Origin of the sequence: Acinetobacter gyllenbergii CIP 110306 = MTCC 11365 (genome assembly GCF_000413855.1) — a bacterium.
Taxonomy (GTDB): Bacteria; Pseudomonadota; Gammaproteobacteria; order Pseudomonadales; family Moraxellaceae; genus Acinetobacter; species Acinetobacter gyllenbergii.
Genome location: NZ_ATGG01000013.1, coordinates 115,344 through 171,378, shown reverse-complemented (window position 1 = coordinate 171,378; position 56,035 = coordinate 115,344). Strand labels below are relative to the sequence as shown.

Sequence of the window (56,035 nt, the reverse complement as noted above, 5' to 3'; positions counted from 1 at the left end):
CTTCCTGATTCATTCAATGCTTGAGAGGCATCAATTTCACTACGCCACGTATTCCATGAGCCATAGCTCATCTTAGCCGTTGATTGTGCATTGGGTGTGGCATGTTTGCGGTTAAAATTGACACTGGCACTTGGCAAACCGCTGCCATTTAATAAGCCTGTTGCACCTTTTACAACGGTAATATTCTCAAAAATAGCGGTATCTATATTACTCAATGCCGTGTTGCTACGACCTTCTATCGCAGGACTCGACAACAATCCATCAATCTGAAAGTTAATAATTTTAGAACCACGCGAATAATACGAAGTATATTCACCACCCGTTCCCCAAGCAGATGTCGCTCCATAACTTTGACGATAAATACCAGGGATCTGATCAAGCACCCCAGATACACTTGTTAAATTCTGATCTTTCATTTGTTGTTCAGTGATCACACTCACTGACTGTGGCGTTTCTTTTAAAGACAAATCTAATTTTGTAGCTGCCTTAGATTTTTTTACAGTATACGTTGGCGTATCTTGATCAGCTTTAAGATGAATAATCGGTAAAACATCCGATTTTTTTGAGTTTTCTGACTGATCTTCTGCCCAAGCCATCGTTGTTGATGTGCCAATCAGACTTAACATCATCGCTGTATATAAATTATGGTGCTTCATTACTCCCCCGAGATGAAATATTTTTTTACATAATACACAAATGATAACAATTATCAATAGCATTTAAATCATCATGTTCTACCCAAATCAATTAAGTTTTTGAATATATGCTTTAATTTTTATTGAATTTAAATAATAATTATTATCATTAATGTTAAAAGACTCTCAACATGACTTTAAAATTCTTAGGGATCATGGTTTCACTACTCGCTTGTATGAGTGTTTATCTCAGCCATCCCAATCAAATTTTCCTCAACAAGCAACTGCCTCGACCATTTTTTTATATGGCGTTGGTAAGCTTCATATTCGGGTTAAGCATCTTGATTTATTGTTTACCGCTTTTGGTTGCTATTTTGATCTGGCTTGCAATTGCCACCCTCGTTTGGTCATTTGCACCCTTCATTATGCTCATGAAAAGGTCTGCTTAAATGAACATGCTTAAGCAAAAACTCCAACCAGACTGGTGGACCAAAACATTTGTTGGCGCTGTTCTCGGCCTTAGCTTCTCGATGGCGATGGGAGCAATTATTCTGCTACTCAGTAAATCCAATGCAGACACTTCAATCGCTCCACAATTAGGTATGTGGTCCATCCCATGGATTTGGCTCTGCGTGTTCTTTATTGCTTATTTCATACCTAAAGGTTGGCAAAGTTTTTTAATTTATAGCATTGCCAATATTCTTGCTTATGCCTTGTTATTTTGGATCAGGGGCTAAAATGAAAATTCGCGCAGACATCATTAAAACTGGCAAAAACCTACATACATGGGTGGGCATCAGTGCAGGTATTTTATTATTTATCTGTTTTTTTGCTGGTGGTTTAACCATGTTCCAGCATCACCTCAGCCAATGGGCTACGCCTCCCCAACAAAAATTAGCTGCAATTCAGCCTAATCAATATAATCAACTGGTTGAGCAAGTACAGGCCAAATTCCCTGAAACACAAAAGGCATTCACTTTAAGCTTTAGCTCGCCAGAAGGACATAATGCACCGATCCAATGGGAAGCTGCTCATGCGGAGGCTGAAGATCATCATGGCATTGATATTACCCAAACAAGCATGCTGGCAACTCTGGATCAAAATGGACAACTGATTGCCAAACAAGAAAATGTGTCAAAACTCGGTTGGCTAATTGAACAACTGCATGAAACAGCAGGTATCCCGGGTATGATGGGGCACCATACCGCAGGTGTAATGGTGATGGGCGTTGTAGCAGTTCTATACTTCCTCGCCATTATGTCGGGTTTAATTGTGTTATTACCCACCCTAATCAGCGATTATTTTGCCGTACGCAAAGGTAAAAACAAAAAACGCTTTTGGTTAGATACACATAATGTCATTGGCATTACCAGCTTACCCTTTCATATCATCATTAGTGTAAGTGTAGTGGTTTTTGCTTTTCATGATATTTTTTATGGCGCACTCACACAGCTGGTTTCGAAAGATAAGCCACTATTTGAACGTCCACCAGCGGTTAAAATTATTGAGCCAAACCCGCAACTCGATGTAGAAAAAGTTTTTCTCAACATTCAAAAAGCAGCACCTGATTATCGTATTGATGGTATTCGTTTTAACCAACTGGATAATCCTGAACGTGCATCTGCCTTTGTTGCTTTATATCATCCTGATCGTATGCTTCGTGGTGATACCTTTGACTATATGTCATTCAATCCGTATCAAAGCACACCTTACCCAACCAAAACCCTATCCACTGAAGAAAGTTCAGCCGCGTCTCTGATCCGTTCAATGTTTGCTTTACACTTTGGTAATTATGGGGGTGAGCCAATTCGTTGGATTTATTTGATCTTCGGCTTAGGTGGCGCATATCTATTCTATTCAGGCAATATTCTATGGATTGAAACGCGCTTGCGTAAACAAAAGAATCCGAACTTACCAGTACCGCAACAACGCAAGGACGTGATGTTTATTGCTAACCTGACCATCGGCGCTTGTCTAGGTTGTATGCTGGCGATATTTACCAGTATGTTGATTGGTCGATGGGCTTATGTCATTCCATTGCAATTACAAAGTCATAACCATGTATTTATGTATAGCTACTATTTTGTATTTATTGCGTGTATTACATACAGCTTCATTATTGGCGCAGCAAAAGCTTTAACTCAGTTGTTCTTCGCAATTGCTGTGGTTTTATTGCTCATTCCTGCGACGTCTGTACTTGCCTATTTATTCCCAATTCAAGGGCTTTGGTATTCAACAGGCCGTTTGATTTGGATTGATATCACTGCTTTGGTATTTGCTTTGGTATTTATACGTTTTTATCAACAAGCCAGAGACCGTGCTCAAGCTGCACCAGTTGGTTCAATTTGGTCTACGCAAAAAGTTGGCCACGCGCCATCTCTTACTGAAAACCAAGTATAACCTCCTTTTTTTGAGCCATGATTGTTTCCACCCATCATGGCTCTTTTTATGCCTTAAAGAGATTTTTTCATTTCAATCAGCTGAATAGACACAAGCGGTTGTCCTACATTTGCCTCAAGTGGATATTCACTTTTCCGCCCCGTTATTTGGTAACCACGACGCTGATAATAGGCCAACAGTTCAGTACGGACATCTAAAACATGCATGACTAAATCACGAAGCTTTGGATAGGTTTTACGAATATATAATTCAGCATAATTTAGCATTTCACGACCATAACCTTGATTCTGTATGCTCGGATCAACAGCAAAAGTACCAATCTCTATACAATTATCATTCACGCTTAACCCTATGCAAGCAATGATCTCATCCTTGTCTAACTCACCCACCAATAATTCGAAATTTGGTTGCTGCAATTCTTGTTCTAATTGAAATTTCCGAATGCGCTCACCACGCACAAATCCCTTTTCAGTTGTCCAACTGCGCTCAGATTGCGCTCTATAAGCGATATTGATGAGCTTAACCAATTGCTCCAAATCACCCTGCTTCACTTTTCTAATATTCAAACTCATTCTTATTTATTCCGAATAAAAAAGCCGATGATAACATCGGCTTTTTACTATGATTTAGATTAGTTTGTTTGACCCGCTAACCAAGCCATAAATTTTTGGCGTTCAGCTTTAGATGCTTTCTGCCACAATTCTGCCAATTGTTGATCTGTGGTTTTTGCTGTACCGACTGTTGCTGCCGTTGTTACTGCTACAGGTGCGGTTGCAGCTACTTGTGATGTTGTTCCTGCATAAACAGGTGCAGGTTGATTCACAGCATTATTTTTATTCTTTTGCGTTAAATCCAAAGTACGGCTTAATAAATTACTGCCAGTAAACCATGGCTGTGCTTCATTATTTGCACCTGTTTGCTGTACCACCAATTTTTTATTTTGATCGTATAACGCAACCGTTGGTTGATCCGCATATTTTTTTGCTGCTTCAAAATCTTTAGGGGCATTTACGAGACCTAAAGTATAAGATTGGTTGTCTTGCAGATCAGGCGCTTGAATCGTGACAACGCCTGATTTAATGATGTCATGCTCACCATTCAAATGTTCAAAATATTCTCGATAACGAACATTGACGGTTAAATTACCCGGATCAACTTGATAGTTATTCTTTTTTGATGGAATTAATCCAGTATTTACTTCTTGACCATTTACAGCAAGAATCACAATTTCTTCAGGGGCAGTAATCGTGACTGCAGAAAAAACTGAACTACTTAATAACAAACCGAAAGCAGCAACACCAACTCTTAAAGACATTAGACTCTTCTCGATATAAACAATTTATGAAATCGTAAGCACTATGCTCTGCGATTATGACCATTTTATGACAAAAATTAAAACTGTCTATTGCAACAATTTAGTTTATTTAAGATATATACATCATTTTTGATTATAAGCACCATACTTCTTTTGGCGAATATTCCAATTCACATAAAAAAAGAGCACTCAAAAGTGCTCTTTTATTGATGCTGCTTTTAACTTAATTAAAAGTTTTGAAGCGTGCAGCATCATCCATATATGTTTTCTCACCTGCCGCTGCTTCAATTGAACCGAATACAAGCTGAGCGCGTAATTTCCAGTTTGCAGGAATATCAAAAGTTTCTGCAACTTCTGCATCAATAATTGGGTTGTAGTGCTGTAATGATGCACCTACACCAATTTCTGACAAAGCTGTCCAAGTTGCGAACTGAGCGATTGCACTTGAATGTTCTGACCATACAGGGAAGTTATCAGCATATAATGCAAATTGCTCTTGTAAGCCTTTTACAACATCTTGATCTTCATAAAATAACGCTGTACCAAAACCAGCTGAAAAGCTATCAATTTTTGCACTTGTATTTGCAAACGCTTCTGCTGGTACCATTTTACGTAAAGTCTCACGTACGATTTCCCAAAATTTAACATGAGAATCACCATATAAAGTCACAACACGTGAAGTTTGTGAGTTGAATGATGATGGGCTTTGTTTTACCGCTTCACGGATGGTTTCTTCAACTTTGGTTTGGTCAACACTAAGGTTTTTACCAATCGCATAAATGGTACGGCGTGATTTAATGCTATTTAAGAAGTTGCTCATGTTGTTATTCCTACCTATGTGGCCTTTGGGCCGTTATCTTGGATTGAATGTAGTGTATAACGACGCATTTTTTAGGAATAGTCTAAAAAACATGACAGATCGTTTTATTTTTGAAACAGTTGAAGCGACCTCAAACTAATATGCCTCAGAATCTACTTCACTCGCTTCCTCAGCATCAACAACAGGAATCACCCAGTCTTTTGAAATCATTTTATATTTTTTCTGCGCAGATTGATCGAGTTGTTTTAGTAAATAAGACATTCTTAAATGATGCTGTGCATCCAAATCCCCTTGCTCAGCTGCCTTAAAATACCAGTAATAAGCTTGCTTTACATCCTTTTCGATGCCTTTCCCGTTGTCATACATCACTCCCAGATTGTATTGAGCATTGCCGTTTCCTTCCTTGGCTGCGACCTGATACCACTTAAAAGCTTTTTGATCATCCTTTGGTACGCCTTTGCCATTTTGATACATCCAGGCTAAATTGTTCTGAGCTTTTACATTTCCTTTATTCGCAGCTACGCTATACCATTCAACTGCTTTTGCTTCATCTTGTGCGATACCACGTCCGTTTGCATACATATTCGCTAGATTATATTGAGCATAAGCAACACCTTGGTCAGCCGCTTTCCTATACCATTTAACGGCTTCCAGCTCATTTTTTTCAATCCCACGGCCATTGTCATACATCACTGCCAAGTTATATTGAGCGGATGCTTCTCCTTGATTGGCAGCTTTCTGAAACCATTCAAAAGCTTTCGCATCGTTTTGCTCAACCCCATCGCCGTCTGCATACATCGTACCTAAATTATATTGTGCTTCAACATCACCTTGCTCGGCATCCTCTGTGAGTGCTTTTATTCCTACAGCCTCTGTAAATGCACTGACCGTTGTTATTGCGAATGAGTAGATTAAAATGAGGCGTGCGATAGGTTTTAATAAAAATTTCATCTTAAATGCTCTTTTAAATTATTAATTTTTTAGAAAATAACTTTGTAAAAAAATAAAAGCCGAAAAATCGGCTTTTATGCATCTTAAAAACTACTTATCGGTTTCAAATAATGCAGCAACAAATGATTTTGCTGAGAAAGGACGTAAATCATCAATTTTCTCACCGACACCGATATAACGAATCGGGACATGAGTACGACTTGCAATATTAAATAACACGCCGCCTTTTGCCGTACCATCCAGCTTGGTAATGGTAATCCCTGTTAAGCCAACCGCTTCGTCAAACAGTTGAACTTGGTTAATTGCATTTTGACCAGTACCTGCATCTACAATCAACATAATCTCATGTGGCGCAGTTGCATCAATCTTTTGCATTACACGCTTTACTTTTTTCAACTCTTCCATCAAGTTGGCTTTATTCTGCAAACGTCCCGCAGTATCGGCGATCAAGACATCAATGCCTTTAGCACGCGCACTTTCAAAAGCATCAAAAATAACCGAAGCACTGTCTGCACCATGACCTTGCGCAACCACAGGGATATCATTACGCTCACCCCAAATTTGCAGCTGCTCTGTTGCTGCTGCACGGAAGGTATCACCTGCCGCCAACATCACTTTTTTGCCTTCGCCTTGTAAACGCTTTGCCAATTTACCAATGGTTGTGGTTTTACCAACACCATTTACACCGACCATCAAAATCACATACGGTGATTTATTTGGATCAATATGTAAGGGTTTAACACGCGGTGCAAGCAAAGCCACCAATTCTTCTTGCAATGCTTTATACAATGCGTGTGAATAGATCAAATCACCACGTGCTGTTCGTTCAGTCAAGTTCGCAATAATGGTTTTAGTTGCATCCACACCAATGTCTGCAATCAATAATTGCTCTTCAACCTCTTCCAGCAATTCATCATCAATCTCTTTACCACCAATTAAGATATTAACCATACCATCAGTAAAACTACGACGGGTTTTAGTCAAACCATCTTTCATACGACCAAAGAATCCCGTTGATTTGGTTTCTTCTTCAACGACCGATGCAGGCTGCTCGACAACTGGTGCTGCTACAGGCGTTTCAACTGTTTGCTGTACAGCTGGCTCAATAATGGGAACATCGACAGCAGGTAAACTCGGTAATGTGACATCGTCATCGCCGATATCAGCATTTATCAAGAATTTATTTTGCATATTCGATTGCTGTTGCATGTCGATTCCTTGAGATTAAAGCAGCTTTAAAAAAGATGGTCAGTCTAGCATAAATTGATTTGGTTTTCCCGACCATGGCAAGTCATTCATTTATCAATAGAAATGAGTCGATTAAAACTCATTCATCTTCTTTTGCCATTGCCGGATATTGCTTAATCCGATTTGACTCAAATTGATACGCATTTAACAACTTGAGGTAGTCCACACGGCGAATTGAACTGTGTGTTAACACCTCTTCTGCCAGATGCTGTGTTCTCGGATGACTGGCTTGCTGCGCGTATTGAACTATTTTTTGATATTGCAATGTATTGATTGGACGTTGTAATGCGTTATACGCGAGTATAAAAATAGACAAAATAATAATACCGACCAAAACATTATAAAATTGGTCTAACTTGAATCCTAATTTGGATTGCATCACTTTATGCTTAGAAATTATAGACAACATAACCTACCTCGAATTAGAGGTAGTGTATGTCTCTGATTCGCTTAGGACAAGTGCAACGTTCAATAAGTCACAATTCCACAACTTATTGAACGTAAATCACTTTAACAATGACTAACTAATCAATGTACGGACAAAAGAGAAATACAGAATAAATGCAATGATGACTAAGGTAATAAAAATGGCAAACATCCCTACACCACTTTCAGCATCGGCAGGATGCAAGTCATCGTCATCTGCAATATTTTTTAACTCTCCATCATAGATCCGATAGAACTGATCTTTTTGCTCTGGGCTTAAATGGCTGGCAAAGTCATACACGCGTTTACGCTGTGCCAAGCAGTAATCACCTAAGTGAATTTCTTGATGGAAAATGGCTTCATCAAGCAATTGACGATGATGATGAGCTAAAGCAATAATTTGACTTTCTAATGGTGGAACATCCACAGTTACGCCATCAATGACATTTGACATGTTATTCTCCTTTTCTATTATTCTCACTTTGATTTTACTTAAAATTATTTGTGGTTAATGTTTAATCGTGTAAGCTTTTATTTAAGCAAAGATACTTAATATATTTGACATTTCCATCAATTTGTCATATTACTTTAATAATTCAGAGTTAAAGTAGCTTAAATTCAAAGTAGAGTATCTTTGAATAGAATTTGCGGTAATCATAATTAAAATAAGGAGTTATTATATGATTCAACAATTTACACACCATGAACTAGAGCATGTATATGCAAATGCGGTCAATACAATTCAATCGCAAAAAAACTTCCAAGATGCAGTAAAAGAGCTAGAGGAAGTAGCAAAAGCAGGTCACGGTAAAGCGGCATTATTTTTAGCAGAATTGTATTATCAAGGCTTCCGAGTCGAACGTGATTCCTTGAAAGCCCAGTATTGGCAGAAAATGGCAACCTTACAAGCATAAAGAAACGTCACTTAGGTGGCGTTTTTTAATACCTGTGTAAAACGTATTAACATTATCCTTTCATATTTCTGACTTGCGCTACGTCAAAGCTTCATCGCTTTGTCTTGCTCAGGTGGCGTTTTTTAATACCTGTGTAAAACGTATTAACATTATCCTTTCACATTTCTGACTTGCGCTACGTCAAAGCTTCACCGCTTTGTCTTGCTCAGGTGGCGTTCCAAGTCGCAACAATATTTGCTTACGATTTAGATCAATTGTTTAAACATAACTGCCATCTATATTTCTTATAATAAAACATAAGTTTAAGAATATTAGTTTAATAACATGTACCGTTTCAACCATTTCCAACCAGTCTCGCGTGAGTTGATGTTTAAAATTTCAATTCTTAAAACAATGATGTATTGTGGTGTTCTTTGGGGTCTGTACCATCAAGGTTGGGCCATCAAATCAGATCAAGACGGTCACGTATTCCCTTTCTGGCTCAACGGCGTTCAAGCACATCGCTATGCAAAAGCACACTGGAAAAACTACACGCCACGTAAAATTACGCCGAAAGATTTTCATGAGTCATTGCTTCCGACCTTAACCCGTTTACAGGTTGAACCGGCGTTATTCAACTCTTCTCACCGAAAATTTAAACTTTCAACTCAGCAAATGCAGCACTTTTTCTTTATGCCACACCCGACGGCAGTGGCCGTTTAATCATTCTCATCATCCCAATGATGACTTTTTAGACATTCATGAGAAAAAGTTATCGTTGGAGAGAAATTAGGGCTTTGCAATTAAAAAAAATACCGTTAAGTTAAATGAAAATGACAATACAACACAGGTGGATAAACAATGACAATCGTTGCTCAAGTCATCAAGAATAAAGCAGTACAATCAATTTTCACCATTTCACCGAATGCGACTGTACTTGAAGCAATTAAAATTATGGCAGACAAAGGTGTAGGTGCTTTAGTCGTTGCTGAAGATGAGAAAGTCGTCGGGATTTTCTCTGAACGTGACTATACCCGTAAGATTGCCTTGATGGAGCGCTCTTCAAATAATACCCCTGTTGCGGATATTATGACTTCAAAAGTAATCTCAGTTGGTTTAAACCATACAGTAGAAGAATGCCTTAACCTTATGACTGATCGTCATTTACGTCATTTACCTGTACTTGATCAAGAGAAGCTAGTCGGTTTTATCTCCATTGGTGATTTGGTTAAAGCTGCAATGGATGATCAACGTATTCTGATTGAACAGCTTCAACAATATATCTCTGGCTAAAGGTTTAATCAGACATAAAAAAGGGCAAATTCATTGCCCTTTTTTATTAGGTATTACTTAATTAAGCTTTGAGGAAGTTTTGAATGGCAGGCACAAGACGTTTTAACAATTCATCTGCTTGTGCTTGTGTCATATTTAGCGGCGGCAATAAACGCACCACTGAACCTGCAGTAACATTGATAATCAATTGATATTCATCACGTGCAATCGCCACCAATTCAGCGCAGTCTTTTGGTAATTGAATACCGATCATCATCCCGAAACCACGTACTTTTACACTGTAATCAGCCAATTGTACGCTTAACTGATCAACAATATAAGCGCCCACAGTAGCAGCGTTTTCAACTGCATTTTCCTTTTCTAGTGTATCAAGCACTGTATATACCACACGTGAACCCAACACTGTTCCACCATAAGTAGAACCATGACTACCTGCACCAAGTAAGCCTACTGCTTTACCTTGGGTCATGACTGCACCGATTGGAAAGCCATTCCCCAAACCTTTGGCCGTGGTCATCACATCAGGAACAATATTGGTATGCTGATAGGCAAAGTATTTACCTGTACGGCCATTTCCTGTTTGAATCTCATCCAGCATCATCAGCCAGTTATGCTGATTACATAGCGCACGAACATCTTCCAGATAGCTAAAACCCTGTGGTGCAGTATTGACTCCACCTTCACCTTGAATCGGCTCAATCAAAATCGCAACAATATCTGGGTGGTTGATAGCGGCTTCTTGAATCGCTTCAACATCACCAAAAGGGACGCGAATAAAGCCTTCAACTAAAGGTGCAAAACCTTCCTGAACTTTTTTATTACCTGTTGCAGACAAGGTTGCCAAAGTACGCCCATGAAATGATTGTTCAGCAACTAAAATTTTAGGATTGGCGATGCCTTGTTGAGCACCAAATTTGCGTGCGATTTTGATCGCACCTTCGTTTGATTCTGCACCACTATTGGAAAAGAAAATTTCTTCCATACCTGAAACTTCAGCTAGTTTTTGTGCTGCTGCCGTTTGCCAAGGAATTTCAAATAAATTACTGGTATGCACCAATGTCGCAGCTTGTTCAGCAATTGCCGCTGCAATCACAGGATGTGCATGGCCTAAGCCACATACGGCAATGCCTGTGAGTGCATCTAAATATTCTGTACCATCTGCCGTATATACATACGCCCCTCGTCCTCGTACAAAGCTGATCGCTTGACGGCCATAAGTCGCCATAAGATGTGATGGTTGATCAGGTTGCACAGGAGCAAGAGTGATATTAGTCATAACAAACTCAATCTATCATTAGTTGTGGTGAAAAAAGTTATATAAGCAAAAACTTGCATAGATTGAAAGCCTAAAGTCACATTTATATAAGAAAAATCTTCTGCAATCCTCCGTCACGCTTTTTTTTAGGTATAATGCAGGGAGATTAGTAGAGGATCTATCTATGACGGAACAAGCGCGTGATACAGTAGCGTTAATTCGTGATCAAATTGCGAAACACCCTGTTTTACTTTACATGAAAGGCACTCCACAATTCCCGCAATGTGGTTTTTCTGCTCGAGCAGTAGAAGCACTTAGCCAAATTGGTCGTCCATTTGCCTATGTAAATATTTTGGAAAATCAAGATATTCGTGCAACTTTACCACAAATTGCGAACTGGCCTACTTTCCCACAGTTATGGATCAATGGCGAGTTAATCGGTGGTAGCGATATCATGCTTGAAATGTTCCAAAATGGCGAATTAAAGCCATTAGTTGAACAGTACAGCCCAGCGCCTGAAGCATAAGCTGTAAAGCAAAAAGCCAATCAGATGATTGGCTTTTTTATTGGAAGAATTTTAGTTTGGACTAAAACCAACATAGCGGAACATCCCTTCTACACCCAAATCAGCTTTATAAATCTGTAAATCAGGATAATTTGCTTGGGTCACACTAGCAAAAATATTCATATTGGGGTCTTCATGAATTTCATCGACAGATTGTGGTAAAACATCTTCAAAGCGATCTGCGATAAACTCAAAGCCCAAATCCATTGCCATGAATACCGTATGCTCACACGGTTGAATATATTGCTCCTGATCCCAGTCTAAAACGGCATGTTGGCAAAAAGGACATACAATGTTTTGGGTCGCATCGACAATGTTGATAAGTTGATATGACATATATAATAAAGCGTTAAAAATTTCAGTTAGTTTAAAAGAATATGACGCGCTAATCTATCTTGCATAGGAGGATTTAGCTGATGGCAACACTTGAACAAGCCATTGCATTTGCAGCAAAACAACATGAGGGCCAAGTTGATAAAGCCAATGCACCCTATATTTTACACCCGCTCAGAGTGATGCTGAATGTACCCAGTATCGAACACAAAATCATTGCTGTTTTACATGATGTTTTGGAAGATACCAGTACCCGTATCGAAGACTTACAAATGCTGGGATTTCAAGCGCACATTATCGAGGCCATCCTCGCACTCACCAAACAACACGGTGAATCTCGAATACAGGCCGCGCAACGAACCGTACAAAACCCTTTGGCACGTGTTGTGAAATTGGCAGATATCACTGACAATATGGACTTATCTCGAATTTCATCGCCAACCGCCAAAGATTTTGAGCGATTGAACGAATATAAACAGGTTAGAGATATTTTATTGGCCCAAAATGTTTAATAATTACGTGTGTATGAATTTTACTTGATGACAAGAAGCTGGAGTTTATAGCGTAATGCTAACGGATTTAGATGATTTTTACTGCTTTGCGCTCGTTGTAGAGCACGGTGGCTTTAGTGCCGCAGAACGTGCAACTGACATTCCTAAATCTAAACTCAGCCGCAGAGTTTATAATCTTGAAGAACAACTGGGTGTACGTCTGATTCAACGCAGCTCGCGTCACTTTGCTGTTACAGACATCGGCATGGATGTCTACCGCCATGCGCAAGTGATGATGAATGCCGCGCAAGCTGCACACGATGTGGTCAATCATTTAAGCAGCCAGCCTCGTGGCGTGATTAAAGTAAGTGTGCCTGTTGATATCGCACAAAACCAGATGGCAAAAATCCTACCGGCCTTTTTAAAAAAATATCCTGAAGTTCGGGTTCAGATGATGATCAGCAACCGTCGTGTTGATGTCATTAACGAAGGAATTGATCTTGCTTTACGAGTGCGTTCTAAATTGGATGATGATCCGAACCTTGTATTACGCCAATTTGAAGCGATTGAACAACGTCTTTTTGCCAGTCAAGCTTATTTAAATGAGTTTGGTCATCTTAACAGTCCAGAACAACTGGCCGAACACCGCATTATTAGTATGTCGGAAGAACATCTGGATCAACAGTTCTTACTGACAGGTCCAGATCAACAACAGAAAAAAATTAAAGTGAATCCTGTGATTATGGGATCAAATCTTTTGATGTTGGCTGAGTTAGCAACACAAAACTGTGGCATTGCGTTACTACCAGACAGTATTGCCCAAGATTTTGTGAAATCTGGGCAATTAGTTACGGTACTACCAGAATGGACTGCGCCACATGGTATATTCCATGCTGTTTATCCATCTCGTCGTGGTTTACTTCCTGCAGTACGTGTCTTCATTGATTATTTGGTCGAGCAACTAACCCAATGTTCAACCAGAAAAAAGCGCGATTAACAAATCGCGCTTTTCTTTTTGAGTAGCCTAAACAGCAGGATAATGCCCTGTGCCATTTGGCCATGGCGTTAATAATTCAAAACCGTCATCTGTTACAGCAACCATATGTTCCCATTGAGCGGATAGAGACTTATCTTGTGTCACTACAGTCCAGCCATCATTGAGTTCTTTCACATAACGTTTACCCGCATTCACCATCGGTTCAATGGTAAACACCATGCCTTTTTTCAAGACCATACCTTGACCTTTTTGGCCATAATGCAGGATATTTGGCTGCTCATGGTAAATACGGCCAATCCCATGTCCACAGTATTCACGCACAATGCTATAACCGTCACGATGCGCAACGGACTGAATCGCATGCCCAATATCACCTAATGTCGCACCAGGTTTGACTGCATGAATCCCCGCAAGCATGGCTTCATAGGTTGTTTCCACCAGTTTCTTGGCTTCGGGACTCGGCTCACCCACGAAGTACATACGACTAGTATCGCCAAAATAACCATCTTTAATCACAGCAACATCAATATTTAAAATATCACCGTCCTGCAAAATCTTTTTTGCAGAAGGAATTGCATGACAAACTTCTTCATTGACTGAAATACAGGTGGTCTTGGTAAAACCGTGATAGCCCACATTGGCAGGAATCACCTGCAATGTATTCACAATATAATCGTTGCAGATATCATCTAAATATTCAGTTGAAACACCTGGCTTGATATAGGCGCCAATCATTTCCAGCACTTGTGCCGCTAAACGACCCGAGATTCTTAATTTCTCGATATCTTGTTCAGTTTTAATGGTCACAGTAGAAGCTCTCATTCGAGATTTTCCTTATTCATCAATCAGATTAAAATCACATGCAGAAAAATTAATATGGGGACTGCATAAAGTATTTCAATATTTGTACGCCTTCCCATTGAAATCTTCAATCTATTTAAGACTAAAAGACCATTTTTATTTTTATATTTAAACTCGATTGACCGCATCTGGGGATATTCACGTCCTTCTGTATTTTTCGAGTTTTAGAAAGCTTTTCAACATATTAGCTTTACCATTACTAATTATATGATTTTAATCATTTCTTTTTAGTCAAAAATCAACCAAATTTCACATAAATTAGTTTCAAAAGAACGCATTTTTGTTCTAAAATTCGCACTTTTATTTTATGCCTCCCTCTTTATGAATCAACTTCGTACAGGAGATATCATTGCTTTAGGTTTTATGACCTTCGCGTTATTTATTGGCGCAGGCAATATTATCTTTCCTCCAATCGTTGCTCAGCAGGCTGGTGAACATGTTTGGCTTGCCGCTTTCGGTTTCTTAATTACCGCAGTTGGTTTGCCTGTCATTACGATTATGGCCTTATCTCGTATGAAAGGCTCAATCGAGATCATCAGTTCTCCACTTGGACGTTTCTTTAGCCTGCTGTTAACGATTGTCTGCTATTTATCTGTAGGCCCACTATTTGCGACACCTCGTACCGCAACCGTTTCGTATGAAATTGGTTTTGCTCCCTACTTCGGTACATCAGGCAGCAGCCTGTTTATCTATAGTGTTGTTTATTTTGCTTTTGTGACTGCAGTTTCACTGTATCCAAACAAATTACTCGATACCGTGGGTCATGTACTGGCACCTTTAAAAATTGTTGCACTGGCTATTTTAGGTATTGCAGCATTTGCTATTCCAACTGGCTTAATCTCTGCGCCAGTGAATAACTATATTGCAAGTCCGGTTTCTGAAGGCTTTGTAAGTGGTTATTTGACCATGGACACCTTAGGCGCTTTGGTATTCGGTATTGTGATTATTCAAGCAATTCAATCACGCGGTGTAACGGATGCTAAGTTAATTACCAAATATGCCATTATCGCAAGCTTAATCGCTGGTGTTGGACTCACACTTGTTTATATCAGTTTATTTAAACTTGGCTTAGGTAGTCATGAAGTTGCGCCGAATGCAGCCAATGGTGCAATTATTCTGCATGCTTATGTACAACACGCCTTTGGTGATTACGGATCTTATTTCTTAACGATCTTGATTTTCCTTGCCTGTATGGTGACCGCAATTGGCCTTACCTGTGCATGTGCTGAATATTTTACCGAATTGACAGGTTGGTCTTATAAATTACTTGTTTTTATCCTGACTGGTTTTTCATTATTGATTTCCAATTTAGGTTTAACCAAGCTGATTGCAGTATCAGTTCCGGTACTCAGTGCAATTTATCCCCCTGCGATTGTTGTGATTATGCTGAGCTTTTTCTGGAAGCGTTGGAACAACCCTTCTATCGTGGTTGGCTCTGTGACTGCGGTTGCATTCCTATTCGGCATTATTGAAGCAATTAAAGCAGCTGGCTTTACTGAACAATTACCAACATTCATTCAACATTTACCATTGAACGAACAGAATCTTGCATGGTTACTTCCGTCGCTCATCGTTCTGGTTTTTGCAATTGTAGTTGATCGCGTAACAGCATCTAAAGATTAAAATGATTTGTCGTTAAAATGATGTTTTACCCAAACATGATTTTAGCTATACAGAAAATGTTCTTTTATCCAACGTTCATTTTTTGTTTACGACAAATCTTTCTTTTCTTGGGGCAGTCTATGCCACCCTTTACTTCTTATTGATATCCCATTTAAAAGATACTATTTCCGCAGGATATCTTGATGGCCAATTTTTTCAAAATGTAAAAATAATGAGTAATATTTAACTAAAAAATAGTATAAATTAATATAAAAAATACTTAAAAGTTATATAAATCAATACATTCATAAATTTATTTTCAAAATACCCCCTTTTGCTATTGAAATGCTCAGAAAATAGCAGTACAACTTAAAAAACAATTCAGACAAAAACGCATGGTTTTGTCGTCACAACAAGGAGGGATGGAGATGTTATCAATACATTTCAACAAGCAAGTCTTCATTAACGCTCTGAAGGCGAATGATTCGATCTTATATGCAACAACAACGCTTGCCTTGATGGTCACGTTGTTATTTCAAGGCACGATTAAAGGTAATTTAAAACCCGAATATTTTGCTTATGCATTGGTTGTATCTCTGGCCTTTTGTATGTGGGCGATCGTCGATCGAAAGTTTCGACAGTTAAGTGCAGCGCGCCAAAAAAATTCTTCAGGAAAAATGGATGAGTGATCATCCATTTTTTTAATGCATAAACCGAACAATGGTTCCGACGACTAAAATACCTGTAGCCCCCAACTCAACAATAATTAAACTTAGCATCATCAATGTCATGCACCAAGCTGGTAAAGTCCACTTTCCCACCTGATGCGGCTGTTTAAATTGATTGGTTGTATCTTTTAATAATCCATGCAAGATATATATTAAGATCGACATCGCAAAAAAGAATAAATTTGCTACTACACAAAACAATGCCCAAGCATCAGACAGAACCGTAAAGAAACTCAAAGCGGCTAAAATGAGGCTGGCAGCGGCATAAAGCAAACTACTCCGATGCGCAATATCCACATAATAATGTGCTCTTGCTTGCGCTGTTTGTCTAATTTGATAATATTTCCAAACTCCAGTCAGCATCCCCACCCATAGAAAAATTCCACTAAATACAATCGCAAGTTGTGTTGCAGTATTTAAAACGTACATAGCATCCCCGAAATTAAAATATTCCTTTTGTGTGCGTATATTACATAAAATTTGACTTTTAAGTCATTTTTTAAACGAGTTTCTTTTTAGAACTTGTGTAAAGTAGAACCATGCATATATAAGAGTATCTTTCAAATGAATCGCTATGAATCTTTTTGGATCACATGCAAAGATGATTATCAACTTGCTGCTCAGTTTTATCCTGCGCAAGAACAGAGCAAGTCATATCCGATTCTGATTTGCCCAGCAACAGGGATAACCAAAAATTTCTATCATGCTTTCGCAGATTGGCTTAGCCAGCAAGGATATGATGTTTTAAGCTTTGATTTTAGAGGGATTGGCGAGTCATTACATGGCCCACTGAAAGACTCGACTGCCAGCATTAATGACTGGGGAATCTATGATATCCCAGCAGCTATCGAGACTTTATTAAATCGTACTCAAGCTGAAAAAGTCGTTATTGTTGGACATAGCGCGGGCGGACAGTTACTCGGGATTACATCGAATTATCAGAAAGTTGCTAAAGTGTTAGCCATTGCAGGTTCAACTGGACATGTTAAAGGCTTGAAAGGGAAAACCAAAATCCTTGCGCCTGTGATGTTCAATGTTATTTTTCCTGTTTCTAGCTTCTTTAAAGGCTATGGTGCAACTCAATTCATTGGCATGGGTGAAAATCTACCCAAAAATGTTGCCAAACAATGGGCTGAGTTTTGTAGCAAACCCGGTTATGTCATGAATGCAATTGGCAAAACCATCTTTGAAGATTATCACCAAGAAATTCAATGCCCAATCACATCGTTCTGGGCCAGTGATGATGAAATTGCTACGCAGACAAATGTCAAAGATCTACTACGTTTATACCCAAATGCGCCAACCAAATTGATTGAGCTCAACCCTCAACAACACGGCTATAAGCAAATTGGGCACATGCTGATGTTTAAAAAATCGCATCAAAAACTATGGCCACTGATGGAAAGTGAACTCCACATTTAAATCAAGTGATGACTGCCTTGCTTTGCACTTTACGCATCTAAACCTGTAATCCTGTTTAGATGCGTCTTTTTTTGCCTCAAATCTAGCATCTTCTTCGCATTTTGTTTTCCCTTACACCGCTTCATTGCAGTTATCGCAATACTTCTTAAGCAATTTAAAAATTAATTCTGGTGTCCTACAAACGAGCAATGATTAAATTTCATCGGAAAAATGTGATAAAGAATGTATTTATTCAACTTTTTTTAAAATTTTTATGTGTTATATTTTAACCAAATGATCAATACAAATATTTGTATTCGCTATTTTTTTAAGCTTTATTTATTTTATAAATATATTGATTTCGTATATTTATGACATTTTAGACAGAAATTATTATAAAAATGTCACGTCAAAAATCGTATTTTTTTTCTACAATAGAGTTATTCTACAAATCAGCAGTGATGCAAAGCTGTAGAACAACCTTAAGGGAAAGACGACTGGATAGTACATCATTAATAGCTGATTTATGTGAATTTTATGATGACTTATTCATTCAGAATAAAGATAATTTCACCGTTATCTTTGGACAGATTTGTTAAAAAATGGAATGCTAAAAAAATCAGGAAAGAGATTTTTTTAACAGGAAAGTTAGAGACATTTCATGGAATCTAGGAACTACGAGGCGTAGTTTCTTGTGCAAGTATAGGAAATAAGTGATGCCAAAAAAATATGCGCGTTTTTTACCTACAGCCGATTCATTTAACCTGGAAGACTTCCCTTTTTACTGGATTTCTCAAGTAAATGCTCAATACGTTCAAAATATTGATAACGTACTCAAAAAATATGGTCTAGACAATTCTCGCCGCCGCATTTTAATCGCATTGCATGTCAAACCTCATGCAAGCGTGTCTGAGTTATCAGACATGGTCATCTCTAAAATGTCGACCACAACCAAAATCGTTTATCGTCTTAAAGATGAAGGTTATATCGATACTTATTCATGTAAAGAAGATGGTCGTATCACACGCGTCTACCTGACCGAAAAAGGTCAAGAAATGATCACAAAAATAAATGACCTAACTTCTGTTATCCTAGAACAATCATTTGATGGCTTAACACCATTGCAAATTGAAAAAACCATGGAAATTTTACGCCATATGTTTAAAAATCTTGCGCGCTAAGTAACTGGTTTAAAATAGCAAGGCTTCCTATAGGAAGCCTTTTTTGATCTCATCAACACAAATATTCATTTCAATCAAACATATTCAGTTGTGGTGTTATTTTCTCAATCTTCGGTTTCGGAACATGTGAACACTCAAATTCCTCAACAGGAAAAGCTTGCATGAACTCATAAAGCTCATGTGGCTGCTTCAAGCTTAACCACTCATCTAAACGCTGATGTGGGATAACAACAACTGAACGCTTCACATCACCAGGTTCATGGAAATCTTTCATCATCGGATGGTCTATGGCGTCCATCGTAAGCATCGTTGCCGAACGAATGATCTGATCATTTAACTTACGGATTTCATATAATGCAGCGATATAAAAAGCTTGCCTATCTTTGCGACGTACACCCCAACGTTGAGGTTTATTGTCGATATACTTACTTTCATAAAACTCAGTTACTGGAATCACGCCAAACTTACACTTGCTTGCTGCTTCTACAAAACTAGGTTTCTGAAAAATGGTTTCATGCCGTGCATTATAAGTATGCTTGGAAATATTAGTATCTTCCGACCACTTTGGTACCAAACCAAACAACACTTCCCGCCACTCCAGTCCTTGCTCCGATTTAAATAGCAACGGCGTTTTATAACTTGGGTAAACTTCTCCCCCATATTCAAATGGAATCAAAGGTAAACCAAGCTGTTGAACTTGCTCGACTGTCAATGGTTTATAGTTGGCACACATAGTTCGCTGAGTATTTATCCTTAAAAGCAAAGTTAAAAAAAGGAGGTATCAACCCTCCTCTTTTTAATTGCAAAAATTAGCCAAATAATTTTTTCATTTTTGCGCTTAAACCGTGGATAAAACGATGCTTGGCATTGGCTTTATCACTGGTTAAAAAGTTAATCTGAATCGACTGGCGTTGCCCCTCATAGGGTACATAACCATGCCAACCATTATCAGTCACTTTAAATGCAATTAGAGTACCGGGACCCGCATCAATCTCTTCAACATAGTCATCCATATTCTTTTCATCATTCAAGATGCGTAGACGACCTGTCGGTGCATCCCAAGATTCATTCAAATAAATCAGGATGGTCAGCAGTTTGGTTTTTGAGTCAGAATGAATACGACCATCTTTTTGACGTGAATAACCACGCAAGGTGATCATCATCGGATGCTCCATCACATCCACATCAAATTTTTCAGTTAAAATCTGACGAAATTCTTTGGTGTCTAAAGACTTTAAAAAGCGATCAAAATTAGGCTTAATTTCAACATCTTCAATGTTATAGCTACCACCCTGTTCAATCTTTGGAAAATCCTGAATAACAGCGTTCACTTCGCTATCGACAATCGAATTTTTAACAACGAAGTAAGGATATGGCGAAGTCGAAACTTGCGCTTGTTTTAAAGCATCTAATTTTAAAATTTGTGACATCGTTATGATTCGGCTAAATGATCAAACTATGATAATTATAACAAAAAATTCATCAATAGGATGTTTTATCCTGTTTCTAAGACCTCATTGTCTATACGGCTAATGGCTCTAAGTGCGACACAAAAACGCCAATACATCATTACCTGCATTATAACTGAAATAGAAAACCCAACCCATTTTTGATAAGGTTCAATTAAAGCAGGAATTTGAGTGGCATCAATAAATCGTGCAGTAACAATAAAGGCAAGAATAAAGACGGTAAATAACAGTAAATATACCAAGATAAATCTCACACCAATCGGTAAAAAGAGACAAATTAAACGGTTAAGAAATTGCTTTCCTTGATTGCCACCATTTGCCTTAAAACAGAAATTGACACCAACAATAAGAATTATAATACTCAGCGCCGCATCAATAAGATTTGGAAGCACATCATCAATAGGGGCAAAACGCATAGCAAACATCATGATGAGCATAAATGCACTACTAATCAAATAGTAATTTTTGTAGTTTTGCTCTGTTAAACGGTCATTTTTTAAATCATCAATTAATTTTTTGGTGTTCCAGAAATACATTTTATCCCTCTAATTATAAAAAAAGAGGTATCTAATAAATAGATACCTCTCATTTGCCTAACAGGCGATCTTAATCACCTGTATAACCTTTTAATTTTAAACGCGCAGCATGTAACAATGGCTCTGTATAACCAGATGGCTGCTCTGCACCTTTAAAGATCAAGTCAGAAGCGGCTTGGAATGCAATACCATCAAAGTTTGGTGCCATTGGTGTATACAATGGATCATTGGCATTTTGCTGATCAACGATCACAGCCATACGCTTAAGTACTTCTTCAACTTGCGCACGCGTTACGATACCGTGACGTAACCAGTTTGCAACGTGTTGAGATGAAATACGTAAAGTAGCACGGTCTTCCATTAAGCCAACGTTATTAATGTCTGGTACTTTAGAACAACCAACACCAAGATCTACCCAACGAACCACATAACCCAAGATCCCTTGACAGTTATTTTCAAGTTCGTTGTTTAACTCTTCTGCAGACCAGTTTGTTTCTGGTGCAAATGGCGGCGTTAACAAGTCATCTAAAGTCAGCATGTCTTCAGCAGCCAATACATCTTGACGTGCTTTTACATTGATTTGATGGTAGTGCAATGCATGTAGTACTGCACCTGTTGGTGATGGAACCCACGCACAAGTTGCACCTGCATTTGGATGTGCAGTCTTTGTCGCCAACATATCTTTCATGCTGTCTGGTTTCGGCCACATGCCTTTACCAATTTGCGCTTTACCTTGTAAACCACATGCTAAACCAATGGCAACGTTACGGTTTTCGTAAGCAGCAATCCATTTTTGTGTTTTAACCGCTTCTTTACGCACAACTGGTGCAGCTTCCATAGAGGTATGGATTTCATCACCCGTACGGTCCATAAAGCCTGTGTTAATGAAAATGGTACGGTCTTTCGCAGCAGCGATACAGTTTTTCAAGTTCACAGAAGTACGGCGTTCTTCGTCCATGATCCCGATTTTGAGTGATTTTGCCGGTAAGCCAATCGCTTGTTCAGCACGCTCAAACAATTCAACTGCAAATGCAACTTCTTCTGGACCATGCATTTTCGGCTTAACGATATACATTGAACCTTTACGAGAGTTTTTGTTCTCGTTTTGACCACGAATATCAGCAACTGTGAGTAAAGGTGTCACTAAAGCATCCATAATGCCTTCGAACACTTCTTCACCGTCAACCAAGATTGCTGGGTTAGTCATTAAGTGGCCTACATTACGAAGCAACATTAATGAACGACCGTGTAATGTCGTTGTACCACCAATCAGATTCTGTACAGTACGATCTTTGTTCAAGGTACGAGTAACAGTTTTACCATTTTTCTCGATTGACTCTTGCAAGTCACCTTTCATTAGACCTAACCAGTTACGGTAGCCTTCCACTTTCTCTTCAGCATCAACCGCTGCAACCGAGTCTTCCAAATCTTGAATTGTGGTTACTGCAGCTTCAAGAGTTAAATCTTTAACGCCCGCCGCATCTGTTTTACCAATTGGACTGTTTGCATCGATTTCGATAATCACATGCAAACCATTATTTAATAAAACAATCTCAGTTGGACTTGCAGCTTCACCGTTAAAACCAACAAATTGTGATTCATGTGCCAAAGAAGTTGTTGAACCATCTTTTAACGTTACAGCTAAACCGTTATTCACCACAGCATATTGAGTTGCATCCGCATGCGAACCTTGAGCCAATGGGAACGTTTGGTTTAAGAAATCTTTTGCGAAAGCAATAACTTTATCACCACGAACTGGGTTATAACCTTTGCCTTTCTCTGCACCACCTTCTTCAGAAATAACGTCTGTACCATACAGCGCGTCATATAAAGAACCCCAACGTGCATTGGCTGCGTTTAAGCTATAACGCGCATTACGCACAGGTACAACCAGCTGTGGACCAGCCAATAATGCGATTTCTTCATCCACATTTTCAGTTGTTACTTGGAAGTCAGCAACTTCTGGTACGAGATAACCAATTTCAGTTAAGAATGCCTTGTAAGCATTTAATTCAAATTTATTGTTGCGATGCCATTCATCAATCTTTGCCTGAAGTTCATCACGCTTAGCCAATAATGCTTTGTTCTTTGGGCTAAGGTCGACAACGACTTGCTCGAAGTTCTTCCAGTAAGTTTCACTCTCTAAACCAGTACCTGGTAAAGCTTCATTTTCGATGAAATCGTAAAGTTCTTTAGCAATCGCTAGCTTGCCTTTTTGAATACGTACAGTCATTGTCTTTCCTGATGGTGCTAACTTTTTATAACAAGAATTCTAGTATACTGATTTATACTAGCCTGAATAGTAATATCACATTCCTAAATAGTAAGCATTTTCCCCATTAGAAGTATTGACAAACATATTTTTTTATACCTATCAAAATATCAAATGATGTGTGCTTCTTGTCTAGTTATGCAACATACTCCCTTTTTCAAACTCATCTAGTTATAACAAAATTCGACCAAGAATAAAGCCTTATCCCTATAAGTTTATAAAAAAAGGCATTCCGAAGAATGCCTTTTCATTTATGAAGTCTGTGCGACCTGAATTTGTCGATGCTCCGAATGTAGATAATCATCCGATTGCATTTCTAATAAACGTGAACGCGTCCGTTCAATTTCAAATGCTAATTTCTCGCCTTCATATAGATCAATAATTGAATCTTCTGAAGTGAGAATCAATTTTACCCCGCGGTCATAGAACTCATCGACCAAATAAATAAAACGGCGTGTTCCTTCAGACAAGAAATCGGTCAAATGCGGAACATTACTGACCAAAACGGTATTGTAAATGTTGGCGATTTCAATAAAGTCTGCTGGGCTCCGAGGCTTAAAGCATAGTTCTGAAAACTCACACCACAATACGTCTTCAGTATGACCTAAGGTTTCCACCACACGATTATTGATCATAATCGGTGAATTAGATTGAGTCTGTGTTTGGGTTAATGCTTTAAAACGACCAGATAACCACGCTTGTGCATCATCGGTTAATGGATATTTAAATAATTGCGCTTGCTTCAATACACGCAAACGGTAATCCACGCCTGCATCTACATTCAAAATGGTACAGTTCTTTTTGACCAATTCAATTGTTGGGATAAAGCGATCACGGTGAATTCCGTTTTTGTATAGACCATCTGGTGCAATGTTCGATGTCGCAATCAAAGTAATGCCGCGCTCGAATAGCTTTTGGAATAGATCACTCAAAATCATCGCATCAGTCACGTTCGATACGAAAAATTCGTCAAAGCAAATCACAACGGCATCTTTATAAATTTGATCTGCAACCAAATCCAAAGGGTTACGTTGACCAGAAAGTTTATTCAACTCTTTATGGACGTGTTGCATAAAGTGATGGAAATGCATGCGTGTTTTACGGCGGAATGGTACCGATTCATAGAATTGATCCATTAACCACGTTTTACCACGGCCGACACCCCCCCACATATAAACGCCCTTTGGATAGGTTTGACGACGGAAACGTCGAAACGCTTTCTTAGATGCTTTATAGCGAGTGAGTAACTCTTTCCATACTCGATCCAACTCTTGCACAGCTTGTGCTTGAGCCTCATCTGGCATGAATTGTCCTGACTCAAGTGCTTGAGCATAACGCTCAGCAGGTGATGTTGGGATATATGCAGTGCTATGTGAGTCTGGTTTAGAATTTGACATAAGGTGTTATTGCAATTTTAATTGATGAAAATTATATCGAACATTCTGTTCAATGGCATTAGATTTTAGGCTTAATTATCATAGAGTTTAAACATCAAAATGTACCATTTTTAATCATTTAATGATTTCGATGATATTGCCTTGGACTCAATCCAAACCACCTTTTAAAGGCATGATTAAACGCAGCGGGCTCAGAATACCCCAACATTTCGGCCACCTGTTCAATCGAATAAGAACTGTTTTCAATAAACTTTATTGCCTTCTGTTTGATCAGTTTTTCACGAATTTCTTTATAGCTGGTCTGCATTTGCTGCAATTGATGTCTTAACGTTCGTTCAGGAATACTCAATGCACAGGCGGTTTCCGCCATGGTTGGCATGACCCCATTTTGCATTTCAAGATAATCCTGCACATACTCAACAATAGTTAATTTAGCTGCCGCACTTTTCTCTAAATGTTGAATATCCTGTAGGCATTTTTCTTCATAAATGCGATACGTCAAAATATCAGCAGAGGGTATTTTTGTATTCAAAATTTGGGTATTTTCTAAAATGAAGGCCGCTTGCGCACATCCAAATTTGACATCCAGCCCATAATAGTCTTGATAAGCAGCAAGTAAACCCAGATCTTTAGGTCGCTGAAATGGCAATTCAATCTGAATTTTAGGTACCTCTAAGCCCATCATTTTAAAAATATCTTGTAAGAACTTATAGGTACCTGAAATCTCACACTGCGCCCTGAGTTGGCCGAGATGCATGCTTAAATCAATGGGTTGATAGAACAAATAGATCAGATTAGTTTCAATCTTTAACTGCAGCGACCCAAAGAGATGAGTTAACTGCTGAAATTGAACACCATTGAGTAAAGCACGATGCAACGTATCACTGGTCACCAATAACATCAGAAATGGACCATAACCAGCCAATGCATAATGTTGTCCGATGAATAAGCCTTGTTCAGGTGAGATATCCTGACTAATATGCTGCAAAATATCCCATTCAATTTCATCAGGGATAATCGAGCTTGGATCTAATGCATCGGCCTGTATTCCCATATTCGCTAAACGCGCGTCCACATCAATGCCGACATGTCGCATGCCTTGAATTAAATACATCAATCCGAGGATAGATCTTTTCATAAGTCCGAATGCGATGCTCAAAACTTTAATGTTTTACTATAAAAGCATGCACAAATGAATTGCCGAAATGATCAAGTTTTGCGTCTATACAATCATATTTAATCTCGCTAAAACCGTTAAACTTGCACAAAATTTAGCTGTGTAGGACATAGACTATGCGTGATGAAACCAAAAATGCGATTCAAAAAACAAAAGTTGCAATTATTGGTGCAGGCTTTGGTGGTTTAGCAATGGCGATTCGACTATTGCAAAGTCAAATCAATGATTTTGTAATTTTAGAAAAAACCAACGATGTTGGTGGTACATGGCGCGAAAACCAATATCCTGGCGCAGCCTGTGATGTTCAATCACATATGTATTCGCTTTCATTTGCACCAAAGACCGACTGGTCAAAGCGTTATGCCGAGGCAGATGAGATCTTCACCTATATTCAAGATATTACTGAACAATATAAATTAAAAGACTACTGTCAGTTCAATCATGAAGTTACTCATGCTGAATTTGATGAAAGCCGTAATCTATGGACTTTGACTTTCAAAGATCAGCCAACACTAGAAGCACAATTTGTTATTTTTGCATCTGGCCCACTGCATGTACCACAAGTTCCATATGTTAAAGGTATTGAAAAGTTCCAAGGCAAAGTGTTCCATTCATCACAGTGGGACCATGACTACGACTTAACAGGTAAATCTGTTGCATCGATTGGAACTGGCGGCAGTGCGATTCAGTATATTCCTGAAATTGCACCCGAGGTAAAGCAGTTATATGTATTACAACGGACTGCAGCTTGGGTGATTCCTCGTGATGAACGCAAATATTCTCAACTGAGCAAATCATTATTCAAAGCCTCAAATATCTACCGTCAGATTCACCGTACCCGTTTGTACTGGACCAATGAATCTCGTGTTGTTCCGATTGTTCAACCTCAGATCATGAAATACGGTCAAAAACTGGCTGAAGCCTTTATTCGCTTCCAAGTCAAAGATAAAGAACTCGCAAAAAAACTGACACCAGATTTTGTCATGGGTTGTAAACGTATTTTGATTTCAAATAAATACTTTCCGACTTTCAATCGTAAAAACGTTGAATTGGTGACAGATGCTATTCAAGAAATCACAGCCAATAGCATCATCACAAAAGATGGCAAAGAACGTCAAATCGATTGTTTGATTTACGGGACTGGCTTCATTACCGACCCTCGTATTTATCTAAAACATTTCGATTGTGTTGGTCGTCATGGCATAGAACTGAAACAAGCCTGGAAAGATGGTGCTGAAAGTTACTATGGTATTAGCACCAAGAACTTCCCGAATTTATTCCAGTTATTAGGCCCTAACACCATTCTTGGTCATAACTCAGTGATCTTCATGATTGAGTCTCAGGTGAACTACATTCTACAGTTGATCCAAACCGTTGATAAAACAGGCACTCAAGCGGTTGAGATCAAGCATGAAGTTCAAGATCAATTCAATGAGCGTGTTCAAGATCAGTTGAAAGGAACCGTATGGCAAGCAGGTGGCTGTAGCAGTTGGTATCAAGCAGCAGATGGTAAGAACTTTTCTTTATGGCCAACCTACACATGGCGATATTGGTTAGAAACCCGTAAAGTAAATGTTGCTGATCATAATTTTATCAACACAGCAACGCATGCAAAAAATAATGCCGCTTAAGCTGAAATAGCTGAACTCCTCCTAATATCAAGAACACCTTTGAACGCTCAAAGGTGTTTTTTATTGCAACGCGTTATGGACCTGATTTAAATCTCCCTGTTCTTCCCTATGCAAAACCTAAGTAATCATGCTAATATTTTAACTACCTACCGTTAGGTAGTTAAAATAAATATTGTTTCCCTCGAAAGAGTACACAAAACATGAACGCTGCTACCCACATCACAAAGATCAGTTGGTCTTTACTGCTGTTACTCTCCCTTTTTACCGCCTTAGATGCACTGGCAATTGATATTTATTTGCCTGCGTTTCCACTGCTTGCAGAGAGTTTTGCAACTTCACCAGGTCATATACAACTCACACTCTCGGTGTTTCTCATTGGACTCGCAATCGGTCAAGGATTATACGGCCCATTGCTTGAGCGTTTTGGCCGACGTAAACCCCTACTGATTGGTATCGCAATATTTATTCTGGGTTCATTATTGGCTGCAATTGCACCAAGTATTGAATGGCTGCTGGCAGCACGCTTCATGCAAGCCATTGGTGCATCTGCGGGCTTAGTCGTGCCAAGAGCAATTATTTCTGATGTCTGTGATGCCAAAACCAGTGCCAAAAACTTTTCTATTTTGATGCAGGTCATGATGATTGTACCCATCATTGCCCCCTTGTTTGGAAGCCTGATCTTACGGATCGGCTCTTGGCATTTGATTTTCTATACTCTGGCTGCACTAGGAGCCATTCTCTTGTTATGGGGTAATCACGCCATCCCAGAAACCCTAAAGCCTCAATATCGTCAACCACTCCAATTTGCAGCGATTCGAACAAGCTATCAAACACTTGCCCTAAATAAAGGCTTTATGGCTTATACCTTGGCAGGCGGTTTTATCTTGGGTGGTTTTTTTGTTTATCTGAGCCAATCACCATTTATTTTTATCCAGCATTATCATATTCATAATGAAAGTTTTAGCAGCCTATTTGCAGCCAACGCCGTAGGCTTGATTATCCTTGGACAAGTTTCAATCCTGTTATTAAAACGATGGACAGCGCAGCAATTATTGGTACTGGGCATGTGTATATTTAGTGGCGCCAGTTTCATTCTAATGCTCGGTGTCAGTTTCTATCATTTAAGTTTATGGCAATACATTGTGCTGCTGGGACTGAGTATCTGGTCCACAGGTTTTATTTTTGGTAATTTGACTGCACTGACCATGCAACAAAGCCCTCAACATTTAACCGGCGCAGCCTCATCCTTGATGGGTCTACTACAATATGCCTTTGCTTCGCTAATTGGCTTTATCGTAAGCCTGTTTGAAATTAACATCAGCCTGCTTCCAGCCAGTCTATTCCTTTGCGGAATGATTGCACTGGGCTTATGTATTTATGCAGCACTTAGACAAGCTGACACATTTTCGACAATGGAAACAGAATAACAAATCTCATGCACTGGTCAGCAATTGATTACCATTAAGGGCTGATCAGAACATCTAAGGTTTTGAGAATGGCATCCAGTCGAAGCCTGAACTTATCTCGACCTCCGTAGATCAATTCACTTTGTAAGGCATCGACAAAGCTCATACAGACCCGCGCCAAAACTATACTCTCCAGTTGGTGCTTGTTTTCCTTCAAAACCGACTGTTGTATTGCCTGTAAAAATACCTGTTCCAATTCAGCCATAAAGATATGCATTGGCTCAATCACCTGATCATATAAATGTACAGGTGGACTAATTAATGCATTCATCCAGAACTGAACCCCATAAGAGGCATCAAAGCGTTGTTCAATACTCATAAAGTAAGCATGTAATTGCTGCTGAATTCCAGTACCACCTTGCAGAACGGTTTGAGCATGCCCCAACTCCTCATCAATCATAATCGGGATCAAGCTCAGATACAGTTCATCTTTATTTTTAAAATGTGCATAAATTGAAGGCTTTTTAATGCCAACATCGGTCGCTATTTCATTTAAGGAGGTTGCGGCAAAGCCTTGTTTTGCAAAACGCTCCAAGGCAAATTTTTGAATCTTAGCTGCTGTCACAAATCATTTACCTCTATGTCTTACAAAAGTATATTTCAGCCCACATGATATTCATAGCTGCATAATAACAATGAAGTGAATCAACCACGTTAGCTGCTTCTCATATATTTAAATGCATTTTTATTGCAAAACATTCTATATCAAGTGATATATAAATCTATCCAAGTATCAGATTTCCCTGCATAATAAATCAGCACTATAAACACTCTGATTGTATGACCTCTTTTGTTTTGATCTTCCAAATTTTTGTCTGCATTAGCTTAGGCTATTTTGTTGGACCACATTTGTCACAGTCAATAAAACAATTTGTATTTAAAATACTACCCTATTTTTCTTATATTTTACTGATTAGTGTCGCATTTGAGCTGACTCAAGCCTTAAATCACGTTCAAAATCCTGCTGCTATTCTACCGCCAGCGTTACTGATTGCATTTACCACCTCAATTGGTTCATTTTTTATTTGCTTGATCACTTACAAACTGATTGATCGCCAAAGTGTACAAGGAAAGATTTCCCTGCACCTATTTCTCAATGCACTCAAGAATATTGCCAAAGCATTTTTGGCTTTGGGCGTTGGTATTCTATTGGGCATCGTGGTCAATAGTGCTGGTTTAGCGATTAGCTTTAATAGTTGGTATTTATTGTTGATCTTTATCTTTTTGATTGGGATCGAACTGGCCTTCACTCAATTTGATCGTAGCTGGTTGAGTTGGAGAATTCTACTCGTGCCTATCGCGGCTTTTGTCGGCTCCTGCTTAGCTGCAATCTTTAATTATTTTATTCTATCCAATCATTACAGCTTAAATGAAGTCATGGCCTTAGCCCAAGGGTATGGCTGGTACTCCATGTCAGGGATTCTATTTACTGAATTACACTCCGCCAAGCTCGGCGGTATAGCACTGTTAACAGACTTATTTAGAGAGATTTTTGCAATTTTATTAATGTATTGTTTGGGTTGGCGCTTTCCGCGCTCTGCAATTTCAAGTGCTGGTGCAACCTCGATGGATGTCACACTTGCCATGGTCAAACAATCATGTGGTACGCATTACGTACCACATGCAATGATGAGTGGATTGATTCTATCTCTCCTCGCACCATTGCTCATCAGCTTATTTTTGAGTCTAAAGTTCTAGACCAAGCCAAACCCAATTAGATCGAAGCCAAAATTGACTTTAACATCTCAGTTGGGTTTTCAGCTTTGGTGATTGGACGACCGATAACCAAATGCGTTGAACCATCCAGCATGGCTTGTTTAGGGGTCACAATACGCTTTTGGTCATCGGCATTTGAACCTTCTGGGCGAATCCCTGGTGTAACCAAAGCAAAATCTTGTCCTAATAGTTCACGAAGAATTTTCGCTTCTTGTGCTGAACAAACGACACCATCCAAACCACTTTCCTGAGTGAGTTTCGCTAAACGCTTTACCTGCTCAACTGGTTCGATATCTAAGCCAAGATCACGTAAATCTTCACAGCCCATTGAGGTCAAAACCGTCACCGCAATCAGCTGGGTTTGATAATTTCCAGCTTTCAGACGCTCAACACAGGTTTCCATCATTTTACGACCACCAGATGCATGCACGTTGACCATCCACACCCCAAGGTCTGCTGCAGCACATACCGCCTGAGCCGTCGTATTTGGAATATCATGGAATTTTAAATCTAGAAAAACCTCAAAACCCTTGTCTTGCAAGTTTTTCACAATGGATGGACCTTCATGCGTAAACAGCTCTTTACCCACTTTAACACGACAAAGTGACGGATCTAGCTGATCAACAATTGTTAAGGCGTCATATTGGCTTTTTGCGTCTAGGGCAACAATAATACTCACGAATCTAGTTCCATCACATAAAAATCGAGTAATTATAAAGTGATTCAGCGTATGAACAAAGCAAGAAAACCAGCATATTGAAAAAAAGCTTTACCAACCAACTCAAACATCCTTATCTTTGCTCTGAGATCAAAATCGCTCGCGTATTCGGTTCCAGTGCTTCAAAAATATGCGCTTGATCAGCTGGATAACAAATATAATCACCCTCACTCAGCAGCACAGGTTCCGAAATCAAGCCAACCTTAGCCTTGCCTTGCATAATAATAATATGCTCAATGCTGCCAATTGAATGGGGCTGACTACAGCGCGGCTCACCGGGCTGGGTGACCAAGATATACACATCCCGTCTAGCACCTGTAGGACAATTGGCCAATAAAATCGCTTGATAATGAGCAATCTCGGATGAAACCGAAGGCCCTTCGCCAAAGCGAATCACTTGCGTTTGTGTGATATTACTTTCCATCAACTTTGCGAAAGGAATATCCAAAGCCACACACAAGGCCCATAAGGTTTCCAGACTCGGGTTGCCTTGTGCCGCTTCTAATTGTGACAAAGTCGATTTCGCAATTCCTGCGCGGCGAGCCACTTCTGCCAAGGACAGCCCTGCCTTTTGTCTTTCTCTTTGTAAGCCTTTAGCAACAATTTCAATTGGCAATGCCATATTTCACCATAAAAAACGAATGTTCGTTTTGACGAACGATATAAATTTAATCTATTATATCGTACGTTCGTTTGATATAGAAAAGAAAGATGCAAGATATAGAGCGATTTAACCTCATCAAAGCCATTAGTCTCATTTCTATTGCGACAGGAATAGTCGGAATTTCACTCGGTTCAGTTGCAGCAAGCTTTGATGTACCCATGTGGATTCCCATATTGCTTTCCTTGACCGTATTGGCTGGAGCGGCTGAATTTACGTTCATTGGTATGATTGCGACAGGTGCGAATCCTATTTTTGCCGCATTGACTGGCATATTGATTAATCTACGTCATCTTCCATTTGGTTTATCCGTCGCGACATTTATTGAGAAAAATGCATCTCGTTTTATCGCTTGTCACATCATGAATGATGAAAGTGTGATGTTTGGACTAAGCCAACACAATGATCAAGCCAAGAAATGGGCGTATTGGATGTGTGGATTAGGGATTTGCATTCTTTGGCCAATTGGTGTGTTTATTGGTTATCTGCTTAGTAAAAATATCCCTGATATTTATGTCTTCGGTATTGATGCCGCATTTCCCGCCATTCTTTTTGCTTTAATCTTGCCGATGCTCAAAAATAAAACCACACGAAATCGAGTATTTCTTGGCACGACATTGTCTTTAGCATCTATCCCCCTACTACCAACAGGTTTACCTGTTCTCGTATCAATGCTTGGTCTGTTGCTAAAAGGTAAATCAAAATGAAATATAGTGAGAGTTATATCTTCATAGGGATTGTCATACTTGCACTGGGCACGTATCTCATTCGCTATTCAGGATTCTATTTAGCTGATCGTATAACGTTTAGAGAGCATCACAAACAACTTCTCGCTGATTCTGCTTGTGTTCTTCTATTTACCTTAGCCATATTCAATACACTTTTTTCTGAAACTCATTTTAGTGGAATGAGTAAAATCGTGGGCGTTGCTGTAGCCCTTATCTTTGCTTGGAAGAAATATTCACTGATCGTGGTTATTCTTGTGGCGATGCTGATCACTGCAAGCCTGAGATACCTCGGCATTCCTTAAGGCAAAAAAATAGCCCTTTATTAAAAGGGCTATTTTTATTCGCTATAAAACGTTAACAGTTAATCGCGCAGAAAATATTCTTAATTACAGTGGTGTACGTGTTTGACTCTCTGGATGAATATCCAGCACTGTTTTTTCATGTCTGACACTTGCAGCAGCTTCTGCGGCAGCCTGTTGTGCAAGCTGGATCTGCTCTTTACGCAGATGGTCAATATCTTTACGAAGACGCTTAATTTCCCAACTGGTTTGGAACACTCGGAAAACTTGCACACCGAGAAGCAAACCAACCACCACACCTAAGACTAAGGTCAGTAAAAGCAATAAGCCCAAACGCATTGCTGGAACTTGAGTAAATAGTAAATCTACTTGCAACTCAGCTGGGTTTTGAAGCACTAAAGCAAGCGAATAACCAAATATGGCAACGAGTAATGCAATTAATACATAACGCATAAACACCTCAATTCTTATTCGGCAGATTCGTTTACTGCGTCACGAAGTGCCTTACCAGGTTTAAAATGTGGGACTGCCTTTGCAGCGACATCTACAGACTTACCAGTTTTAGGATTGCGCCCTAAACGTGGCTCACGGTGATGTAATGCAAAACTACCAAAACCACGGATCTCAATACGATCGCCGCTTGAAAGGGCTTCAATCATTTGATCAATCATAATCTTAACTGCATCTTCAACCAAAGGCTCAGCTAAGTGTGGGTTTTTAAGTGCAATCCGTTCAATTAAATCAGATTTATTAAGTGCTTCAGTAGTCATTGATGACCTCTTTAATTATTGCTACTTTCCAATGTTTTTAATAATAACCTGTTTAAATACAAAACGGTAGCGCAGTACATGATTACTACGCTACCGTTTACAGTATTTTTGTATAAAAAAGTACGTCTCAGTTACAAGAAACGTACTTTTTAACAAATTACTTCATTTGAGCTTTAATTAAGTCACCAATAGTCTTAGGACCATTGCTTTCTGCAACTTGAGTTGCAGCAGCTTGGCGAGCATTGTTCACAGCTTCTTTCTCTTCAGCTTCGTCTTTCGCTTTGATAGACAAGTTGATAGAGCGAGATTTGCGATCAACGTTGATGATCTTCGCTTCAACTTCTTGACCAACTTCTAAGAATTTAGTCGCATCTTCAACGCGGTCACGGTTGATTTCTGAAGCTTTAAGTGTTGCTTCGATGTCATCAGCTAATTTAACTGTAGCACCTTTAGCATCAACAGCAGTTACAGTACCTTTAACTAAAGCACCGCGCTCATTCGCAGCTAAGAAGTCATTGAATGGATCGCTGTTTAATTGCTTGATACCAAGGCTGATACGGTTGCCTTCAGCGTCAACAGATAAGATAACCGCTTCAACTGTGTCACCTTTCTTGTAACGACGAATCGCTTCTTCGCCTTGTTCGTTCCAAGAAATATCAGACAAGTGTACTAAACCGTCGATACCACCAGATAAACCGATGAAGATACCGAAGTCAGTGATTGACTTGATTGTACCAGAAACTTTTTCGCCTTTTTCATTTGCTTTAGCAAACTCTTCCCATGGGTTAGCACGAGTTTGTTTGATACCCAATGAAATACGACGACGTTCTTCATCAACTTCAAGAACCATAACATCAACTTCATCACCGATCTGAACAACTTTAGATGGGTGGATGTTTTTGTTTGTGTGGTCCATTTCTGAAACGTGTACTAAACCTTCAACGCCTTCAGCGATTTCAGCGAAGCAACCGTAGTCAGTTAAGTTAGTAACACGTGCTTTAACGATAGAACCTTTAGGGTAACGGCTCATGATCGCTAACCATGGATCTTCGCCTAATTGCTTAAGGCCTAAAGATACGCGGTTACGCTCGCGGTCAAATTTAAGTACTTTAACTGTAACTTCTTGACCAACTTCAACAACTTCTGAAGGGTGCTTGATACGCTTCCAAGCCATATCTGTGATATGTAGAAGACCATCAATACCGCCAAGATCAACGAACGCGCCGTAATCAGTAAGGTTCTTGATTGTACCTGTAACTGTTTGACCTTCTTCAAGTTGAGCAAGTAATGCTTCACGGTCAGCTGAAGATTCAGCTTCCATAACTGCACGACGAGATACAACAACGTTGTTACGTTTAGCATCAAGTTTGATTACTTTGAACTCTAACTCTTTACCTTCAAGGTGAGTTGTGTCACGGATAGGACGAGTGTCAACTAAAGAACCTGGTAAGAATGCACGTACAGGACCGATGTCAACAGTGAAACCGCCTTTAACCTTACCAGAGATAACACCAGTAACGATTTCGCCGTCTTCAAAGATTTTCTCAAGTTTAGTCCAAGTTTCAGCACGTTTCGCTTTTTCACGTGATAAAACTGTTTGACCCATACCGTTGTCAAGCGCTTCAACAACTACGTCAACAGTATCGCCAACTTGAACTTCAAGTTCACGTTGTTCATTTAAAAATTCAGCACGGTCAACAACGCCTTCAGATTTAAGGCCAGTGTCAACAGTAACCCAGTCAGAATCGATACTAACAACAGTACCTTGGATGACTGCACCCTTTTCAACGTTGAGGTTTAATTCACTTTCTTCAAAGAGGGCTGCAAAAGATTCGGTCATGATATACCTGATAAAGTCCGCGGTCTTGGATCAGACAAGGCCGGTTTAGTTAAGTTGTTACATTGTCCAAAAAATCTGATCAAGCAATGCTTCAACTGATAAAAAATTGTGTATCTACTGAATACGACTATCGATATAATTCACCATCAACTGAAACACTTCATTGATACCTATTGTAGAACTATCAATGATATACGCATCTTCAGCGGGCTTGAGTGGAGCAACCGAACGCTCCATATCTCTTTTATCTCTAGCCTGTATGTTAGATAAAATGTCGCTTATTTTAGCATCAAGACCCATGCCCTGCAACTGTTTTACACGTCGCTCTGCGCGAGATTCAGCCGATGCAGTTAAGTAAATCTTGGCTTGGGCTTCTGGAAAAATCGATGTTGCCATATCTCGCCCATCAGCTACTAAACCTGGCGCCTGAATAAAAGCACGTTGACGTTCAAATAATGCTTTTCTTAATTCGGGTACAGTGGCAACTCTAGAAGCATACTCTCCAACTTGTTCTGTTCGAATGGTATGGGTGACATCGACACCCTCAAGCAAAATCAATGTCGCTGCTTCAGTGGTTTTAAATTCGATATCTAAATGTGTTGCATACTCAACGCATTGATCTAAGTTCGAGTCAATTTGGTCAAGCAAGCCACGTTGAAAGAGTGACAATCCAAGTAAACGATATAACGCTCCAGAATCTAATAAATTATATTGATAATGTGCGGCTATTTTGGCGGCTAATGTACCCTTACCTGAACCACTAGGGCCATCGATCGTAATAATATGAATTGTCATTTCCATCTCTTATGAAGCAACTGATTTGGCTAATTTTGAAAAGCCTAGTGTAATCGCTGCTTTGAGTTGTGCAAGAACTAATTTACTAACTAAAGGGGCTTTTGCCGTAAATTCAATCTTATAGGTCACCAACGTAATATAAGGAGTAATTTCTTTAAAATCGATTTGTCCTAAATGATGCTTCACCAATGGATTATTAATCAGTTTATATTCAATCCGCTTATTTTCTTCCAACAGGGTAATTTCTTCTTGTAATGGTTTGATTGGACCAAACCCCATACGGCGAATCGAACCAATGCCATCAGGACGTTTTGGGTCAGCCGAGTCCTTTACACGAACAACTTGTAAAGGTGCAAACGCCTTATTGTAAGTAGCATGTTTTGACAACAAGTCAAAAACTTCTGAGATCGGTGCATTAAATTCTTTTTTTACAGTAATTGCATTACGCATAACATTGCCTTTTTATGTGATCCAAAATCATTGGAGGCTTAGTTTGCCATAATCTTAAAGACACTTTTAATCATTTAAGGACGTTTTTGATGACCGAATTTTCTTCTTTTCATCCCGCCTCTGTTTAAAGAAATCACTCAATTGTTGTGAACATTGTGCTTGTAAGCAACCTTGCTCAAAGACAAATTTATGATTGTAATAACCACTATCAAGTAGTTGTCTGGCACTGATTAAAGAACCCGCTTTCGGTTCAGTTGTGGCAAAAACTACGCGCTGAACACGTGCATGTACTAAAGCGCCTACACACATGGTACAAGGCTCAAGGGTGACATAGAGGGTGGTATCTTCAGGCAAACGATAGTTATTTAATGACTGGCACGCAACACGTAAAGCTTGTATCTCGGCATGCGCAGTCGGGTCGGAAAGCTTAATCGGCGCATTATATCCAGCACCAATCACCTGCCCATTACTCACTAAAATTGCCCCCACAGGGATTTCACCTTGGGCTGCGGCCAATGCAGCCTGCTCATAGGCAAGCTGCATCCAATATTCATCATTACGATTTTCAGAATTCATACGGCTCAGGCAATAACACCATATTGCTTTAACAATGCATTCCAGCTTTCGATATTAGTAACTGGAGGACAATCTCCCAAGATACCTTTCAAGCTAAGCTGCTCAGTTGCCTGCCATTCTGGAGATAAGTCTTTATCCACTAAACGAGCACGCACACCCTCGACAAAATCTGGATGACGAATCTTCCAATCAGAGATTTGGGCTTCTAGTGCAAAAACCTCATCCCAAGCATGACCTTGTTTGCCCCACTGCCATAATAACCAAGTAATTGCAGCTGTACTTGGAGAACCTTTCTGCAAGTTTTCACTTGCTTGGCGCAACCAGTCACTACTTGCATCGCTCAATCCAATAATTGACTGGTAGTCATATTCAAAGCTTTGTCCACGACATACACTATGAATTACATCAATTGAGTTTTGCAACGGACCCGAAGCGACTGGGCGATGTAAACTATTTAAAGTGTCATCAATCGCTCTGAATGCACCTGCTGGGTAATGATTCCAGTCTACATTCAAAACTTTCTGCAAGACATTATCACGCTGCGCTTCACAAATATGTGTCGCCCAACCAATACTGAATGCACCTGCGGCGGTCATGATTGAACCCGTTAATCCTGTAAACAGGCCAATTTGACCACGATCTGCCAAGAAACGGCTCGCACCAACATCTGGATACAAACCAATATTGATTTCTGGCATCGCCAAACGTGAATAAGGGGTGACTAGACGGAATGGCGCAGCCATAAACAGACCGAGCCCACCACCCATCACATAACCTTCGCCCCACACTACAATCGGTTTAGCATAATTATGTAACAATAGATCAAGCGCATATTCTTGCTGGAAGAATTGATTGGCCGCATCAACTTCCTGATTTATCACCAACTGGCGTAATTTACGCACATCTCCACCCGCACAAAATGCTTTCGGTGTGGTTGAATCAAACCAGATTGCTTTCACTGTCTCATCGACATGAAAATCTTCAAAAACCTGAAGCAATGCACTGACGATGGATTCATCCAAAGCGTGCAAAGATTTAGGGCGATTAAGACGAATGATTCGCCAACCATTTTTTGCGTGTTCAATAACTAAATCTGGATGATAGCTATTTAAATCAGGAGAAGTCATTATGCGTCCAATTGCCAGTCTATAGGCTCAATGCCATGTTGTTTCAAATATTGATTGGTTTTAGAAAATACTTTACAGCCAAAAAAGCCACCACGATTCGCAGCAAGTGGTGATGGATGCGCTGCCGTTAGCACAAGATGTCGATTACGATCAATACGTTGACCTTTACGTTGTGCATACGCACCCCATAAAATAAACACCACATGTTCACGCTGTTCATTTAATACGTCAATAACAGTATCGGTAAAGTCTTCCCATCCTTGTTTTTGATGTGAAGTCGGTTGTCCTGCTTCTACCGTGAGTACACTGTTGAGTAACAGCACCCCTTGTGCTGCCCATTGGCTCAAATCACCATGACGTGAAATCGGTACAGCCAGATCGGTATGTAATTCGTGAAAAATATTACGTAAAGATGGCGGTAATGCAACCCCTCTTTGTACCGAAAAACTTAGACCATTGGCCTGATTTGGACCATGATATGGATCTTGGCCTAAAATAACGACTTTAACTTCACCAAGCGGTGTGGTATTCAGCGCATTAAAAATCTGTTTACTGGGTGGATAAATCGTCTTTTCAGCAACTTTTTCTTGCTGTAAAAACTCACGTAAATTATCCATTTTTTGACTAAGCAAAAACTCTGATAATGAGATTTTCCAAGACTCGTCCAACTGAACTTTACTTAATTTGTCCTGCTGCTGTTCAGTAAATTGCATCCACATTCCTTGAAATAAATTCACTCAAATACGTGCAAAAGCACTCAAATATTAACTTGTAATTCTACGTTTGGGTTTTGGAACTTCATTCCTTTTTTCAGATTTTCATACATCTGAACATCACTCCATTCAGCCTGTACTTGCTCTGAAAACACAATTTGATCCAAACTTAATGCACCCATTTGTGCATTATCAATATCTTCCTGAAAACTCTGCGCATAACCCGTATCTGTTTCATGCACAATCACAGAATACACTTCAACATCACCCTCGCCGTTTTGAGTTGTGGTTGAGTTCAATACCTGCTGAGCAAGATAAAAGAAAATACGAGAAAACTGTTCAGCCGATGGCGAAACAGGTAAAGCAATCCAACGCGCACTAAATGTTTTACATGCCTCAATATAAGCAGGATCATCTTTCTGCCAAAAACAGATCGCATGATCAAAACTATCATACAACTCTTTAATAACGCCTTTTAACAGACCGAAGTCATAGACCATTTGCCCATGATCTAACTTTGACGCTTTTAATAATAATTCAACTTTATAGCTATGCCCATGGATCGAACGCTTACAACGGTCCGATGTACAGTTACGTACAATATGAGCATTTTCAAACTTAAATAATTTACGAATTAACATGCACCAAGCTAATCTTTTATCTGCAAACGAATTTTATTATAAAGCAAAAAAACGTGCATTGGGATTGATTTTAAATCTTGTCACCATTTGATAAATCAATCTTCAAAGTCACTCAAATGGTGCAAGACTTCTTGAATAAACAGATACTTGCTTATCTTTACGCACCAAAGCACTGCTAAATTGACGCTTCCGTTCGCTTAAAACAACCTCAATTTGTGCGGTAAAATAATTGGACTTAATATCCAGTAAAGCGGCGGCATCAGTTTTATTTTGTTGTTCTATTCCAGAAAAAACACTTAACTTCCATAAATCTTCCACATTATTGAAATAAGTGAGCTCTGCTTGTTTACGTTTTAGCTCCTGCTCGACTGTTTTAACATCCACTGTTGGATCAATACTAGCAAGCAATAATGCTGGTGCCGTATTGATATTTACTTTGGTTTGTTCAGGTAAAGCCGTGACATAAGGTTTAATCAAATCGTAGTTTTTACCTTCAAAGCCCCTCACCAGCTTAAGCTCCTCAACACTATGAAACTTTGTATTGGGTACTAAATATGCAGGATCTAAACCTTGATAATAGCTACTCTCAGCCCCCATTGCGCCAGTTACTTCTTCATTGCTATCTTGCCAGTCAATGACTGCCTGACTCAACTCAGCAGGCAAACCTACCCGCTGTAACAATTTTTCAAACCAGCGCCGTGCCAAATCATCAACTTGATTGCCATCTGCTTTGACCAAATTATTGAGGTTAAATTTTCCAGACTCATCAATCAAGCGACCAGATACTAAGCCATCCTCAACTGGAAATGGCGGCATCGGCTTGGCCCAGTTTTCCTGCAAATGGTCAATCGTACCGCCATTATCGCTGTCTTGGATCAATAGTTCGGAGAAAAAGGCTTCTGCACTTTTCGCATAGAGCAGCGATTGATTTTGACGCATCAAATAGCCTGTATTTTCAGAGGTATTGGTTTGTCTTTTGGCTATCGTCGCCGCTAAAATCGTTGCCAAGGCCACCATAACCAATATCGTGAGTAATGCGATACCACGCTGAGAGGAGGAAATTTTCATTGTTCTCATGGATTTCCTGCCCCCTGATTCGGAGTTAACAGGCTATATACCCATTCATAATCTGTCCCTGCAACAGTCAATTGTATTTTTAACCCTATAGGTAGTTTTTTCAGCTCAGCGATATTGTTTGGATCACTGATATTTTCAGGCCATTGCGTCAGTTCCTGCGGATTCAGAACCATCACCTTAAATTGATCCACATTATCCAGCAACGTACTTGAAATCGGCTGTACGCGATTTGGAATATTCAAATTCGAATACTTTAATCGATATACTTTCTTTTGTGCTGAATCATAGCGATATTCAATGCGCTCATAGGGTGAAAGTCCCTGTTTCAATGGGTCTGAAACCCCAGCCTTACTAAATGCAAAGTGTTGATCATTCAATACAATGGCCGCTTGCAATTGTCGCCCGTCATTTGCCGTCACAGGGATAATCTGCAAGCTATCTCTTAAAACCTGTTGATAGGCATCTTGCAAAGCAAATAGATACGTTTCATGCTCTGCATTTCGATCTTTTACTTTTAGTAGATAATCAAAGACCTTCCATCCCAACATTGAAAGCACAGCAAAAATTGCAATTGCAACCAACAATTCAACCAAAGTAAAGCCTGATTGACGCAAAGAGCGATGCTCAGCATGATATGTCATTGTGTTCTCGCCTTTGCAGGATAGTTAAAGAACACAAGATTCGTAACACCCGCTTCGACCTTACCTTGTTCATTATTAAATAAGCTGACTTGCAACTCGATACGTTGAATTTTCGGGCTTATCGTCGATTGTGCTTTTTTATCAATTTGCCAAGTTTCACCTTGTGAAGTGATTTGCTTGGATTGTGTTCCATCCAGCCATTCCTGATTGATTTCCATCATCGCCACTTCATTCATTGCGACAAATTGTGCTTTAGTTCTTAAAATCGCATTTGAGGTTGACTGCGTGTACTGCATCGCTACTTTAGTTAAGGCAATTGCTGCTACAGCAAAGATCGCCAAAGCGACCATCACTTCGAGTAAGGTAAATCCTGAGACACGGTTAAATCGAGCAACGCTCGATCGTGTCGCAAGGCGAGAAGCGATGCTTCGATTATTAGAATTGTTCACCCAAGCACAAGATGGAACGCTTTCATCTGAATATTTAATTTTCATTTATTTTACCCAAATGATCTAGCTCTAACTCATGACCAATCGGTTGTTGCTCATAATAGAACTGTATCCGAACAGGCTTCACTTCACCATTGCCAAACCAAATCAATTGCGGCGCTTTACCACCTAATAAGTCTTCATTTTTTGCTTTGTTATAGTTCGCTGTGTCAAGACTTTGAATACTAAAAGACACATGATCAGGTAATTGGCGAGTTTTAAATTCTTTATACTGTTGCCAAGTACGGTCTGCCTGCTGAATCTGCTCACGGCTTTGATCGTGGTATTCAAACAAGTTATAACTAAACGGTGCTACATCTGTGGCATTCTGGGTATTTAGAGCAAAAACTTTGGCCTGATCTGTTGCTTCTTTATTGATTTTTTTCAGATCAAGAACAAACATTTCTCTAGCCTGCATTGCTCGGCGTTGATCGACTCCCCCAATATTTAATACCACCAGAGATGCCATGATGGTCATAATAACAATCACCACCATGACCTCAATCAGGGTAAAGGCTTTTTGCGAATGTGGTGGTGATCTCATTATCATTTCAACTATGGGAGTACAGGTTCGAGTAACTTAGGTAATGCTAAAGCTTGCTCGATATAGGCAACACGTAAGGTATCTCGAGAACCTAAATAACGTTGATAGAAACTCGAGTTCAAAATTACCGCTGCACCATAGGTCAACGACCAAATTGAGGCGAGATAATCACGAGTAGTCATGGTGCTATTGATACTCAATAAATAACTTTCGGTCATTCGAATGATGATACGTAAACGCTGTCGACGTACTTTATATAACTCACTAAAAAGCAATTGAATACCCTGACCCGTTGTCGAAAGGCGCTCTTCAATCTGGTGAAATAATGCTGTACGTTCAGGGTGATGTAAATGATGCAACATAAAGAATGCTAAATGCTCGGGAAAAGCCTTTTCAGTATCCTGAATCATCTCCAACAACATACGCTCATTACGGATAATGAGCAGCATGTATAGTTCATCTTTACTTTGAAAATGCTTATATAGCGTACCTTTAGCAAGATCCAGTTCTGCTGCCAAAGCATCTAGCGTCATGCCAGCTTCACCATTTTCTAATAGGAGTTGCTCCGCGATTTGAAAAATTAATACTTCTCGTGCTCTGAACTGAGCCTGACGATCCATTTTCACGTAATAACTCTCTTTCCTAGTACATCAAAAACCGTTTACTTCAAATTTAAGAGATTCTCAAAATTTTGTGTTGTAATCATGCCAATCTCTTCAACCGATTTATCATATACATCACTTAATGCTTTTGCTACAAAAGGAACGTATTTCGGTTCATTGGTTTTACCTCGATACGGCATAGGTGCTAAATAAGGGCTATCCGTTTCAATCAACAAACGATCAAGTGGTACCTGCTTCGCAACATCACGTAAGTCTTGTGCATTTTTAAAAGAGACAATACCAGAAAAGGAAATGTAATAACCACAATCCAGAACCGCTTTTGCCGTTTCCCAATCTTCAGTAAAACAATGCAGAATGCCATGTGTAGATTGTTCTGCCCGAATAATATCGACAGTATCGTGTTTCGCTGCTCGAGTGTGCACCACCACAGGCTTTTTAACAATCTTAGATGCTTCAATATGACGTGCAAAACAACGTTTTTGCTCAGCAACAAAATCGGTACTATGATAATAATCTAAACCCGTTTCGCCTAAGGCCCAGACTTTGTCTGACTGAGCAAGTTGAACCAGATAATCCGTTGTTGCACGCGCCATGATATGCTCGTCTTCACAAGGATGCACACCCACTGAATAGCCCACATCTTCATGTCGAGCAGCAATTTCAGCCAATTTAACATGATCATCAAGATCAACTGAAATACCCATGAACTTGGACACACCTGCAAGTCGCGCTTGTTCAAGTGCTTGATCTAAATCCCCTTGATAAGGATTTAGATCTAACATGGTTAAATGGCAATGCGTATCAACAAACACTCTTTCTTCCTATTCTCTTTACGACTACATGGTATAACTTGGACGATCCAAGCCTTTCATACCCGCTAATAATTTTTCAGCTTCATTTTTATAATACACACCTTTTTCACCAACAAGCTGGATTGCAAAACCTTGTGGTTTAAAATGCGTCTGTTTATGTGAAATCCAGATCACCTTTCCGGTCAAAGGAATCTTTTGTGATTGCTCAGGTAAGGTTGCCAGCACAAACACCTCTTGCCCCATTTTAACGGCTTGTTTCGTTGGTACAAATAGACCACCGCCCACAACAAAAGGCATATAGCTGGATTGCAATGTGGTTTTATCTGGAATATTGACCTGTATAATTCCGCCCATCATTTGTGGTTGCATAACATTCCCCTGTCAAATACTAATTCATTAACACATTAATAATTTTATACCATTGATAAATCTTAAAAATATTACTAGCCCGCATCATTTTAGAGAATTTTCATTGGTGACTGTCTAATAAAAAATCTATACTCGATTTATGGCTTGATTATAGAAAACAATCGAACAAACAACAAATAATGTTTAAATAAAACCAGAACAAAGCCACCAACCTGAGTCTTATTTAAACAAGCCAAGCATTCTAGATAAGATTGTTTAAACCAAGATGACAATTTATCAAAATTGACTGAACCCACTCGATTAAAGCATAAAGAGGCAGATCAACAGGAGTTTTGAATGAAAAGAATGAACCTTGTCATCTTGTGTAGTGCTTACCTATTCAGTCCATCCATGCTCTATGCGAAGACTTTGAACACTCAACCCAAATTCACTGACTACCCCGTGCAGATTTATAAAGGGCCCACTGCACAATTAGACAAGAGTGATGCTGATGCTCGTTTGTTTAGAACACGATTATCAGAAGGATTAAAAGAAAAACCTGACTATGCAGGAGAATATGTCGCAGTTGGTTGGGGTTGTGGTGCGATGTGTTTTAGCCTGACCTTAATTAGTAAAAGAACAGGAAAAATTCTCAACGTATTCGGTGGTGAAACTGGAGAAAAGTTAATTGATATCCGCCCCAATAGCTTATTATTGGTGAGCCATGGTTCCGTTCAAATCAATGAAAAAGATATCTATGCTAAAAAATTTTACCTCCTCAAAAACAACCAATTGAAACTGGTTTATTACACTCCACTTCCTACAGGAAGTGAAGATGATGATAACACCTTAAATCCATAAATAATTTAGGTTGATCGAGATAGTAAGGCCGGCTTAAGATCTCGACCGAATAGATTATTTTGTTGCTTTTACAATCTCAGCTTTATCAAATGAGAACCAGCATTCACCTTGCGTTGCCCATTTTGATTCAGTTGTACCCAGCACACCTGTCACGGTAATCCGATCACCAACTTTTAGATTGCTAATTTTATCTGTATTTACTTTTAAATCGTCACGTGTCAAGCCTTGTCCTTTACATTTACTATTACTTGGATCTTTAAAAATAATCGCAATCTGGTTTTGAGAAATCACCTCACCAGTTTTAGTAATACGAGTAATGATTCCTGGTACTTCAAGACGCTGAGCATCCCATTTCCGTTTTGCTGTAATTTCATTTTGTTGCCAATCCCTCCAGATTTCAGAAAGCGTTGCTTTCTTCGCAGGCCCCAAACCACGAAAGTCCCCACTGAGGATATCTCCAGTTTTATTTAAAATTCCATCCGTTGCAGACATTGCTGAATCCAATGTCTGACAAGCACTTAATGACAAAAAGCTGAAAGCGACCAAAAGTGTTTTTACGTGCATATTTCAATTCCCTAGCATATCAAGCAAAACTACATGTGAAAAAATAACATATTTATTAAAATATGTGAATTTTTAACATTCACCATAAGGGAAATTTTTTCCATAAAAAAAACCGCTCTTGTAAGCGGCTTCTTTACTCAACATTCACGTCATGAATGGCTATTTTTCAATGCATTTATAATCAAAATTCAACGCACTGATCATTTGATCTGTATGTCTTGAAATCACAGAAATATTACTCACCCCAGCTTCGATATAAAGCGTACCACTGAACTGATTCATGACCACACCTTGAGCATGATTAAATGAATAGCTATATACACATTCATATGCTTGAGAGCCTACATTTGAAGCATTAATCGCAAATGAGGAGCCATTAATATTGGATACAAATTTCGGTTCAGCCATTGCGATATTTGGCATTACTGCAAATGATAAAGCAATCGCTATAAATGTTATTTTCATCTCTATATTCCTTATTTTTTAATATTATTGTGAAGTAACTCACATTTTATATAGTTTTAATCAGGTTTGAAGAGTGCCGAACAATTTATATACAAACTTTACATAAACATGATAAAACTTAGCCCTCATCTTTGATTTAGAAGGCTAAGTCTATAAATTTAATTAAAATATTTTTAAAATCTACTTAAGCAACATTCATCAACTGAATAAATAACTCATCCAGCACCAGTTGGGTTTGAACATTTTGCTCAATCATTAACTTTTTCTGCTGTAAGTCAGAGTAAATCGTAAACAGCGCTTCCAAACTGTAGAACTCGGCAAGTGCTTTAAAGTCCAAATCATCATTCTTTAAGGATTGATTCAACTTTAAACTGATTAAATCCCCTAAAAGATATTCAAACATGGTGATCAATTCAGAGAAATTTAATTCTTTAGACCACTTATTTGAATAGTTTAAAGGCATATTCTTTTCAGCCACCAACTTAAACCAATCATTCAAGAATAATGCACGTTTCTGTAACCATTCACTCTTTTCAATCTCAATCGCTGTCAACGGCATATCATTGGCAAGATTTAACAATAATGAAACTTGCTCGGCATTAATCTCAGGAATTTGCTGTTGTACAAATGTTTGTGCCTCCTGAATCGTTAATCGGTCTAAAGCAAAATGCTGTAGGCGACTTCGGATCGTTGCAGGAAGTTTTAGGTAATGGTCGGCCAATAAGATCAGTACAACCTTCTCGCCAGGCTCCTCCAAGGTCTTGAGCAATGCATTGGCAGAGGCCGTATTTAAGGCTTCAGCAGGCTCAATAACCACCACACGCCAACCCTCTCCTGTTTGCTGAACAAACGGAAGTAAGTCTCGGATTTTTTCAATTTTAATTTTTGCATTTTGCTTTTTATTGTCTTCATCCGTGGTGATATGCACATAGTTTGGATGTGTATCGGACTTCAACCATTGACAACTGGTACACTCACCACAGGCCCGTTGTGCCTGTTTATTTAGACACAGCACCCAAGCCACAAATCGCTCTGCAAACTCTTGCTTGGCGCAACCTTTCTTTCCGTAAAACAAAAGACCATGGCCAAGTTCAGGGAACCGCGTTGTTAACAATTCCCATGTCTGAGCATGCCAAGGATAAATCACTGTAGATTGAGTATCGACCATAGTTATTCAAATGCACTCACAGGCAGAGTGTTTAAACGATCTAAGTCTGCCTGAGTATCAACGCCTGGCGGTAAATTAGCTTCTGCCACAGCAATCGCGATACGGTGACCGTTTTCGAGCACACGGAGTTGCTCCAAACTTTCCAACTTTTCGAGATGACCTTGTTCCCAAGTGACATAGTCTTGCAGCAATTTCACACGATAGGCATATAGACCTAAATGACGAAAAGCTTGATCATGCAATGTTGCTTCGCTCTGTTTCGCAGCATCACGATCATACGGAATGGTTGCACGGCTAAAATATAACGCCTCATTACGCTTACTCATTACCACTTTAACAATACTATCTCGCTGAAACTCATCTAACTGATGGATCGGCTCACACAGCGTAGACATTGAGCATTGCGGATTGTCGACTAAAAGCTGGCTCACCTGCTGAACCAATTGTGCTGGTAACAATGGCTCATCACCTTGCACATTGACGATAATATCATCTTGAGCCCAGCCTTTCAGGCGTGCGACTTCGCTTAAACGGTCAGTGCCTGAAGGATGTTCTGCACGGGTCATTACCACATCAACCCCTTCCGCACGACACACCTCTGCGATACGCTCATCATCCGTAGCGACACACAGATCATCAAAACCTGCAACTTTTTTGGCTTGGTCGACCACACGCAAAATCATTGGACGGCCATGAATCAGGAGTAACGGTTTTGCTGGCAAACGAGAACTCGCAAAACGAGCAGGAATGACAATATGTTTCATGGACGCTCTCTAAGAAAATTGAATACCGACATGCTGTAATTGTTGTTTCAGCAAGTCATAACAATCGGATGATAATACAGCCTCAACAGGAACCACCCAAATCGGTGTATTAAATTCAGGATGTTGTTTTAATAAAGTTTTAAATTTTACTGCATCTTTTTCAGTGGTGATAATCGCATCATGATTGTCGAATGTTAAATCGCCGATTTCATAATCATGATGATCTGGAAATTCATGTGCCTGATACTGCTGTACATTCAAACTATTGAGTGTTTGATAAAAACGTTGCGGAAAACCAATGCCAACCACTGCATTAAAATACTGATCCACATCAAACCAGCTTTCTTCAAGATTGGTATTTAAAAGATAAGGTTGCCCCACCGCCAAATGCATACTTCTTTGCGCTTGTGCAGTTTTGCTATGTTCAATCACAGTACTATCTTTTAGGCGTGATTTAGGCTCACGTAAATAGCCTTCTGGTAATAGCTTTTCATTACCCAAACCCCGATTTTGATCTAATACGATCCATTCAATTTGACGTGCCAGAGCCCAATGTTGCAAGCCATCATCACTAATGATGAGATCAAGTTTTTCGTGTTCGAGTAACAACTCGATCGAAGCTTGTCGATTCGGTCCAACCGCCATCGGGACATGGGTCGATTGAACAATAAGGCAGGGTTCATCACCTGCAGTATCGGGTTCAGATCGTTGCGTCACCAAAAGTGGGAATGGACCTTCGCCGCCATACCCCCGACTAATGACACCCACACGAATCTGATGCTGCTGTAAATATTTGACCAATTGAATCAGCAATGGCGTTTTACCGCTGCCGCCAACGGTAATATTACCAATGACCATGACAGGTACTGGTGCCGTATAAACAGGTTTAATTCCGTGTTTATACAAAGCCTGATTGGCACAAAAACCTAAGCGATACAACCAAGACAGGGGGCGCAACACCACTAACCACGAAGCTTGTTCATTCCAAGCATCCTGTATTCGTTGCGCCATCGACATACTTAGTTTTCCTCGAAGTTACGTTGGTGTAGCTGATAGTACATGCCATGTTTTTCGAGTAACTCAGCATGGGTACCTTGTTCAATAATCTGACCTTTATCCATCACGACAATGACGTCTGCATTTTCAACGGTAGATAAACGGTGGGCAATCACAATGGTGGTACGGCCCTGCATAGCTTCATCAAATGCTTGCTGAATAAAGTATTCAGATTCATTATCCAAGGCACTGGTCGCTTCGTCTAAAATTAAAATTGGAGAGTCTTTTAAAATTGCTCTTGCAATCGCAATACGCTGACGCTGACCACCAGATAGATTTAAGCCTTGAGCACCTAAAATCGTGTCATAACCTTGTGGTAGGTTCATAATAAAGTCATGCGCATAAGCAGCTTTAGCCGCAGCAATCACTTGCTCATCACTCGAGTCTTGTAACTGACCATAAGCAATATTATCGCGTACTGAACGGTTAAATAACACGACTTGCTGATTCACTGTCGCAATTTGTGATCGCAAATAAGCCAATTCAATATCCTGAACAGGGATATCGTCAAAGTAAATTTGCCCTTCACTTAACTCTTGAAAGCGTGGCAACATATTCACTAAAGAAGTTTTCCCTGCACCAGAGCGCCCAACCAATGCAATGGTTTGACCTGCCTTAATATCTAAAGAAAAGTCTTTTATTGCATGTGTACCATCTTCATAACGCAAGTTTGCATGGTCAAATTTAATATTGCCATGTAACACAGGTTTAAGCTGCCCGTTGTTCACTTCTTCAGGCATATCTAGCAATTCAAAAACTGAATGGGCTGCTGCTAAACCACGTTGAAGTTTTTCATTGATATCGGTTAAGTTCTTTACTGGCTTTGATATCAAACCTGCAGCGGTAATAAATGATATAAACTCACCTGCAGACGTATCACCAAAAACTTGAGGACGCAAAGCCAACCAAAGAATAATCGCCATTGCCATCGACAATAACAGCTGAATGATCGGACTATTAATATTCTGCACGACGACCATTTTCAAACCACGACGAAGGTTTTCTTCAGAAGATTTATAAAAACGCTTCTGTTCAAAAGCTTCACCCGTAAAACTCTTTACAACAGAGTTTCCAGTAATCGTCTCTTGTACCACATGGTTCACATCCCCCATGGTATTTTGCACTTGAATCGACAGTTTACGCATCTTTTTTGATGCGACTCTGACCAGCAAACCAATAAATGGCATGAAAACCACGATACACAGTGTTAAACGCCAATTGGTATAGAGTAAATAGCTCAACAAACCAATAACAATCAAACCATCTTTGATCAGCGTCTGTAAAGACTCAGAAGAAGCTGCTGTTAACTGCTCTACGTTGTACATCAATTTGGCACTAATATGCCCTGCGCTATTATCAAGATAGTATTGCGCAGGCAGTCTTAGTAGCTTTGCATAGACTTCCTGACGGATGCTAAACACTAAACTACGCGAAATAACAGCAGAGAAATAACCACCAAGGAATAGACCGACGCCACGGAAGAACATCAATAAGACAATGAGGGCTGGAAACCAGTCCAAGTTTGTACGACTACCTTCTTGAATGGCATCAATAATGTATTTCAGCAACTTTGCGACAGAAACTTCCGTCGCAGCGTTGATTCCAAAACCAAGTAAGACGAGTAAGGCTACGCCCCAATAAGATTTTAAATACGATATTAAACGGACATAAACCTTAAAATCCTGATTCACTCAGTAAAACCTCTCGTTGGAACTTTGGTGCTGATATTGACGTTAACAAATCCGAGTTGACCTGCCACATCCATCACACGAATGACATCCTGATGTGCAGCTTTGGCGTCCGCAGCAATAATAAACATAAAATCACGACGATCTTGTGCAACCTGCTTAATTGCTGTGCTTAAGTCAGCAATATCTTTACTTGATAAAGCCTGACCATTGACAGAATAATGCCCTGTGGAGTCTACCATGATTTCAATTTTGTGATCGAATTGTTTAGGCGGTACACCCTGCGCATCTGGCAATGTTAGGTTTATACGACTTTGCTGACTAAATGTCGTAGAAAGTAATAAAAACACCAAGATAAATAACATACAGTCAATCATTGGTGTCAAATTGATATGAATATCTTCAACCTGAGAACGCTTAAACTTCATGCGAACACCTCGGCTTAACTGGCACGACGATGTTCTTGTACACGTCCTGCTTTCTTGTAAAAAAGCGCGGCATGAAACAAGGTCGACTGCTGCTCTAATTCAGCAATATATTCATGTACCACGCGTTGAAAATAACGATATGCAATCATGGCAGGAATCGCAATTAACATCCCAACAGCAGTGGTAATTAAAGCCTTAGAAATACCTGGCATCATCATACTGGCATTACCAGCCGACCCCACATCTATCACTAAAAATGATTCGATAATCCCGAGTACTGTTCCAAGCAAACCCAATAAAGGTGCAATTGCACTCAAGGTCCCTAAGAAATTTATGTTTTTTTCGAGATAACTAATTTCTTGAGAAGCTGTTGCTTCCATCTGAGCACGTGCAAATTGTTCGCCTTGGTCTTGATGCTCATAACCCGCTTTAAGAATACGCCCCAAAGGACTTTTTGATGCTTCATCTTGTTGTAACTGCGTAATAACCGACTCTACATCCGAACCATTGACAAGCAACGCTTGCGGTAAAACTTGTGACCGTTTTAAACGAATATATCGTTCAAGTGTAATCGCAACCGTAAAAATTGATGAGAGAATGAGGGGCAGCATTAACCAGCCACCCGCTTTCACAAGTTCCCACATATTATTCCCCAATAATATTTAAACTATAAAAGGATGGACTTGGATTCATTGATCATTCTAGCAATTTTGCGAAACATTCAACGAATCCATCCTTGATATTAGTTCGGCAAACAAATATTGAGGATTCCATCCAACTCATCCAATGAGTGGTAATGAATGACCATTTTCCCTTTACCTTTCTGATTATGGTCAATTTTCACATTTGCCCCGAAACGCTCCGAAAGTTTCTGAGTCAATTGTTCAATATCTGGAGAAATCTGAGCCTTTTCCTTTTCAGGTTTTGGTTCACTCCACTCACGAACTAACTGTTCAGTTTGGCGTACCGACAAACCTTTTTCAATCACGATTTGTGCAACCGCAATCTGATCTTTTGCTTTCAATGTCAAAATCGCACGGGCATGCCCCATATCAATCTGACCCTGTTGCATTAAGTCCTTAATCGGATCAGCCAAGCTCAACAAGCGTAACAAATTACTCACTGTAGTACGTGCCTTGCCGACCGTATCTGCAATTTCTTGATGACTTAAACCAAACTCATCATGGAACCGTTGTAAAGCAACCGCCTGATCAATCGGGTTTAAATCTTGACGTTGAATGTTTTCAATTAAAGCCAAGGCAATTGCGACTTGATCATTTAAATCACGTACAATCGCGGGAATTTCAGCCAAACCAGCCAATTGTGCTGCACGCCAACGACGTTCACCCGCGATAATTTCATATGGATGCTGTTCATCATCTACAGGACGAATCACAATCGGTTGCATCACACCATGTTTTTCAATTGATGCTGCAAGCTCTTGTAAATCCTGCTCCTGGATGAAACGACGTGGCTGATATTCACCACGCTTCAACAAGTTAACATCAATTTGCTTGAGTTGACCATGATCCAAGGCTTGTGCTTCAAGTTGCAATTTCTCTTTTTGAATTGAACCCAATAGCGCATCTAAACCACGACCTTTAGCCAATCCGCGTTTCTTGATGCTCATACAGCACTTCCTTTTTTCACTTTACTTTTCTTCAACATTTCTGCAGCGAGATTCAAATATGAAACAGCGCCTTTCGAACTTTTCTCAAAATAAATCACAGGCAAACCATGTGCAGGTGCTTCAGCCAAACGAATATTTCGCGGAATGACCGTTTCATAGAGTTTTTTACCAAAATATTGCTCTAATTCAGCTGACACATCACGTGTCAATGCATTACGAGCGTCATACATGGTACGTAATACCCCAACAATTTCCAAGTTTGGATTAAGGGCTTTTTGTATACGGTCAATGGTTTGTGTAAGGTCAGCCAAGCCTTCCAGAGCATAGTATTCACATTGCATTGGAATAATCACACCATTGACAGCCGCCAAGGCATTCACAGTGATCAAGCTTAAACTTGGCGCACAGTCCACAATAATATAATCAAATGCGGAATCGACTTCTTGCAATGCATTTTTAAGAATGAACTCTCGTCCCTCCTGTTCTGCAATGGCAAGTTCCACACCTGCAAGCTCACGGTTTGCACCTAAAACCTTATAACCTACTTCAGCTTTTTGAATGGCTGTTTCAATTGGCACTTCACCCAACAACACATCTGTAACTGAATAAAGTAAATCATTCTTTTGAATGCCAGACCCCATGGTGGCATTCCCTTGTGAGTCCATATCGACCAATAAGACACGTTTCTTCAAGATCGCCAAAGAAGCAGCAAGATTGACTGCTGTCGTGGTTTTTCCCACACCACCTTTTTGGTTTGCAATCGCAATAATTTGAGCCATGACTACCCTTAATATTTTTATTGAATACGTTGAAGTAAAAGTAAATGACGCTGTTCATCCAATCTTGGCACACGCAGTTCAATGATCTTACATGAATACTGATCTTTCATCTGCTCAACTTCATCCTCTGGGATTAAGCCTTTCATTGCGGCAATGATACTTTGTTGGTGCATATAAGGTTGCGCTGCGTCCACAAAGTCTGTCAAAGAAGCAAATGCCCGACTGGTAATGACATCGAACTGACCAAGCTCACCGATACTATCTTCATTCTCTACACGTGTTTGCACAGCAATAACATTATTCAGTTTTAAATCCGCAATAAATTGCTTCAAGAAACGAATCTTTTTCCCATTTGAATCTAATAGTACACAAGAACGTTCTGGTTGGCATAATGCAATGATCATGCCTGGCATACCACCGCCCGTACCCACATCCAATAGGCGACCTTGTGGTAAATCATTTAAGATACTTAAACTATCTAATAAATGTTTAACCAACATTTCTTTCGGCTCACGAATTGCCGTCAAGTTGTAGGCCTTATTCCATAGCACGAGAGCATCTTGATATTTCAATAAGAGTATTAGGGCGTCCTCACTCAGGTTCAGACCTAGCGCTTGACTACCTTGCTTTAATTCTTGAAAAAAAGGATGCATAACAGTGCAACATCTCGATAAATTTGCTGTGCAGTATACCGATTTCTGATACAAGGCACAGTAGGACTTGTTGAACGATTATGCAGTTAAACATTTACAAGCATGATAAACTGCACAATCCGCTAAGTTTTTGTCTGTTCTTATGCAAATCACAGATAGACAAAGCATTTTTTATTATGCAAACGTGCCCTGCTTGATTTGCTGATCCAACTGTTGCAACCGCTCAGGCGTACCAACATCCACCCAAATTGCCTGCATTTTTTCAGCAGAAACCTGCTGTTGTTGCATCGCTTGTTTCAACAATGGCGCTAAAGGTCGCTTGCCATTTTCCAAACCAGCGAACATCTGCGGTGCCAATACCGCAACGCCACTATAAGTTAATGCTTCGCCAAGTTGCTCTTGTTCAAAGGTGTAAGCCAAATCATTCGCAAGGATAAAGTCACCTTTCAAATGCTGTGGTGGATTCTCTACCAAGACCAAATGGGCTTGTTTATCCTCCAACTGAACACTTAAAAGTGATGAAAAGTCCATTGTGGTCCAAACATCACCATTTACCAAGATAAAAGGTTGATCACCCAACAATGGTAAAGCATTAATGATACCACCCGCCGTTTCCAAACCCTCACCTTCATGTGACCACAAGATGGCCACACCAAATTGTGAACCATCACCCAAAGCAGCAACAAGCTTATCGCCCAACCAAGCCGTATTAATCACGATCTCAGTCACACCCACCGCTTTCAGCTTTTCAATATGCCAAACAATCAGAGCTTTGCCACCCACCTCAAGTAAAGGTTTAGGCGTATGTAAGGTTAAAGGTCGCATGCGATTGCCTAGACCTGCAGCAAGAATCATGGCTTTCATTATGCTGCAACCTCGTAATCACCATATTTCGCAATAAATTTAGGCATGACCACATCACGGATAAACTGCATGAAATCATTCAGTTCATCATAGCCTTGGCTTTCTTCAAGCAAATACCACATCACACGTGGTAAATCTTTTAAATAGCCAGATTTACCATCACGTTCAAACAGGCGTACAAAGATACCTAAAATTTTCAAATGGC

69 protein-coding genes (2 of these 69 only partly in view) are annotated in these 56,035 nt (G+C 39.6%); 19 read left to right on the top strand and 50 right to left on the bottom strand.

Translation table 11 applies throughout. The features are described from left to right. On the bottom strand, positions 1-656 hold the beginning of the coding sequence (locus tag F957_RS11250) for a TonB-dependent siderophore receptor (RefSeq protein WP_016539943.1). It extends 1,618 nt beyond the left edge of the window; the window shows 656 of its 2,274 coding nt (coding positions 1-656); its start codon is at positions 654-656; the stop codon falls past the left edge of the window. 170 nt (positions 657-826) lie between these two features. On the opposite strand from F957_RS11250, the gene F957_RS22125 reads away from it, so the two are divergent. From F957_RS22125 to F957_RS11265, 3 genes are read left to right on the top strand one after another with little or no spacing between them, the layout of a single operon-like run. Continuing rightward, positions 827-1,084, top strand: a complete 258-nt coding sequence (locus F957_RS22125) for a hypothetical protein (RefSeq protein WP_081401618.1) — start codon at positions 827-829, stop codon at positions 1,082-1,084. Continuing rightward, positions 1,085-1,372, top strand: a complete 288-nt coding sequence (locus tag F957_RS11260) for a hypothetical protein (protein WP_016539941.1) — start codon at positions 1,085-1,087, stop codon at positions 1,370-1,372. A gap of 1 nt (position 1,373) precedes the next feature. After that, a complete protein-coding gene (locus F957_RS11265) occupies positions 1,374-3,035 on the top strand; it encodes a PepSY-associated TM helix domain-containing protein (RefSeq protein ID WP_016539940.1) in 1,662 nt (553 codons plus the stop codon). A gap of 53 nt (positions 3,036-3,088) precedes the next feature. On the opposite strand, the gene F957_RS11270 is transcribed toward F957_RS11265, so the two are convergent. The 7 genes from F957_RS11270 to F957_RS11300 form a co-directional block, all read right to left on the bottom strand. Then, a complete protein-coding gene (locus F957_RS11270) occupies positions 3,089-3,607 on the bottom strand; it encodes a GNAT family N-acetyltransferase (protein WP_016539939.1) in 519 nt (172 codons plus the stop codon). A 59-nt stretch (positions 3,608-3,666) separates the two neighbouring features. After that, complete coding sequence (locus F957_RS11275; RefSeq protein WP_016539938.1) at positions 3,667-4,350, bottom strand: YccT family protein; 684 nt, start codon at positions 4,348-4,350, stop codon at positions 3,667-3,669. 223 nt (positions 4,351-4,573) lie between these two features. Beyond that, positions 4,574-5,170 carry a nitroreductase family protein gene (locus tag F957_RS11280; RefSeq protein WP_016539937.1) on the bottom strand — a complete coding sequence of 199 codons (597 nt, stop codon included), beginning with the start codon at positions 5,168-5,170 and terminating at the stop codon, positions 4,574-4,576. A gap of 135 nt (positions 5,171-5,305) precedes the next feature. After that, positions 5,306-6,121 carry a tetratricopeptide repeat protein gene (locus tag F957_RS11285; protein ID WP_016539935.1) on the bottom strand — a complete coding sequence of 272 codons (816 nt, stop codon included), beginning with the start codon at positions 6,119-6,121 and terminating at the stop codon, positions 5,306-5,308. 90 nt (positions 6,122-6,211) lie between these two features. Beyond that, positions 6,212-7,330 carry a signal recognition particle-docking protein FtsY gene (ftsY, locus tag F957_RS11290; RefSeq protein WP_016539934.1) on the bottom strand — a complete coding sequence of 373 codons (1,119 nt, stop codon included), beginning with the start codon at positions 7,328-7,330 and terminating at the stop codon, positions 6,212-6,214. A gap of 118 nt (positions 7,331-7,448) precedes the next feature. After that, positions 7,449-7,778: a hypothetical protein gene (locus F957_RS11295; RefSeq protein ID WP_016660317.1), complete on the bottom strand. Its 330-nt coding sequence runs from the start codon at positions 7,776-7,778 to the stop codon at positions 7,449-7,451. Between the two features lie 111 nt (positions 7,779-7,889). Beyond that, positions 7,890-8,249 carry a hypothetical protein gene (locus tag F957_RS11300; protein ID WP_016539932.1) on the bottom strand — a complete coding sequence of 120 codons (360 nt, stop codon included), beginning with the start codon at positions 8,247-8,249 and terminating at the stop codon, positions 7,890-7,892. 226 nt (positions 8,250-8,475) lie between these two features. On the opposite strand from F957_RS11300, the gene F957_RS11305 reads away from it, so the two are divergent. From F957_RS11305 to F957_RS11315, 3 genes are all read left to right on the top strand, one after another. After that, positions 8,476-8,709: an SEL1-like repeat protein gene (locus F957_RS11305; RefSeq protein WP_004653777.1), complete on the top strand. Its 234-nt coding sequence runs from the start codon at positions 8,476-8,478 to the stop codon at positions 8,707-8,709. A 324-nt stretch (positions 8,710-9,033) separates the two neighbouring features. Next, complete coding sequence (locus F957_RS11310; RefSeq protein ID WP_016539931.1) at positions 9,034-9,411, top strand: DUF2750 domain-containing protein; 378 nt, start codon at positions 9,034-9,036, stop codon at positions 9,409-9,411. Positions 9,412-9,549: 138 nt separating this feature from the next. Continuing rightward, entirely contained in the window at positions 9,550-9,981 is a 432-nt protein-coding gene (locus F957_RS11315) for a CBS domain-containing protein (RefSeq protein ID WP_016539930.1), read from the top strand. Positions 9,982-10,042: 61 nt separating this feature from the next. On the opposite strand, the gene F957_RS11320 is transcribed toward F957_RS11315, so the two are convergent. Then, positions 10,043-11,257, bottom strand: coding sequence for an aspartate aminotransferase family protein (locus tag F957_RS11320; protein ID WP_016539929.1), 1,215 nt, complete (start codon positions 11,255-11,257; stop codon positions 10,043-10,045). Between the two features lie 163 nt (positions 11,258-11,420). Between F957_RS11320 and grxD the strand changes: the two genes are divergently transcribed. Continuing rightward, positions 11,421-11,762, top strand: a complete 342-nt coding sequence (gene grxD / locus F957_RS11325) for a Grx4 family monothiol glutaredoxin (RefSeq protein ID WP_004639270.1) — start codon at positions 11,421-11,423, stop codon at positions 11,760-11,762. A gap of 51 nt (positions 11,763-11,813) precedes the next feature. On the opposite strand, the gene F957_RS11330 is transcribed toward grxD, so the two are convergent. Continuing rightward, positions 11,814-12,137, bottom strand: a complete 324-nt coding sequence (locus F957_RS11330; protein WP_016539928.1) for a hypothetical protein — start codon at positions 12,135-12,137, stop codon at positions 11,814-11,816. A gap of 80 nt (positions 12,138-12,217) precedes the next feature. Between F957_RS11330 and F957_RS11335 the strand changes: the two genes are divergently transcribed. Further along, positions 12,218-12,646 (top strand): HD domain-containing protein, encoded by a 429-nt coding sequence (locus tag F957_RS11335; RefSeq protein ID WP_016539927.1) that lies wholly within the window; start codon positions 12,218-12,220, stop codon positions 12,644-12,646. Positions 12,647-12,701: 55 nt separating this feature from the next. Then, positions 12,702-13,622 (top strand): LysR family transcriptional regulator, encoded by a 921-nt coding sequence (locus F957_RS11340; RefSeq protein WP_004653784.1) that lies wholly within the window; start codon positions 12,702-12,704, stop codon positions 13,620-13,622. Between the two features lie 27 nt (positions 13,623-13,649). On the opposite strand, the gene map is transcribed toward F957_RS11340, so the two are convergent. After that, complete coding sequence (gene map, locus F957_RS11345; RefSeq protein WP_016539926.1) at positions 13,650-14,444, bottom strand: type I methionyl aminopeptidase; 795 nt, start codon at positions 14,442-14,444, stop codon at positions 13,650-13,652. A gap of 360 nt (positions 14,445-14,804) precedes the next feature. Here map and brnQ point away from each other — a divergent pair, with 360 nt between their 5' ends. Further along, entirely contained in the window at positions 14,805-16,106 is a 1,302-nt protein-coding gene (gene brnQ / locus F957_RS11350) for a branched-chain amino acid transport system II carrier protein (protein WP_016539924.1), read from the top strand. A gap of 407 nt (positions 16,107-16,513) precedes the next feature. Continuing rightward, positions 16,514-16,774, top strand: coding sequence for a hypothetical protein (locus F957_RS11355; protein WP_016539923.1), 261 nt, complete (start codon positions 16,514-16,516; stop codon positions 16,772-16,774). A 12-nt stretch (positions 16,775-16,786) separates the two neighbouring features. On the opposite strand, the gene F957_RS11360 is transcribed toward F957_RS11355, so the two are convergent. After that, positions 16,787-17,242 carry a hypothetical protein gene (locus F957_RS11360; RefSeq protein ID WP_016539922.1) on the bottom strand — a complete coding sequence of 152 codons (456 nt, stop codon included), beginning with the start codon at positions 17,240-17,242 and terminating at the stop codon, positions 16,787-16,789. 135 nt (positions 17,243-17,377) lie between these two features. Between F957_RS11360 and F957_RS11365 the strand changes: the two genes are divergently transcribed. Both F957_RS11365 and F957_RS11370 read left to right on the top strand, forming a co-directional pair. Next, on the top strand, positions 17,378-18,235 hold the full coding sequence (locus F957_RS11365; RefSeq protein ID WP_016539921.1) for an alpha/beta hydrolase family protein: 858 nt from the start codon (positions 17,378-17,380) through the stop codon (positions 18,233-18,235). 695 nt (positions 18,236-18,930) lie between these two features. After that, entirely contained in the window at positions 18,931-19,395 is a 465-nt protein-coding gene (locus F957_RS11370; protein WP_016539920.1) for a MarR family winged helix-turn-helix transcriptional regulator, read from the top strand. A gap of 70 nt (positions 19,396-19,465) precedes the next feature. Here F957_RS11370 and F957_RS11375 read toward each other — a convergent pair whose 3' ends face one another. From F957_RS11375 to F957_RS11400, 6 genes are all read right to left on the bottom strand, one after another. After that, the gene (locus tag F957_RS11375) at positions 19,466-20,128 is read right to left on the bottom strand and encodes an SOS response-associated peptidase family protein (RefSeq protein WP_016539919.1); all 663 of its coding nucleotides are present in this window, start codon (positions 20,126-20,128) and stop codon (positions 19,466-19,468) included. Positions 20,129-20,204: 76 nt separating this feature from the next. Beyond that, a complete protein-coding gene (locus F957_RS11380) occupies positions 20,205-20,825 on the bottom strand; it encodes a 2OG-Fe(II) oxygenase (RefSeq protein WP_016539918.1) in 621 nt (206 codons plus the stop codon). A 65-nt stretch (positions 20,826-20,890) separates the two neighbouring features. Further along, positions 20,891-21,400: a hypothetical protein gene (locus F957_RS11385; RefSeq protein WP_016539917.1), complete on the bottom strand. Its 510-nt coding sequence runs from the start codon at positions 21,398-21,400 to the stop codon at positions 20,891-20,893. A gap of 70 nt (positions 21,401-21,470) precedes the next feature. Next, entirely contained in the window at positions 21,471-23,633 is a 2,163-nt protein-coding gene (locus F957_RS11390) for a malate synthase G (RefSeq protein ID WP_016539916.1), read from the bottom strand. Positions 23,634-23,923: 290 nt separating this feature from the next. Beyond that, a complete protein-coding gene (gene zapE, locus F957_RS11395; protein ID WP_016539915.1) occupies positions 23,924-25,069 on the bottom strand; it encodes a cell division protein ZapE in 1,146 nt (381 codons plus the stop codon). A gap of 118 nt (positions 25,070-25,187) precedes the next feature. After that, the gene (locus F957_RS11400; RefSeq protein WP_016660316.1) at positions 25,188-26,207 is read right to left on the bottom strand and encodes an AraC family transcriptional regulator; all 1,020 of its coding nucleotides are present in this window, start codon (positions 26,205-26,207) and stop codon (positions 25,188-25,190) included. A gap of 155 nt (positions 26,208-26,362) precedes the next feature. On the opposite strand from F957_RS11400, the gene F957_RS11405 reads away from it, so the two are divergent. Together F957_RS11405 and F957_RS11410 are read left to right on the top strand one after the other, a co-directional pair. Further along, the gene (locus tag F957_RS11405; protein WP_016539913.1) at positions 26,363-27,877 is read left to right on the top strand and encodes a flavin-containing monooxygenase; all 1,515 of its coding nucleotides are present in this window, start codon (positions 26,363-26,365) and stop codon (positions 27,875-27,877) included. Between the two features lie 200 nt (positions 27,878-28,077). Further along, positions 28,078-29,304 (top strand): multidrug effflux MFS transporter, encoded by a 1,227-nt coding sequence (locus F957_RS11410; protein ID WP_016539912.1) that lies wholly within the window; start codon positions 28,078-28,080, stop codon positions 29,302-29,304. Between the two features lie 34 nt (positions 29,305-29,338). On the opposite strand, the gene F957_RS11415 is transcribed toward F957_RS11410, so the two are convergent. Then, the gene (locus tag F957_RS11415; protein WP_016539911.1) at positions 29,339-29,908 is read right to left on the bottom strand and encodes a TetR/AcrR family transcriptional regulator; all 570 of its coding nucleotides are present in this window, start codon (positions 29,906-29,908) and stop codon (positions 29,339-29,341) included. Between the two features lie 215 nt (positions 29,909-30,123). On the opposite strand from F957_RS11415, the gene F957_RS11420 reads away from it, so the two are divergent. Beyond that, the gene (locus F957_RS11420; protein ID WP_016539910.1) at positions 30,124-31,041 is read left to right on the top strand and encodes a LysO family transporter; all 918 of its coding nucleotides are present in this window, start codon (positions 30,124-30,126) and stop codon (positions 31,039-31,041) included. 16 nt (positions 31,042-31,057) lie between these two features. Here F957_RS11420 and pyrF read toward each other — a convergent pair whose 3' ends face one another. Both pyrF and F957_RS11430 read right to left on the bottom strand, forming a co-directional pair. After that, positions 31,058-31,738: an orotidine-5'-phosphate decarboxylase gene (pyrF, locus tag F957_RS11425; protein ID WP_016539909.1), complete on the bottom strand. Its 681-nt coding sequence runs from the start codon at positions 31,736-31,738 to the stop codon at positions 31,058-31,060. Positions 31,739-31,850: 112 nt separating this feature from the next. Further along, complete coding sequence (locus tag F957_RS11430) at positions 31,851-32,399, bottom strand: helix-turn-helix domain-containing protein (RefSeq protein ID WP_016539908.1); 549 nt, start codon at positions 32,397-32,399, stop codon at positions 31,851-31,853. A gap of 89 nt (positions 32,400-32,488) precedes the next feature. Here F957_RS11430 and F957_RS11435 point away from each other — a divergent pair, with 89 nt between their 5' ends. After that, positions 32,489-33,145, top strand: coding sequence for an AzlC family ABC transporter permease (locus F957_RS11435; RefSeq protein ID WP_016539907.1), 657 nt, complete (start codon positions 32,489-32,491; stop codon positions 33,143-33,145). Further along, entirely contained in the window at positions 33,142-33,468 is a 327-nt protein-coding gene (locus tag F957_RS11440) for an AzlD domain-containing protein (RefSeq protein ID WP_016660315.1), read from the top strand. Before F957_RS11435 ends, F957_RS11440 begins: the two co-directional genes overlap by 4 nt. Before the next feature lie 84 nt (positions 33,469-33,552). Here the strand turns inward: F957_RS11440 and F957_RS11445 are convergent, their stop codons facing one another. The 16 genes from F957_RS11445 to F957_RS11515 form a co-directional block, all read right to left on the bottom strand. Then, entirely contained in the window at positions 33,553-33,918 is a 366-nt protein-coding gene (locus F957_RS11445; protein WP_016539905.1) for a lipopolysaccharide assembly protein LapA domain-containing protein, read from the bottom strand. 14 nt (positions 33,919-33,932) lie between these two features. Next, positions 33,933-34,235, bottom strand: a complete 303-nt coding sequence (locus F957_RS11450) for an integration host factor subunit beta (protein ID WP_004653854.1) — start codon at positions 34,233-34,235, stop codon at positions 33,933-33,935. 157 nt (positions 34,236-34,392) lie between these two features. Next, positions 34,393-36,075 (bottom strand): 30S ribosomal protein S1, encoded by a 1,683-nt coding sequence (gene rpsA / locus F957_RS11455; RefSeq protein WP_016539904.1) that lies wholly within the window; start codon positions 36,073-36,075, stop codon positions 34,393-34,395. A 114-nt stretch (positions 36,076-36,189) separates the two neighbouring features. Further along, a complete protein-coding gene (gene cmk / locus F957_RS11460; protein ID WP_016539903.1) occupies positions 36,190-36,870 on the bottom strand; it encodes a (d)CMP kinase in 681 nt (226 codons plus the stop codon). Positions 36,871-36,879: 9 nt separating this feature from the next. Beyond that, complete coding sequence (locus F957_RS11465) at positions 36,880-37,320, bottom strand: SRPBCC family protein (RefSeq protein ID WP_004653858.1); 441 nt, start codon at positions 37,318-37,320, stop codon at positions 36,880-36,882. 66 nt (positions 37,321-37,386) lie between these two features. Next, entirely contained in the window at positions 37,387-37,896 is a 510-nt protein-coding gene (gene tadA / locus F957_RS11470) for a tRNA adenosine(34) deaminase TadA (RefSeq protein ID WP_016539902.1), read from the bottom strand. A 5-nt stretch (positions 37,897-37,901) separates the two neighbouring features. Beyond that, positions 37,902-39,026 (bottom strand): enoyl-CoA hydratase/isomerase family protein, encoded by a 1,125-nt coding sequence (locus F957_RS11475; protein ID WP_171068284.1) that lies wholly within the window; start codon positions 39,024-39,026, stop codon positions 37,902-37,904. Then, positions 39,023-39,736, bottom strand: coding sequence for a uracil-DNA glycosylase (gene ung / locus F957_RS11480; protein WP_016539900.1), 714 nt, complete (start codon positions 39,734-39,736; stop codon positions 39,023-39,025). Before ung ends, F957_RS11475 begins: the two co-directional genes overlap by 4 nt. Before the next feature lie 44 nt (positions 39,737-39,780). Next, positions 39,781-40,377 (bottom strand): 6-pyruvoyl trahydropterin synthase family protein, encoded by a 597-nt coding sequence (locus F957_RS11485; RefSeq protein ID WP_016539899.1) that lies wholly within the window; start codon positions 40,375-40,377, stop codon positions 39,781-39,783. Positions 40,378-40,485: 108 nt separating this feature from the next. Further along, the gene (gspK, locus tag F957_RS11490) at positions 40,486-41,445 is read right to left on the bottom strand and encodes a type II secretion system minor pseudopilin GspK (protein ID WP_016539898.1); all 960 of its coding nucleotides are present in this window, start codon (positions 41,443-41,445) and stop codon (positions 40,486-40,488) included. Between the two features lie 5 nt (positions 41,446-41,450). After that, entirely contained in the window at positions 41,451-42,095 is a 645-nt protein-coding gene (gene gspJ, locus F957_RS11495) for a type II secretion system minor pseudopilin GspJ (protein WP_016539897.1), read from the bottom strand. Next, positions 42,092-42,589 carry a type II secretion system minor pseudopilin GspI gene (gene gspI / locus F957_RS0120545; RefSeq protein ID WP_016539896.1) on the bottom strand — a complete coding sequence of 166 codons (498 nt, stop codon included), beginning with the start codon at positions 42,587-42,589 and terminating at the stop codon, positions 42,092-42,094. The genes gspJ and gspI overlap by 4 nt, the downstream gene beginning before the upstream one ends. Beyond that, positions 42,579-43,127 (bottom strand): pilus assembly FimT family protein, encoded by a 549-nt coding sequence (locus F957_RS11500; protein WP_016539895.1) that lies wholly within the window; start codon positions 43,125-43,127, stop codon positions 42,579-42,581. Before F957_RS11500 ends, gspI begins: the two co-directional genes overlap by 11 nt. 11 nt (positions 43,128-43,138) lie before the next feature. Then, positions 43,139-43,747 (bottom strand): TetR/AcrR family transcriptional regulator, encoded by a 609-nt coding sequence (locus F957_RS11505; RefSeq protein WP_016660313.1) that lies wholly within the window; start codon positions 43,745-43,747, stop codon positions 43,139-43,141. A gap of 41 nt (positions 43,748-43,788) precedes the next feature. Continuing rightward, entirely contained in the window at positions 43,789-44,562 is a 774-nt protein-coding gene (locus tag F957_RS11510; RefSeq protein ID WP_016539893.1) for a TatD family hydrolase, read from the bottom strand. A gap of 24 nt (positions 44,563-44,586) precedes the next feature. Beyond that, complete coding sequence (locus F957_RS11515; protein ID WP_004806631.1) at positions 44,587-44,931, bottom strand: PilZ domain-containing protein; 345 nt, start codon at positions 44,929-44,931, stop codon at positions 44,587-44,589. 336 nt (positions 44,932-45,267) lie between these two features. Between F957_RS11515 and F957_RS11520 the strand changes: the two genes are divergently transcribed. Next, positions 45,268-45,771: a hypothetical protein gene (locus F957_RS11520; protein ID WP_016660312.1), complete on the top strand. Its 504-nt coding sequence runs from the start codon at positions 45,268-45,270 to the stop codon at positions 45,769-45,771. A 54-nt stretch (positions 45,772-45,825) separates the two neighbouring features. Here the strand turns inward: F957_RS11520 and F957_RS11525 are convergent, their stop codons facing one another. The 13 genes from F957_RS11525 to F957_RS11585 form a co-directional block, all read right to left on the bottom strand. After that, the gene (locus tag F957_RS11525; RefSeq protein ID WP_016660311.1) at positions 45,826-46,335 is read right to left on the bottom strand and encodes a hypothetical protein; all 510 of its coding nucleotides are present in this window, start codon (positions 46,333-46,335) and stop codon (positions 45,826-45,828) included. Between the two features lie 159 nt (positions 46,336-46,494). Further along, the gene (locus F957_RS11530) at positions 46,495-46,800 is read right to left on the bottom strand and encodes a hypothetical protein (protein WP_016539890.1); all 306 of its coding nucleotides are present in this window, start codon (positions 46,798-46,800) and stop codon (positions 46,495-46,497) included. Between the two features lie 184 nt (positions 46,801-46,984). Then, positions 46,985-47,968: a DNA polymerase III delta prime subunit gene (locus tag F957_RS11535; RefSeq protein WP_016539889.1), complete on the bottom strand. Its 984-nt coding sequence runs from the start codon at positions 47,966-47,968 to the stop codon at positions 46,985-46,987. A gap of 2 nt (positions 47,969-47,970) precedes the next feature. Continuing rightward, positions 47,971-48,732 (bottom strand): 3-deoxy-manno-octulosonate cytidylyltransferase, encoded by a 762-nt coding sequence (kdsB, locus tag F957_RS11540; protein ID WP_016539888.1) that lies wholly within the window; start codon positions 48,730-48,732, stop codon positions 47,971-47,973. 9 nt (positions 48,733-48,741) lie between these two features. Continuing rightward, positions 48,742-49,749 (bottom strand): tetraacyldisaccharide 4'-kinase, encoded by a 1,008-nt coding sequence (lpxK, locus tag F957_RS11545; protein WP_016539887.1) that lies wholly within the window; start codon positions 49,747-49,749, stop codon positions 48,742-48,744. 2 nt (positions 49,750-49,751) lie between these two features. Then, positions 49,752-51,479 (bottom strand): lipid A export permease/ATP-binding protein MsbA, encoded by a 1,728-nt coding sequence (gene msbA, locus F957_RS11550; protein ID WP_016539886.1) that lies wholly within the window; start codon positions 51,477-51,479, stop codon positions 49,752-49,754. After that, positions 51,476-51,904, bottom strand: a complete 429-nt coding sequence (locus tag F957_RS11555) for an ExbD/TolR family protein (RefSeq protein WP_004806616.1) — start codon at positions 51,902-51,904, stop codon at positions 51,476-51,478. Before F957_RS11555 ends, msbA begins: the two co-directional genes overlap by 4 nt. A gap of 14 nt (positions 51,905-51,918) precedes the next feature. Then, positions 51,919-52,548: a MotA/TolQ/ExbB proton channel family protein gene (locus F957_RS11560; RefSeq protein WP_016539885.1), complete on the bottom strand. Its 630-nt coding sequence runs from the start codon at positions 52,546-52,548 to the stop codon at positions 51,919-51,921. Between the two features lie 98 nt (positions 52,549-52,646). Continuing rightward, the gene (locus F957_RS11565; RefSeq protein WP_016539884.1) at positions 52,647-53,534 is read right to left on the bottom strand and encodes a ParB/RepB/Spo0J family partition protein; all 888 of its coding nucleotides are present in this window, start codon (positions 53,532-53,534) and stop codon (positions 52,647-52,649) included. Then, positions 53,531-54,313: a ParA family protein gene (locus tag F957_RS11570; protein ID WP_016539883.1), complete on the bottom strand. Its 783-nt coding sequence runs from the start codon at positions 54,311-54,313 to the stop codon at positions 53,531-53,533. Before F957_RS11570 ends, F957_RS11565 begins: the two co-directional genes overlap by 4 nt. 17 nt (positions 54,314-54,330) lie before the next feature. Further along, positions 54,331-54,966 (bottom strand): 16S rRNA (guanine(527)-N(7))-methyltransferase RsmG, encoded by a 636-nt coding sequence (rsmG, locus tag F957_RS11575; RefSeq protein ID WP_016660310.1) that lies wholly within the window; start codon positions 54,964-54,966, stop codon positions 54,331-54,333. Between the two features lie 174 nt (positions 54,967-55,140). Next, the gene (gene murU / locus F957_RS11580) at positions 55,141-55,830 is read right to left on the bottom strand and encodes an N-acetylmuramate alpha-1-phosphate uridylyltransferase MurU (protein WP_016539881.1); all 690 of its coding nucleotides are present in this window, start codon (positions 55,828-55,830) and stop codon (positions 55,141-55,143) included. Further along, on the bottom strand, positions 55,830-56,035 hold the end of the coding sequence (locus F957_RS11585; RefSeq protein ID WP_016539880.1) for an aminoglycoside phosphotransferase family protein. It continues 808 nt past the right edge of the window; only the last 206 of its 1,014 coding nucleotides appear in the window; the start codon falls outside the window, past its right edge — the gene reads right to left on this strand; it ends in the stop codon at positions 55,830-55,832. The genes murU and F957_RS11585 overlap by 1 nt, the downstream gene beginning before the upstream one ends.

What these genes read in the sequence shown, in the direction of transcription:
- F957_RS11570 (WP_016539883.1), bottom strand. Translation starts at nt 54,313, where the DNA reads ATGGCTCAAATTATTGCGATTGCAAACCAAAAAGGTGGTGTGGGAAAA.
- F957_RS22125 (WP_081401618.1), top strand. Translation starts at nt 827, where the DNA reads ATGACTTTAAAATTCTTAGGGATCATGGTTTCACTACTCGCTTGTATG.
- F957_RS11400 (WP_016660316.1), bottom strand. Translation starts at nt 26,207, where the DNA reads ATGAAAAGATCTATCCTCGGATTGATGTATTTAATTCAAGGCATGCGA.
- F957_RS11260 (WP_016539941.1), top strand. Translation starts at nt 1,085, where the DNA reads ATGAACATGCTTAAGCAAAAACTCCAACCAGACTGGTGGACCAAAACA.
- F957_RS11440 (WP_016660315.1), top strand. Translation starts at nt 33,142, where the DNA reads ATGAAATATAGTGAGAGTTATATCTTCATAGGGATTGTCATACTTGCA.
- tadA (WP_016539902.1), bottom strand. Translation starts at nt 37,896, where the DNA reads ATGAATTCTGAAAATCGTAATGATGAATATTGGATGCAGCTTGCCTAT.
- F957_RS11370 (WP_016539920.1), top strand. Translation starts at nt 18,931, where the DNA reads ATGCCAAAAAAATATGCGCGTTTTTTACCTACAGCCGATTCATTTAAC.
- F957_RS11465 (WP_004653858.1), bottom strand. Translation starts at nt 37,320, where the DNA reads ATGCGTAATGCAATTACTGTAAAAAAAGAATTTAATGCACCGATCTCA.
- F957_RS11500 (WP_016539895.1), bottom strand. Translation starts at nt 43,127, where the DNA reads ATGAGATCACCACCACATTCGCAAAAAGCCTTTACCCTGATTGAGGTC.
- F957_RS11265 (WP_016539940.1), top strand. Translation starts at nt 1,374, where the DNA reads ATGAAAATTCGCGCAGACATCATTAAAACTGGCAAAAACCTACATACA.
- F957_RS11430 (WP_016539908.1), bottom strand. Translation starts at nt 32,399, where the DNA reads ATGGCATTGCCAATTGAAATTGTTGCTAAAGGCTTACAAAGAGAAAGA.
- F957_RS11285 (WP_016539935.1), bottom strand. Translation starts at nt 6,121, where the DNA reads ATGAAATTTTTATTAAAACCTATCGCACGCCTCATTTTAATCTACTCA.
- brnQ (WP_016539924.1), top strand. Translation starts at nt 14,805, where the DNA reads ATGAATCAACTTCGTACAGGAGATATCATTGCTTTAGGTTTTATGACC.
- F957_RS11520 (WP_016660312.1), top strand. Translation starts at nt 45,268, where the DNA reads ATGAAAAGAATGAACCTTGTCATCTTGTGTAGTGCTTACCTATTCAGT.
- rsmG (WP_016660310.1), bottom strand. Translation starts at nt 54,966, where the DNA reads ATGCATCCTTTTTTTCAAGAATTAAAGCAAGGTAGTCAAGCGCTAGGT.
- lpxK (WP_016539887.1), bottom strand. Translation starts at nt 49,749, where the DNA reads ATGTCGATGGCGCAACGAATACAGGATGCTTGGAATGAACAAGCTTCG.
- F957_RS11530 (WP_016539890.1), bottom strand. Translation starts at nt 46,800, where the DNA reads ATGAAAATAACATTTATAGCGATTGCTTTATCATTTGCAGTAATGCCA.
- gspJ (WP_016539897.1), bottom strand. Translation starts at nt 42,095, where the DNA reads ATGACATATCATGCTGAGCATCGCTCTTTGCGTCAATCAGGCTTTACT.
- F957_RS11320 (WP_016539929.1), bottom strand. Translation starts at nt 11,257, where the DNA reads ATGACTAATATCACTCTTGCTCCTGTGCAACCTGATCAACCATCACAT.
- map (WP_016539926.1), bottom strand. Translation starts at nt 14,444, where the DNA reads ATGAGAGCTTCTACTGTGACCATTAAAACTGAACAAGATATCGAGAAA.
- F957_RS11405 (WP_016539913.1), top strand. Translation starts at nt 26,363, where the DNA reads ATGCGTGATGAAACCAAAAATGCGATTCAAAAAACAAAAGTTGCAATT.
- F957_RS11280 (WP_016539937.1), bottom strand. Translation starts at nt 5,170, where the DNA reads ATGAGCAACTTCTTAAATAGCATTAAATCACGCCGTACCATTTATGCG.
- F957_RS11385 (WP_016539917.1), bottom strand. Translation starts at nt 21,400, where the DNA reads ATGTATTTCTGGAACACCAAAAAATTAATTGATGATTTAAAAAATGAC.
- gspI (WP_016539896.1), bottom strand. Translation starts at nt 42,589, where the DNA reads ATGAAAATTAAATATTCAGATGAAAGCGTTCCATCTTGTGCTTGGGTG.
- ung (WP_016539900.1), bottom strand. Translation starts at nt 39,736, where the DNA reads ATGCAATTTACTGAACAGCAGCAGGACAAATTAAGTAAAGTTCAGTTG.
- F957_RS11435 (WP_016539907.1), top strand. Translation starts at nt 32,489, where the DNA reads ATGCAAGATATAGAGCGATTTAACCTCATCAAAGCCATTAGTCTCATT.
- F957_RS11420 (WP_016539910.1), top strand. Translation starts at nt 30,124, where the DNA reads ATGACCTCTTTTGTTTTGATCTTCCAAATTTTTGTCTGCATTAGCTTA.
- F957_RS11270 (WP_016539939.1), bottom strand. Translation starts at nt 3,607, where the DNA reads ATGAGTTTGAATATTAGAAAAGTGAAGCAGGGTGATTTGGAGCAATTG.
- F957_RS11340 (WP_004653784.1), top strand. Translation starts at nt 12,702, where the DNA reads ATGCTAACGGATTTAGATGATTTTTACTGCTTTGCGCTCGTTGTAGAG.
- F957_RS11375 (WP_016539919.1), bottom strand. Translation starts at nt 20,128, where the DNA reads ATGTGTGCCAACTATAAACCATTGACAGTCGAGCAAGTTCAACAGCTT.
- F957_RS11310 (WP_016539931.1), top strand. Translation starts at nt 9,034, where the DNA reads ATGTACCGTTTCAACCATTTCCAACCAGTCTCGCGTGAGTTGATGTTT.
- F957_RS11360 (WP_016539922.1), bottom strand. Translation starts at nt 17,242, where the DNA reads ATGTACGTTTTAAATACTGCAACACAACTTGCGATTGTATTTAGTGGA.
- F957_RS11355 (WP_016539923.1), top strand. Translation starts at nt 16,514, where the DNA reads ATGTTATCAATACATTTCAACAAGCAAGTCTTCATTAACGCTCTGAAG.
- rpsA (WP_016539904.1), bottom strand. Translation starts at nt 36,075, where the DNA reads ATGACCGAATCTTTTGCAGCCCTCTTTGAAGAAAGTGAATTAAACCTC.
- kdsB (WP_016539888.1), bottom strand. Translation starts at nt 48,732, where the DNA reads ATGAAACATATTGTCATTCCTGCTCGTTTTGCGAGTTCTCGTTTGCCA.
- ftsY (WP_016539934.1), bottom strand. Translation starts at nt 7,330, where the DNA reads ATGCAACAGCAATCGAATATGCAAAATAAATTCTTGATAAATGCTGAT.
- F957_RS11330 (WP_016539928.1), bottom strand. Translation starts at nt 12,137, where the DNA reads ATGTCATATCAACTTATCAACATTGTCGATGCGACCCAAAACATTGTA.
- F957_RS11390 (WP_016539916.1), bottom strand. Translation starts at nt 23,633, where the DNA reads ATGACTGTACGTATTCAAAAAGGCAAGCTAGCGATTGCTAAAGAACTT.
- F957_RS11445 (WP_016539905.1), bottom strand. Translation starts at nt 33,918, where the DNA reads ATGCGTTATGTATTAATTGCATTACTCGTTGCCATATTTGGTTATTCG.
- murU (WP_016539881.1), bottom strand. Translation starts at nt 55,830, where the DNA reads ATGAAAGCCATGATTCTTGCTGCAGGTCTAGGCAATCGCATGCGACCT.
- F957_RS11275 (WP_016539938.1), bottom strand. Translation starts at nt 4,350, where the DNA reads ATGTCTTTAAGAGTTGGTGTTGCTGCTTTCGGTTTGTTATTAAGTAGT.
- grxD (WP_004639270.1), top strand. Translation starts at nt 11,421, where the DNA reads ATGACGGAACAAGCGCGTGATACAGTAGCGTTAATTCGTGATCAAATT.
- F957_RS11515 (WP_004806631.1), bottom strand. Translation starts at nt 44,931, where the DNA reads ATGCAACCACAAATGATGGGCGGAATTATACAGGTCAATATTCCAGAT.
- F957_RS11485 (WP_016539899.1), bottom strand. Translation starts at nt 40,377, where the DNA reads ATGTTAATTCGTAAATTATTTAAGTTTGAAAATGCTCATATTGTACGT.
- gspK (WP_016539898.1), bottom strand. Translation starts at nt 41,445, where the DNA reads ATGAAAATTTCCTCCTCTCAGCGTGGTATCGCATTACTCACGATATTG.
- F957_RS11565 (WP_016539884.1), bottom strand. Translation starts at nt 53,534, where the DNA reads ATGAGCATCAAGAAACGCGGATTGGCTAAAGGTCGTGGTTTAGATGCG.
- F957_RS11525 (WP_016660311.1), bottom strand. Translation starts at nt 46,335, where the DNA reads ATGCACGTAAAAACACTTTTGGTCGCTTTCAGCTTTTTGTCATTAAGT.
- F957_RS11380 (WP_016539918.1), bottom strand. Translation starts at nt 20,825, where the DNA reads ATGTCACAAATTTTAAAATTAGATGCTTTAAAACAAGCGCAAGTTTCG.
- cmk (WP_016539903.1), bottom strand. Translation starts at nt 36,870, where the DNA reads ATGACAATTCATATTATTACGATCGATGGCCCTAGTGGTTCAGGTAAG.
- F957_RS11560 (WP_016539885.1), bottom strand. Translation starts at nt 52,548, where the DNA reads ATGTGGGAACTTGTGAAAGCGGGTGGCTGGTTAATGCTGCCCCTCATT.
- F957_RS11365 (WP_016539921.1), top strand. Translation starts at nt 17,378, where the DNA reads ATGAATCGCTATGAATCTTTTTGGATCACATGCAAAGATGATTATCAA.
- F957_RS11555 (WP_004806616.1), bottom strand. Translation starts at nt 51,904, where the DNA reads ATGAAGTTTAAGCGTTCTCAGGTTGAAGATATTCATATCAATTTGACA.
- F957_RS11295 (WP_016660317.1), bottom strand. Translation starts at nt 7,778, where the DNA reads ATGTTGTCTATAATTTCTAAGCATAAAGTGATGCAATCCAAATTAGGA.
- F957_RS11535 (WP_016539889.1), bottom strand. Translation starts at nt 47,968, where the DNA reads ATGGTCGATACTCAATCTACAGTGATTTATCCTTGGCATGCTCAGACA.
- F957_RS11410 (WP_016539912.1), top strand. Translation starts at nt 28,078, where the DNA reads ATGAACGCTGCTACCCACATCACAAAGATCAGTTGGTCTTTACTGCTG.
- F957_RS11315 (WP_016539930.1), top strand. Translation starts at nt 9,550, where the DNA reads ATGACAATCGTTGCTCAAGTCATCAAGAATAAAGCAGTACAATCAATT.
- F957_RS11335 (WP_016539927.1), top strand. Translation starts at nt 12,218, where the DNA reads ATGGCAACACTTGAACAAGCCATTGCATTTGCAGCAAAACAACATGAG.
- F957_RS11305 (WP_004653777.1), top strand. Translation starts at nt 8,476, where the DNA reads ATGATTCAACAATTTACACACCATGAACTAGAGCATGTATATGCAAAT.
- F957_RS11300 (WP_016539932.1), bottom strand. Translation starts at nt 8,249, where the DNA reads ATGTCAAATGTCATTGATGGCGTAACTGTGGATGTTCCACCATTAGAA.
- zapE (WP_016539915.1), bottom strand. Translation starts at nt 25,069, where the DNA reads ATGTCAAATTCTAAACCAGACTCACATAGCACTGCATATATCCCAACA.
- F957_RS11450 (WP_004653854.1), bottom strand. Translation starts at nt 34,235, where the DNA reads ATGACTACTGAAGCACTTAATAAATCTGATTTAATTGAACGGATTGCA.
- F957_RS11505 (WP_016660313.1), bottom strand. Translation starts at nt 43,747, where the DNA reads ATGGATCGTCAGGCTCAGTTCAGAGCACGAGAAGTATTAATTTTTCAA.